A 47,980-nucleotide genomic window follows, 5' to 3' on the forward strand; every position below is an offset into this window, starting at 1 on the left:
TCTTGTTTCCCTAAAGATACTAAGGCACTTCATTGGCTTGCTAATGATAATGGATATGAGTTAAAAACTATAAAAGCAACGATAGAGGTAAATGAAAATCAAAAATATAAATTATTTAGAAAAGCTAAACAGAGGTTTAGAAGTTTAAAAGGAATGAAAGTGGCAATTTTAGGGTTAACATTTAAACCAGGAACAGATGATTTGAGAGATGCACCTTCAATACCAAATGTTAGAAGACTATTAGATGAAGGAGCAGAAATCGTGGCATATGATCCAGTAGGAGAAGAAAACTTTAAAAAACTATTTCCAACTGAAATTACATATGTAAAAACTCCAGAAGAAACTTTAAAAGATGCAGATGCAGCATTTATATTTACAGAATGGAATGAAATTAAATCTTTACACTTAAATATATACAAGGAATTAATGAATACTCCTATCATATTTGATGGAAGAAATTGTTATAAAATTAACGATGTAGAAGAAAAAGCAATAGAATATTATTCTGTCGGAAGAAAGGCTATTTTAAATTTAAAAGAAGATGCTAAGAGCGAAGCAGCTATGGCAATAGTATAGGATAATGCATAAGGGGATTGGAAAATGAAGCATGTATTTATTATAGGCTCTAAAGGAATACCCGCAAAATATGGCGGATTTGAAACCTTTGTTGAAAAACTAACAGAAGGACAGAAAAGTAAACAAATAAAATATCATGTTTCTTGCTTAGCAGATGATTATAAGAATTTTAAACATAATGGAGCTAGATGCTTCAACATAAAAGTACCCAATATTGGACCTGCAAAAGCAGTTTATTATGATATAGCAGCACTAAAAGAAAGTATTAAATGTATAGAAGATAATAAAATAAAAAATTCAATCGTATATATTTTAGCATGTAGAATAGGACCATTTGTCGGATATTATAAAAATAAATTAAAAAAGTTAGGTGGGACTTTAATTGTTAATCCAGATGGTCATGAATGGAAGAGAGCTAAATGGAATAAAGCTATAAGACAATATTGGAAAGTTTCAGAAAAATACATGGTTAAACATGCAGACTTATTAATATGTGATTCAAAAAATATAGAGAAATATATAAAAGAAGATTATAAACAATACAATCCAAGAACAACTTTTATAGCTTATGGAGCTGATACTGAAAAATCAAAATTAACAGATGAGGATAGTACTTTACTTCAATGGTATAAAGAAAAAAATGTTAAAAAGAAAGAATACTATTTAGTAGTTGGTAGATTTGTTCCAGAAAATAACTATGAAACGATGATAACTGAATTTATGAAATCAAAAACCAAAAAGGATTTTATATTAATAACTAATGTAGAGAAAAATAAATTCTATGAGGAATTAAGAGAAAAGACAAACTTTGATAAAGATAAAAGAATAAAGTTTGTTGGGACAGTTTATAACCAAGAATTATTAAAAAAGATTAGAGAAAATGCATATGGATATTTTCATGGACATGAAGTAGGTGGTACTAATCCCTCTTTATTAGAAGCACTAGCTACAACTGATTTAAATATATTATTAGATGTTGGATTTAATAGAGAAGTAGGAATGGATGGTGCTTTATATTTTAATAAGAAAAATAGAAATTTAGCTAATCTTATAGATAAATTAGATAATATTGATGAAGGATATATAAAAACTTTAGGCTCTAAGGCTAAAGACAGAATACAAAAGGAATATACATGGAGCTATATTATAGACAAATATGAGGAGCTATTAGCTAATAAAATATCGTATTGATTTGTAGATAAAGAAAAGGGGAAATATGCTTAAAAGAATAGATAAGAATAATATAAGTACACTGGATTTAATTTCAATATTAAGTTCTACTTTATTAAAAATAATAAGAGGGTTTCTTGCTAAGGCTTTTTTTGCTAAGTCTGATGGATTAATATTTATAGGGAAAAGAACTAAAATATCTAATAAGAATAAGATAATAATAGGTAAAAATATGAAATTCGAAATGCACTGCGAAGTACAAGGGCTAAGTAAACGAGGATTAGTATTTGGAGATAATGTTACTATAGGAAATTCAACTATGATAAGACCATCTAGTTACTATGGAGTGGAAGTAGGAGAAGGGCTGAAAATGGGTAATAATTCTTCAATTGGCCCTATGGGTTATATTGGATGTGCTGGATATATAAGCATTGGGTCGAATGTTATGATTGGTCCTAGAGTGAGCTTTTTTGCAGAGAATCATAATTTTAATGATACATCAAGCACAATTAAATCACAGGGAGTTATTAGAAAAGGAATAATTGTTGAGGATGATTGTTGGATAGGAAGTGGAGTAATAGTACTTGATGGGGTGACTATTGGTAGAGGGAGTATTATAGGTGCAGGAACAATTGTTACAAAAGATATTCCGCCCTATAGTATTGTTGTTGATAAAAGAGAAAAAATAGTGAAATCAAGGATGGAAAATTAGTATGAAAAATATATTATATTTACATGCAGGGGCTGAATTGTATGGGGCAGATATTGTTTTATTACAACTATTAAAAAATATTGATAAGAAAAGTCTTAAACCCTATATTGTACTTCCCTGTGATGGACCACTAGTTAAAAAGTTTAAAGAAAATAATATAGAAGTTGAAATTGTAGAATACCCAATATTAAGAAGAAAATTTTTTACTCCAATTGGAATATTGAGATATTTAAAAGATTATATAAAATATTCTCAAAAAATAAAGAGAATAGCATCTGAGAAAAATATAGATATAATTCATACAAATACAGCAGCTGTATTGGAAGGAATATATATAAAGAAAAAACTTAAAATACCTCAGGTTTGGCATATACATGAAATTATAGTAAAACCTAAAGCTATACATAAATTTATAAGTTTTCTTTTATCTAAATATGCTGATGAAGTAGTAACAGTGTCTCAGGCTGTAAAAGAACATTTAAAGAGCACAGGATATTTTAAGAAGGATATTAAAGTAATCTATAACGGTGTAGATAACAATATATTTAATCCTAATAATGAAAAGGAATATATAAAAAAAGAGTTTAATATACCTGATGATTCAATTATTGTTGGCATGATAGGAAGAGTAAATGCATGGAAAGGACAAGCTGATTTTCTTAAAGCAATGGATATAGTATTAAAGAAAAATAGTCACGTATATGCAATGATGGTTGGTGGAGTATTTGAAGGGGAAGAATGGCGGAAAGATGAATTAGAAAAACAAATTAAAGTTATGGAAAATAAAGATAGAGTAATTTTTTCTGATTATAGAAGTGATAGTAAAAATATTCATTCTCTATATGATATCTTTGTTCTTCCAAGTACTAATCCTGATCCTTTACCTACAGTTGTATTGGAAGCAATGGCAAGTGGAACACCTATTGTTGGATATAGACATGGTGGAGTATGCGAAATGGTAAAAGAAAATTATAACGGGTTTCTTTCAAAAGTTGGAGATATTAATGAGCTGGCAGCGAAAATAGAATATCTAGTAAAAGATGAAAGTAAAAGAAAGGAATTTCAGAATAATTCACTTAATAGACAAAAATTAAATTTTTCATTGGAAAGTTATATATCTAAGTTTGATGAATTATACCAAAAATTATAGGGGGAGAAAAAATGAAATCGGCAAATAGTAATGTGTTAGTTAGCGTAGTAATACCAACTTTTAATAGAGCAAATAGAATTATAAAAACTATAGAAAGTGTACTAAGCCAAACTTATAGTAATTTGGAAATAATCATAATTGATGATAATTCAAAAGATAATACTTATGAAGTTATTCAATCTTATTTATCAGAAGATATAAGATATTATAAAAATGAGATTAATGTAGGAGGAGCTAAATCAAGAAATATAGGAGTTACACACTGTAGAGGCGATTTGATTGCATTTTTAGATAGTGATGATGAATGGTTACCAGAAAAGATAGAATTACAAGTAAATAAATTTAATGACAATAACAATATTGATATGGTTTATACAGATTATTATTTAGTTAATGAAAATAATAATAAAAAACTTATTTTTAAAGAAAATGAAGAATTGGATAATGAATTACTATCAATATTATGTAAAAATTTTATTGGAACAACATCTACCATATGCATAAAGAAAGATGTTTTTAATGAAATAAAAGGATTTGATGAACAACTTCCAAGTTGCCAAGATTGGGATTTATATATGAGAGTATTAAGTAATGGATATAATATAGCGAAGGTAGATACACCTTGTTTGAATTATTATTATCACAATAACAGTATAACTGGAAATGTTAATAATGTTATTAAAGGTCATGAGATAGTATTAGAAAAAATAAAAAAATTAATTAAGAGTAAAAATATTGATAATAGAAGCTATAAAATAATAATGTCATCTAATTATGAACGATTAGCTCATATATATATGAAAAACAAAAAAATAAGGGAAGGAAGAAAATATTTCATAAAGGCCATAAATAGTAATTTTAAGAATGTAAAAGCTGTAAATCACTTGATATTAAGCTTAGCTAACGAAAGTATTTATTATAAATTGAAAAAGATCTAATAAAGGTAAAAAGTAGAGGTGAATCTAATGAAAGGTATAGTATTAGCAGGAGGTTCAGGAACAAGACTCTATCCTGTGACAAAAGCGATGTCAAAGCAAATGGTGTCAATATATGATAAACCAATGATTTATTATCCAATGTCAGTTTTAATGCTTGCAGGGATTAAAGATATATTAATTATTTCAACACCAAGAGATATAGTTAATTTTAAAGAACTTTTTAAAGATGGACAGGAGCTAGGCTTGAAGATTCAATATGCAGTTCAAGAAAAGCCTAATGGACTTGCAGAAGCCTTCATCATTGGAGAGGAATTTATAGGTGATGATAATGTAGCTATGATTTTAGGTGACAATATATTCTATGGACAAAGTTTTTCAAATCATCTAAAAGAAGCAGCAACATTGGAAGATGGAGCATATGTATTTGGGTATTACGTACAAAATCCAAAAGCTTTTGGGGTGGTTGAATTTGATGATAATGGTAAAGTTATTTCTTTAGAAGAAAAACCTGAAAAACCAAAGTCAAAATATGCAGTTCCAGGGCTTTATTTTTATGATAATTCAGTAGTTAAAAAAGCTAAAGAATTAAAGCCATCTGAAAGAGGAGAACTTGAAATAACTGATTTAAATAAAGCTTATATGGAAGAAGGAACCTTAAAGGTTCAACTATTAGGTAGAGGCATGGCTTGGCTTGATACAGGAACCCATGCATCTATGCTTCAAGCATCTAATTTCGTTGAAGCAGTTCAAAATACTCAAGGAACATATATAGCATGTCTTGAAGAAATTGCTTATAGACAAGGATGGATAAGCTCACAAGAAGTTATTGAACTTGCAAAGTCATTAATTAAAACTGGATATGGTAAATATTTAGTAAGTATAGTAGAAGAAATGGAAACAAAAAAGGCGAGAGGAGAAGTTGCAGTGACAGCGAAATAGGTGAATAAAAAATGAAGATTTGCTTTGTTATGACTAACATATTTAGTTTAGGTGGAGTACAAAGAGTTGTATCAGTCTTATCTAATGAATTAATTAAAGAACATGAAATAGATATATTATGTATTTCAGAAAAACCAAAAGGCAATAATAATTTATATAATTTAAACCATAAAATAAATGTAGAATTTAACAACAGCTTAAATAAAACAAATATATTAAGCAAAATTTTTAGAAAAATAATTAAAGATGTTAATAGAAAAACTGGCATACTAAATAAGGAAACTCATTATAAAAAACTAATTAATCTATATTTTCCTAATAAAGTTAGAAAAAAGTTTGCGGAATACTTAAATAAAAAGCAATATGATGTAATTATAGGTGTTGAAGGATTATATAGTATCTTATTGGGATCTATCAAAGAAAGTTTAAATTCAAAAGTTTTAGGTTGGCAACACAATTCTTATAATGCATATTTAAAAAATCCAAATAGATACTATTGGAATTTAGATACCTTATTTAATAAATATATATACAAATTAGATAAATATGTTGTTCTAACCAACCATGATAAAATTATCTATAAAAATAAAAAAGATATAGATTGTGATGTAATATATAATCCACTTAGTTTTGAGTCTAATGAAAAATCTACTTGTAGTAAAAAAAATATTTTATTTGTTGGAAGATTAGAAGAACGGCAAAAAGGAATAGATTTACTTATACAAGCATTTAGCAAAGTTTGTTTAAAAAATAAAGATTGGATATTGAAAATAGTTGGAGATGGATCTGATAAAGAAAAATTAGAACAATTAATTGAAGGTTTAAAGTTAACTGAAAGAGTTAAGATTAAACCACCTACAAATAATATAAAAGAATATTATTTAGATTCTTCAATATTTGTTTCCTCATCAAGATGGGAAGGGTTTGGACTTGTAATAACTGAAGCTATGGAATGTGGATTGCCAGTAGTGGCATTTGCTAATTCCGGTCCAAGAGAAATAATAACTAGGAATTATGAAAATGGAATATTAGTACCCTGTGAAGATGTTGATTCATTAGCCAATGCAATGCTTGATTTAATAAATAATGAAGAAAAAAGAAATAAAATATCTAAGTTAGCTATAGAAAGAGCAAAGGATTTTTCATTAAGTAAAATATCTGAGGCCTGGAATGATATTTTTAATGCACTAATTTAAAATGATAGTATTGGAGATATAGAATGAATGTAAAAACTTTTATTGAATTAGTTGTAATAACTACTATTATGTTTATTTTAAATAATTCAAATTATTTCAAAAATAAGAAGTATAAGAATGTAATAATATTGCTATTTTCAACATGTTTAGCCATATCAATTAAGATTAATTATAGTCAATACATAATTGGAACAGGTGAATGTATATACATACCATTAACCTTATTTTTAATTGGGATAATATCTATTTTTACTATTAATAATAATACAAAAAAAATAAGTTTAGATAACATTCTTATGATAATATTCTTAATTACTATTTTTATATCTTATGCAAGTAAGCAAGTATATGATGTGGTTAGTTTTTGGAAAATTGTTCCGACTTATTTAAGTATTTTTTTTATTGGGTTTATATTTAAAAATATTCAAGAGTATGAATATCACAATGTAACTAATTTCTTTAGCTATATTGCAATTTTTAATGGGGTATTGGGAATAGCACAGTTTATAACAAATAAGAAATTGTTATTTGGACAATTTAATAGTAGTATTTACTATTCGCAAGGAAGTGAACTTGTAAAAAGAGTGGTTGGAATAGCTGGTACAAATAATGCTGGAGGAAATTTAGGGGCTATATTATTTGCAGTAGTATTTTTTAATTATTTGAAAAGAAAAAATACTGTTAATCTATCAGCACTTATACTTACTTCTATTTTTTCAATATTAACATTAACTAGAATAGGATATATTGGGATAACTATTGTATTATTTGTCAATCTTATAATGTCTAAATGGAATTCAATGAGTAAGATAGTAAAGAAAATATTGATAATTGCTACGTGTGCAATAATAGTAGTAATTATAATAGCTGCTTTTGGTGATAAAATTCACTATCTACTTTTTGAGCAGAGAGGTAATACTCAAGATTCTAGAAAGATTCAATTTGATTTTATATTTAATAATATTATGAACTATGTTGGCTTTTGGAGTGGAATTGGAGCAGGGCAATATAAATTTTATGCATATAATTTTATTGGCTATAGCGATCTAGATATACATTCTGAATATTTAAATATTATGGTGGAGAATGGGATAGCAATGTTCATATTATTTATTGTGCTAAATATATATTTGCTAGTACGTGCATTAAAAAAATGTGATGATAAAATTGAACAAGCGTTTATAGTAGGAGTGTTTTTAGCAAATTTAGTCTGTTCTAATTTTAATCCTAATCAATACTACATAGTAAATAATTTATTCTATTATTTACTAATATATTGTTTTGTTTATAAGAAGAAATCGAATATGGAACTTTTAGGAGTTCGGAGGTGATTTAGTGATTAAAGTAAGTATAATAATACCTATATACAATGCACAAACTTATTTAGAAAAGTGCTTAGATAGCGTAATGGGACAAACACTTCAAGAAATAGAAATTATATTAATTAACGATGGATCTTCTGATAATAGTTTAAATATATGTAAAGAATACGCTATAAAAGACAAAAGAATTAAAGTTATAGACAAAGAAAATAAAGGTGTATCTAAGGCAAGAAATACAGGCTTATTATATGCGAAAGGTGAATATGTAACTTTTATAGATTCAGATGACTGTATAGAACATAATATGATTGAAGAACTCTATAATTCGGTAACAGCAAATAATGCAGAATTTTGTATGTGCAACTATGTTAAAGAAAATAACGGTAAAATTCTATACATAGATTCTAGTATTCATAAAAAAGTTTTGGAAGGAAACGACATAAAAAACTACTTATTAATTCCACTAATTGAAAGAGAAGATAACCAAAAGGAACATATTTTGGGAAATTTCAGAGGTCCTTTGGGCAAACTTTTTAAGAAAGATATAATAGAAAAATACAATATAAAATTTAAAGAAGATTTAATTATAGGAGAAGATTTTATATTTAATTTAGAGTTTCTAATTCATACAAATAAAGCCGTTATAAATCAAGGATTTTATTATCATTATTTGATTAATACTAATTCTGCAACTATGAGGTATAAAAAAGATTGTTGGAAATCAATCTATAGAACTATAATTTTATATTTAAAAGATTTTTTAAAAAATAATAACTTATGTTTAGAAGCTAAAGATAAAGTAGATAAGTTAATTATAAAATACTTTTTAATGTCTATAATTAATGAAGGAAGAAGGAACAATCCTAAAAGCAGAGCGGAAAAAATAAATGCTATTAGAGAGATGTGTGAAGATAAGATTATTATGAATTCTATTAAAAGTGTTGATTTAAGTTTATATGGGAAAAGAAATAATCTTATTTTATTTTTAGCAAAATATAAACTTCCATATTTAATTTACATAATAATATGATATTTATATAGAACTAAACAAGGAAATATATGAAAAAAATTATGATATATATTTATAGTTACAAAAATTTATAAAAAATAAGTAAAATAATCTATTGTAGGGAGTGGAACATGGAATACAAGGATTTAATTTACACACTATATTGTGATTTCTATAGACAAACAGGTCAAGAATTTACAACAATAAAAGTACTTAAATATATATTTTCAATTTCTGTGGAACCAGGATTTAAGTATATATTTTTAATGAGAATATGCAAATATTTTTACATGAAGAAAAAAAATGTTATAGAAAAAATACTATTTAAAATTTTAAAATTTAGATTTAGAAAATTACAATATAAATATGGCATAGATATACCTTATACTACTGAAATAAAAGAAGGTTTTCTTATTAGTCATTTTGCAGGAATAGTTGTAAATAGTCATGTAAAAATCGGCAGAAACTGTTCAATTTTGCAAGGGGTAACCATAGGAAATAATTTATATAAAGGTAGAGAAGAGTTAGCCACAATAGGCGATAATGTTTTTATTGGTGCTGGAGCTAAAATTATTGGTCCAGTAAGCATAGGTGATAATGTAACGATAGGAGCAAATACAGTAGTAACTAAGGATATACCAGATAATAGTATTGTTGCTGGAAACCCAGCACAAATAGTATCTAGAAAAAAATCAGTTGATATAAATAGAAACTATAAGACGACAGATGAGTTTTTTGCTTCATTAGAAATCAATTGATATTTATATAAGAAAGAGTAGGAGAATATATGAAAAAAGTTTTAGTTATTGCATACTTTGCTAAAAATTTCGGAGATGATCTTTTTTTAAAAATACTATTTGAAAGATATAATGATGTTGAATGGACAATGGATGTAAATGATGAAAATTACAGAAAAATTTTTGCTAAATACAAAAATGTAAAGATAATAAATACATTTTGTCATAAGGTATTTAGAAAACTTGAATTAGAAAAGTTATTATATAAGAAGTACGATGCAGTTGTTTTTATTGGTGGTTCTATATTTATGGAAACAGAAAATTGGAAGCGTACATATACTTATAGGCAAAAAATTTTTAGATCTTTTAATGAAAAATCTATTTTTTTTATAGGGTGTAATTTTGGACCATTTAAGTCTGAAGAATTTTTTGAAAAGTATAAAAGTTTATTTGGGAATTGTAAGGACATTTGTTTTAGAGATAAGTATTCATATGACTTATTTAGCTATTTAGATAATGCTAGAGTTGCTCCTGACATAGTATTTCAGTTGAAAACTAAAAAAATAGAAAAATTAGAAAACTCCTTAGGTATATCTTTAATAGACTTAAAAAATAGAAAAGAACTAATAGAATATCAAAAAATATATATTAATAAAATAGTCGATATAATAAAAGAAGCGATAAATAGAGAAATTAAAATTACTTTATTTTCATTTTGTGAAAGGGAAGGTGATATGAAAATTATAGAGGAAATAACTAATAATTTAGATGATAAATACAGTAATTATATAAATATAGAAAATTATAATGGTGATATAGAAAGATTTTTAGATAAATTTAAGGCTATGGAAAATATAATTGGAACAAGATTTCATGCTTGCATTTTATCACAAGTGTTTGGACAAGGGTTATATCCAATAATATATAGCAGTAAAACCTATAATGTACTTAAAGAGATAGATCTGATAGATGAATATACATATATACAAGACTTAGAAAATTTAAATGAAAAACATATATTAGATACAATTTCTAAAAATAAGATAAAGGATAGTAAAATTTTTCTTGAAGCAGAAGAACAATTCGAGGTGTTGGACAAGTATGTTAAATATTAGAAGTAAAGAGATGAGCTCAAATAAACTAGCGTTTATACAATTAGCAACTATGATTTTCTTAACATTAATAACTCAGGCAGTAACTTTAATAAAAGCTTCTGTAACAGCTGCAAACTTCGGAGCAACGGTTCAAATGGATGCCTTTAATTTTTCTAACAGTATAGGTACTTTTATATTTAGTTTTATTGGAACAGGAATTACTACAGTTCTTATTCCTGCTATGATAAATAAAAAAGATAATAAATCTATTAATAATTTTATAACAATCTTATATAGTGCATCATTAATATGTATATTTTTAATTTTTTTAGGGAAAAAATATATAGTTTCGGCATTTTCTTCAGGATCAAGTGAGTTTGTAGAAGTTGCATGTAATATTATGTTAATAACCTTGGTAACTCAATTTTTTAATACAATTTTAGGGGTAACTAATGCCGTTTTCCAATGTAATGGAAAATTTAACATACCTAAAGTTATTACTCTTCTGACTAATATATTATTAACTCTATTAGTGGTTACCCATGCAAATTTATCTATATATGAATTTGCTTTTTATATACTTATTACTATGTTTTTAAATGCTGGAATACAATATTATCTTACACATAAAGAAGGATTTAAATACAAACCTATAATTAATTTTAATGATGAAGAATTAAGGAATATGTTAAGAGTATTTATTCCAACAATGTTTAGCTCTGGCTTATATCAAGTATCTTTGCTGACTAACTCACTTATATCATCAAATCTAGGACAAGGGAAAATATCAATCCTTACATATTCAAATACAATAATATCAATGATTAATATGTTATTGATAGGAAATATAATGACATATATATATCCTAAGATTACCAAAAATATTAATAAAGAAAATGGACAAAAAGTATTATTTGATTACTGTACATTTTTTAATGCGCTTATGTGTTTAATAGTGGTAGGATTTATTATTATAGGTAAAGACGGAATAGTATTACTATATCAAAGAGGAAAATTTGATAAATCTACTACAAATATGGTATATACTTGTTCACTAATATATATGATAGGCCTTCCAATAAACGTTATTAGAGATGCGATGTACAGGTACTTTTATGCAAAAGGCAATACTAAAACAACTTTTGTAAATAGTTTATATGCCAGTATTTTTAATATTATAATTAGTATTGTTTTATCTTTTTTTATAGGATTGTACGGAGTAATATTAGGAACAGTTATTACTTCAATATATTCATTAACTAGCATATTAATTAGGTTTAAAAAGCAATATCAAATAAAGTGTAATAAAAAATATATATTAGTAGAGAACTTGAAGATTGTTTTGGTAAGTGCTGCAGTTTTAATAATAGGCATAATAATAAAAGATGCCTTTAAAATTAGTAATATTATATTATCGATACTAGTTTATGGTATTATAGCTGTTGTATTATATATAATAGGATTATTCGCAGTTAAGAGTGAAGTATATAAAATTAAACTCTAGATACTTTCAAATAAGCTACACTCCTAAAAGGATAAGACTATAAAAATATTGAATAGTGATATAAAGGGAGAAAAATTTTATGAGTATTTTAGTTTGTGGAGGAGCAGGCTACATAGGAAGTCACATGGTAGCTGAACTCTTAGAAAAAGGTGAAGATGTTGTAATAATAGATAATTTTCAAAAAGGTCACAGATATGCCATTCTTGGTGGTAAAGTTTATGAAGGAGATTTAAGAAATAAAAAAATATTAGATAAGGTTTTTACTGAAAATAACATAGAAGCAGTTATTGATTTTGCTGCAGATTCTTTAGTAGGTGAAAGTGTAATTGAACCATTAAAATATTTTAATAATAATGTTGGTGGTACTATAAATTTATTAGAAGCAATGAGAGATTATAATGTTAAAAATATAGTCTTTTCATCCACAGCGGCTACCTATGGAGAACCGGATAGAGTACCTATAGAAGAGGAGGATAAAACTTTTCCAACTAATCCTTATGGTGAATCAAAACTAACAGTAGAGAAAATATTAAAATGGTGTGATAAAGCATATGGAATTAAATATACTGCTTTAAGATATTTCAATGCTGCTGGAGCGCACGTAAGCGGTAAAATTGGAGAAGATCATAAGCCAGAGTCTCACCTAATTCCAATTATACTTCAAGTTGCTTTAGGACAAAGAGATAAAATAATGATTTATGGTGATGATTATAGTACAGAAGATGGAACTTGCATAAGAGATTATATACATGTAACTGATTTAGCCAATGCTCATTTACTTGCAGTAAATAGATTAAAAAATGGTGGACAAAGTATTATTTGTAATCTAGGTAATGGAACTGGATTCTCAGTAAAACAGATTATAGAAGTATGTAGAAAAGTTACAGGATGTAATATTGAGGCTGAAGTTGCACCGAGAAGAGAAGGTGATCCAGCTATTCTTATTGCTTCAAGTGATAAAGCTAAGAAACAATTAGGTTGGAATCCTAAGTATAATTCAATTGAGACTATTGTAGAAACAGCGTGGAATTGGCATAAGAATCATCCTTATGGATATGAAGAAAAATCGCTTTAAACTAATTAGTTTAAAACTCATCTGTACAGTTCTTTTAATGATATCTTCCGATTCAATTGGAAGCGTTAATAGTTTTAATTATATTCAAAGCAATAATACTAATGTAGTTATTAAAAGTATTAAAGAACATCCAAGAATTATTGCCAGTAAAAATGATTTTAATAATCTAAGGAGAATCATAAATACTGATGATCATGAAAAACTATGGGATAAAAAACTGAAAGTTTCTGCAGACAAAATACTTAGTGATCCAACAGTTAAGTATGAGTTAGAAGATGGTACAAGCCTTTTGCCTATAAGTAGGCAGGTACTAGAAAGAGTGTATAATTTGGCAATTATGTATAAATTGCATGGAGATAGTAAATATAAAGATAGATTGTGGAAAGAAATTGAAGCGGTAAGTAAATTTAAAGATTTTAATCCTAAACATTTTCTTGATACAGCAGAAATGATTAATGCACTAGCTATTGCATATGATTGGCTTTACTATGATTGGAGCTATAAACAAAAAGAAATTATAAGAAATATGATAATACAAAAAGGTTTAAATCCTGCTCTAAAGTTATATATGAGTAACTCTAATGATAGTTGGTGGAAAAATAGTAATGCCAATTGGAATCTTGTTTGTAATGCTGGTGTTGGTATAGCAGCTTTGGCCATAGCAGAGGAAGAGCCAGTAATATGTAATGCCATTTTAGAATATGTGATAAAATATATTCCCAATGGTATTATGGGCTATGCACCAGATGGAGCATGGAATGAAGGTACAGATTATTGGCAATATGGGACTGTATACTTAAGTTCGCTAATTTCATCAATGAAAATTGCATTAGGAATAGATTTTAATTTATTAAGTAGTCCAGGCCTAGAAAAAACGGGAGACTTTATAATTCATGCATCTGGACAAGAAAAATATAGTTTTGGATATGGAGATAGTAGTGGCAGGAAAGTTTTAGGACCAGAAATGATGTGGTTAGGTAAAGTATATAATAAGCCTTATTATGTATGGCAGAGAACCATATATGCAGATAGTAATCCAACAGCATTAGATATGTTATGGTATTCTAGCAAAATTTATAGTAATACTAAAAAAAATGAACTGCCTTTAGATAATTATTTTAGAAGATCAGAAATAACAACCTTTAGAAGCTCATGGGATAATGCAACAGGAATATTTGCAGCAATTAAAGGCTTTAATTTTGAAAATAGGAATCATACTGACCTCGATAGTGGAGATTTTGTAATACAAGCTAATGGTGTACAGTGGGCTGAGGAACTTGGAGCAGATAACTATAATTTACCAGGATATTTTAATATGAGTAAAAATAATTTAAATCGTTGGAGTTATTATAGGAAAAGAGCAGAGGGGCAGAATACAATAGTTATAAATCCTAATAAAGGAGCAGATCAAAATCCTAATGGAATAACTAAAGTAGTTTCTTTTAAGAGTATGACTGATAAAGCATTTTCTATAATTAATACAACTTCAGCATATAATGATGCTGTTAAGTCTTTAAGAGGATTAATGATATTTGATAATAGAACAAAAGTTTTATTGCAGGACGAAATAGAGCTTAAAGATTTTGGAGATGTTTGGTGGTTTATGCATACCAGTAAGAATATATCCATAGAAGATAATGGGCAGACTGCCGTATTAAATGATGGAAATAAGAAGCTTTGGATTCATATTATATCTCCAGATAAAAATTTAAGATTTAATGAAATGGATGCAAAACCTCTTAGCTCCTCACCAAATCCAATAGGGCAAAATAAAAATGAGGGAATAAGAAAGCTTACTATTCATGTAAATCATGTAAAGAAACTAAATATTGCTATAGTATTTGTTCCTGAAGATAACAATAACATTATTAGTAATATTCCTAAATTTATACCTTTATCTTTGTGGGAAAAGGAGAATTAGGAGCAAGTGGATTTAACAAATCATGTTCCCACTAGGGCACGTAATATCACCTATTTTACTATAACAATTCTTATATGTATTTGAGAAAATACCTATGAGGATTGTTATTTTTTTAATTTTTTTTATCCTACCGCAGTAATTAGAATTAATATACGTATATATATAATATAGGAATAGGTGGTGATATTTGGTATAAATTAAAAAATCAGTTCTTGAAGCAAATAAATTAATTTTCCGGAGGATTAAAGATGAAGACTTATTTGGTTACAGGTGGAGCAGGTTTTATAGGTTCAAATTTTGTTATATATATGTTAAATAGATACAATAATATAAAAATAATCAATTTAGACAAGCTTACCTATGCAGGAAACTTGGAAAATCTTAAAAATATAGAAAATAATCCTAACCACATATTTGTTCCAGGAGATATATGTGATAAAGAACTAATAGAAGCATTATTTGAAAACTATGATATAGATTACGTAGTAAATTTTGCAGCTGAATCACATGTAGATAGAAGTATAAGAGAACCAGAAGTATTTGTAAAGACTAATGTATTAGGAACAGTTACATTATTAAATGCAGCAAAAAAGGCATGGGAAATACAGGATGGTTTTAAAGAAGGTAAGAAATATCTTCAAGTTTCTACAGATGAAGTATATGGATCACTTGAAGAAACAGGCTTTTTTATGGAAACAACACCATTAGATCCACATAGTCCATATTCATCAAGTAAAGCAGGTGCAGATTTAATGGTAAAGGCTTATGCTGATACATATAAGATGCCAATAAATATAACAAGATGTTCAAATAACTATGGTCCATATCAATTTCCTGAAAAGTTAATACCATTAATAATAAATAATTGTTTAAACCACAAATCTTTACCTGTATATGGTGACGGATCTAATATAAGAGATTGGTTATATGTAAAAGATCATTGTAAGGCAATAGATATGGTTATAAACAAAGGAAGATTAGGAGAGGTTTATAACGTAGGTGGACATAATGAAAGAACCAATATTCAATTAGTTAAGACAGTTATAAACTACTTAAATGAAAATGTAGATAAGAAAATAACAGAGAGTCTAATTAAATATGTAGAAGACAGAAAAGGTCATGACAGGAGATATGGGATAGATCCAACTAAGATAAAAGAAGAATTAGGATGGTATCCTGAAACTACTTTTGAAATTGGAATCAACAAAACTATAATGTGGTATTTAGATAACAAGGATTGGATGAATAATATAACCTCAGGAGAATATCAAAAGTATTATGAAAAAATGTATGAAGAAAAGTAGGAGGTATATTCATGGGACAATTTAAATTTACGGTAACTCCTATTCAGGGATTGTATGTTATTGAGCCTAAGGTATTTGGAGATAATAGAGGTTACTTTACGGAAACATATAATTACGAGGATTTCAAAGCTCAAGGCTTAGATATGGTTTTTGTTCAAGATAACCAATCAAAGTCGAGAAAAGGAGTACTTAGAGGAATGCATTTTCAAACTAAATATCCTCAAGGAAAGCTTGTTAGGGTAATAAAAGGTGAGGTTTTTGACGTAGCAATAGATTTAAGAAGAAAATCTAAAACCTATGGGCAGTGGTATGGAGTGCTTTTAACTCAAGAAAATAAAAAACAGTTTTATGTCCCAGAAGGCTTTGCACATGGCTTTCTAGTAACTTCTAATGAAGCAGAATTTGTGTATAAGTGTACAAACCTATATCATCCTGAGCATGAAGGCGGTATTGCTTGGAATGATCCAGATATAAATATACAATGGCCTTTAGAGGAAATAGAAGAAATTTTATTGTCTGAAAAAGATAAAAATGCTTCAACTTTAGAAGAAAGCAAAATAGAATTTTAGTTTCTAGGAGAGTAGTAAAATGAAAATATTAATTACAGGCTGTAGAGGACAATTAGGTAGTCAAATTATCAATATATTAAAAGAAGGAGCATCGGAATTAGGTACTATACCACAGGATTATAGAAACTCTGAAATTATAGGAGTAGATATAGAAGAATTAGATATATCAAATTTAGAATTAGTAAAAAGTTTCATAAATGAAGTTAAACCTGATATTGTTATAAATTCGGCAGCTTATACTAACGTAGATAGCTGTGAAAATAATCGGGATTTAGCTTTAAAAGTGAATTCGCTAGGACCGAGAAACTTAGCTATTGCTTGTGAACAAGTAGATGCAAAACTTATACACATATCAACAGATTATGTGTTTCGAGGTAATGGAACTATTCCATATAGGGAATATGATGTAACTAATCCAGTAAGTGTGTATGGGGAAACAAAGCTGCTTGGAGAGAACTATGTTAGAGAGTGCTGCTTAAGATATTTTATAGTAAGAACTGCATGGCTTTATGGATATAATGGGAATAACTTTGTAAAGACAATTATGAAAGCTGCAAAGGAAAAAGGACATTTGGAGGTAGTGAATGATCAGAGGGGGAATCCGACTAATGCAGAGGATTTAGCACATCATATTTTAAAAATTGCTTTGACTGATGAGTATGGAATATATCATTGCACAGGTACTGGTGAGTGTACATGGTATGATTTTGCAAAGGCGATAGTCAAGTTTAAGGAAATAGAGTGTACTGTTAGTCCAACTACGTCTAATAAGATCAATAGGGCTGCTGAAAGGCCAGCTTTTTCGTCGTTAGATAATATGATGTTGAGATGTAGCGTTGGAGATGAGATGAGAGATTGGAGAGAGGCGTTAAAAGTTTTTCTTGAAAAAGTAAAAATATAATATATGACAATTTTTTTAGAACGATACTGAAGTTGAAAGGATGTAATATTAATGAAAGTAAAAAAAGCAATAATCCCTGCGGCGGGATTAGGTACAAGATTTTTACCAGTAACAAAAGCTCAACCAAAAGAAATGCTACCAATAGTAGATAAACCAACAATTCAATATATAATTGAAGAAGCTGTAGCTTCAGGTATTGAAGAAATACTAATTATAACAGGAAGAAACAAAAGGGCTATAGAAGATCACTTTGATAAATCTGTTGAACTAGAAGACGAGCTTCAAAATAATAATAAAGAAAAGCTACTTGAATTAGTACAAAATATATCTAATATGGTTGATATCCATTATATAAGACAAAAGGAGCCTAAAGGTTTAGGACATGCTATAAGTCGTGCTAAAGCCTTTGTAGGAGATGAGCCTTTTGCTGTTATGTTAGGTGATGATATAGTTGATAGTAAAGTACCATGCTTAAAACAATTAATAAATTCTTATAATGAGTATAAAACTTCTATATTAGGAGTACAGCCAGTTGATAAAACGCAGGTATCTAAGTATGGTATTGTAAAAGGCGTAAAAATTGAAGACAAAGTTTATAAGGTGAAGGACTTAGTAGAGAAACCCAAAATAGAAGAATCACCATCAAACATCGCTATTTTGGGAAGATATATAATAACTCCTAAAATATTTGAAATACTTGAAAAAACTAAACCTGGGAAAGGTGGAGAAATACAACTAACTGATGCATTGAAGGAGTTAGCAAAACAAGAAGCTATGTATTCCTATTGTTTTGAAGGAATAAGATATGATGTAGGGGATAAGCTTGGATTTTTACAGGCTAATATAGAATATGCTTTAAAACGCAATGATTTAAGAGAAGAGCTTATGGATTATCTTTCAAGTGTTAATATAAGTGCTAATTCTAAAAGGAAAGAATCTTATAACAAAGAAAATTTAACAGAGCAAGAAGTGGCAGCATCTATAATCAAAGAATAAAAATTTAGGAAAGCTCATTAATAAGTTGTAAATAAAAGCAGGAGTATGAATGACTTCTATTTTCATTTTTTAGTACAAAACTAAATACTATAAAATTTAATTGAAATATTGTATAAAATAGATATTGTTTTGCAATTTTAAAAGGCTGGAAAAATTAATACCAGCCTTTTAAATTAGGAGGAAAAAATCTATAACCTAGATTTAAAAATTAATATTTAGGAATCATTTCAATTCCTCTGTTAGAAGTCTTCTATTTATTTTTCCATTTATGGTCATAGGAAGATGTTCTTTAATAATAATTTTTCTAGGTATCATATAATTAGATAATAAATTCTTTAGTTTTTCTTTGATCACAAGCCCTACTTCAAAATCTTTTTTGAGAAGAACTTTATTTAATGTAACCACTGCAGCTAAGTATTGAAGTTTATTTTCTTTTTTTACTGGCAATACTACAGCATTTTCTATAAATTCAATTTCTCTTAGGCTATTCGCTATATTCTCAAGCTCAATTCTCAAGCCATCAAGCTTTATCTGAGAATCTATTCTGCCGCAATAGTATAACAGATTATCTTTTATATATCCTTCGTCTTCTGTTTTGTAATATCTATTTTCTATACCGTTTATTATTCTTTTAGAAAATACATTTTTAGAAATTTCATTATTATTAAAGTAACCAGGACTAACGCTTTTCCCAGATATAATAATTTCCCCCTTTTCTCCCTCAGGAAGTATACGGTAACTTACCCCGTTGAATTCTAAGCAATCTTCATCGTTATTTAGAACGCTATTATTTTTTTCAACAATAAAAAGCTTACAATCATTTTTTATATAACCTACAGGTAGAGGATTAACATTACTAGAAAGCTCTGTATCTATTTTTATCGCTGTAACTGCTACAGTTGCCTCTGTGGGACCATAGAGATTTATAATACTTATGTATTTGAATCTATTTTGTAGTTTTTGTACACAATTATTTGTTAATACTTCTCCGCAAAATAACATCACTTTTAATCTAGGTAAAAGATTATTGTTAAAATTGATGTCAGTAAGACACATTTCTGCAAAAGAAGGAGTTGACACCCATATATTAATATCTGATGATTTTAAATAACTAAATAACTCTTTCATATTACTTATCATTTGATTGTCAATACTGAATAATGTGGAACCTGTATATAATGAGAGATATAAATCCATTACCGATAAATCAAAAGAAAAAGGTGCCTGATTCATAAATACGTAGTGTGTTCCTTCTGAATAATCCCATAACGTTAATGCCCAATTAACAAAACTTTTAAGGCAATTGGAGGTTGTTTTTACACCCTTAGGCTTTCCTGTACTTCCTGATGTACATATGATGTAGTGAATGTCTTCATCCTGAACTCTATATATTTTGTCGGGAATCATTGTTGCATGACTATTTATTATTGTCTCTATTTCCGCACAATTTTTAATGTCTATATTATCTAAATGTAGCTTATTATCTGATATATTAAAAATTAATTTTGAATTTGAATTTTCAACTATATACTTAATTCTTTCCTTAGACATAGAACTGTCTACTGGTATATAAGCATGCCCAGATTTAGTACAGGAAAGAAAACAAACGAGCATCAAATGTTCCTTATGTCCACAAACAACAATAGGCATCTTATTATTATCAAATCGTTTAATTATATATGATGCTAGTGCATCAGATTTTCTAATTAATTCTTCATACTTCATAGAGCTATTTCTATATTTACGAAGAATTAAATTTGTTTTTGAATATTTGTCCATTAAATCATATACATTCATATTAATTTCCCCCGAAAACCTTATTTTACAAAATGATAATCTTCAAAAATCTATAACTCTTTTTGTTGCATAATAGCTTGTACTTTTATATATATCTAAATATTTAATAGCATACTTCAAGTTGTTATATTTAGGTTTCTACCAAATTAAGACATATATTCCTTTATAATATATATACGTGCGCTAATTTCAATAAATAGGGTGGTATGGAAAAATTAAGACTTGTTGAAAATGTTTTAATGTCGTTTTTGGAATTATTTTGACTTTCAAATAAGAAAAAGTTTAAATTTGAAATTACTGGAGGTATTATATAACATTTACGTAATAGTATCTAGTTAGGCAAACTCCATACGATTAGATTTCAACTTGTTATAGAGTATAGACTTTATTACCTTTTGCACTTTAGACTTGTTCGACTAAGGTTTTTAAGACTTATTGTTAAACTAACCCATTAATTGAAATTAATATACGTATGTATATAGTATTAGATATAAAATCCTAATTCAGAATAATTAATTTCTCGTATATTTGTTTTATATATGATAAAGAGAAGTCATGAGTAAGATTTTAAAAAGTTTTTTATGTATAGTGATAATGGTTATTTTATCTTTATATTTAGTTTCATGTAATTGGAAATGGGGTAAAATTTGGAGGAATAAATATGCTTACATCGTTTAAAATAGCAGGTCGATTTCTGAGATACAACAAAATACAAACACTTGTAATAATATTAGGGATAGCTATCGGGGTATCTGTTCAGATATTTATAGGACTATTAAGTAAAGGCCTTGAATCTACGTTATTAAATAAGGTTATAGGGAGTTCTGCTCATATAACTGTATATTCAACAAAGGGAGGCATAGCGGATTGGCAGGACAAAAAGAATAAGATTATAAAAGCAGATAAAGATATAAAATCGGCAGCCCCTGTAGTGGATTATCAAGCCTTTATAAAACTAAACGATATGACAGAGTCTGTACAAATAAGGGGATTTATTTATAACGACCTTAATTCACTTTACAGAATGAAGGATAGAATTTATGAAGGAAAGATGCTAGAGGATAGTGGTCAAGCTTTAATAGGTAGAGATTTAAAGGAAAGGTTAGGAGTTAATGTTGGAGACAAGATAACTATAATAACTATAGACAAGAAAAAAATTGAGCTTACTTTGGCGGGTTTTTACGATTTAGGAGCGGTTAAGGTAAATAGAACTTGGCTTATTACAGATTTAAAAACAGCACAAGACTTATTGGGCTTTGGAGATAAGGTTACATCTATAGAAATAGGTGTAAATGATGTATACAATGCTGATATTACTGGGAAACACATAGAAAAAAGTTTAAATGATAAAAAGTTAAAGGTGGAGAACTGGAAGGATCAAAATAAGCTTTTATTTAGTGGACTAGTTGGACAGAAAATATGCACTATCATAATTGAGCTTTTTGTGCTGCTTGCAGCTGTTTTGAGTATTATAAGTATACTCGGTATAAGTGTGGTTCAAAAATATAAGCAAATTGGCATTTTAAAAGCTATGGGAATGAGGGACTTTTCAGCTGCTTATGTATTCTTTATACAAGCTTTTATACTTGGGGTATTAGGTACTGCTTTAGGCATTTGGCTTACACATATATATATAAAGTGTTTTAATACATATATAATTACTCCAGAAGGTACGCCAGTAATAAACATTATTGTTAGCCATAGGTTTATAGGCAAATCTGCTTTAATAGATATAGTCGCAGCAACCTTAGCAGCTTTTTTCCCGGCTGTAAATTCCTTTAGATTGAGTCCTGTGGAGGTAATAAAGAATGGGTAATGTTATAGAGTTAAAGGATGTAGATAAGATTTATGGAGGCAGAGTTAAAACTCAAGTTCTTCGTAATGTGAATCTAACTATAGAGGGGAGTGCCTTTACGGCTATTATAGGTGCTTCCGGCAGTGGAAAAACTACACTTTTAAATATAATTGGTACATTAGATAAACCGACTAATGGAGAAGTTTATATAGATGGTAGTAGAATAGATAAAATGAGCAGAATAACTCTAGCTGCCCTTCGAAATCGGAAAATAGGATTTGTATTTCAGTTTCACTATCTTCTACCTGAATTTAATGCGTTAGAAAATGTACTTATGCCTCATACAATTAAGAGGTTTTTCTATGGAAGGAAGACCCGTGAAAGAGCAGAGCTATTGCTTGAGTTAGTTGGTTTATCTAGCATAATGAAGAGTAAGATATATAATTTATCTGGCGGGCAGCAGCAGAGAGTAGCTATTGCTAGAGCTCTTATGAATAAACCTAAGATTATTTTAGCAGATGAACCAACAGGTAATTTGGATTCTAATTCTGCTGAAGGCATATATAAAATATTTAGAGATATAAATAAGAAATTTGGTACAACTTTTGTAGTTATTACTCACGATGATAGAATAGCTAAGAAGGCGGATCGAATAATAGAAATAAAAGATGGTATAATAATTTAAGGTATTAAATTTCTTGTTAAGTTTTTTAATTAAGGAGTGGCGCATTTGAAGAAAGTATTATTGGTTATATTATGCATCTTTTGGATGGGATTTATATTTTATAATTCTTCAAATATTGGTGAGGTTTCAGAAGAGAGAAGTCACCGTGTGCTGAATGATATAAAAAATAAGTATCATCAGGTTAAAAAAGAAGAAAAAATTGTAGTAAATAATTCTAAAATTTCTAATGAAAAGCCTGTACAAAGCAATATAGTAGATAATGAATCTTTGAATAAAAGAGAGGAAAATTTAAATATAATTTTGAGAAAGAATGCACATGCCTTTGAATATCTAGTTCTTGCTATGATAGTAACTGCTGCACTATTTTCATTTAACATAAAAGGAAAATCAGCATTAATTTATATAATGTTTGTATGTTTATTCTATGCAGTTACAGATGAGTTTCATCAAGTGTTTGTACCTGGAAGAGCATCCTTAGTAAGCGATGTATTAATAGACTTTGCTGGAAGCCTAATAGGCATGTTGATTTACTATTTATCTTACTATAAGTTTTTTAAACGAAATCAAGTCTACTAAAGGATATAGTTAGGAATAGTAAACTTTAAATTTTAATCGAGTTGTAATCTTGTCTTTTAGTTACTATTCCCTGATATCTTTGCCTGCAGCTTTGCATAGTGCTAATGTTATTATAGTTGTAAGAATTATAAACAGTACTATTGTAGAAGTTACCAACATATCATCACCTTTTCATTATATTAATTTATTTTTGCATCACTTTACAAGTAATCTAGATCTACCCAAAAATATAATACACTAAATGCACTGTAGTTATCAATACTAATTTGAGCAAACTAGTATAGATTAGTAGTATCTAGTACTATAATTAGTATTGACGAAAAATGAATAATTAAAACAATATAATAAGTATTCTTAGAATAAGTGTGGTTCAAAAGTATAAGCAGATAGGAGTTTTAAAGGATTATTAGATGCTTCTGTGATATTAATATACATCATTTAATATTATACTTTAATGGTATAACAGCCGTTTATATAGGTAAGCAATAAATTGCACTTAAATATGTTGAAGTATAAATTTACCAATGTTATAATAGCATTAGTAATGTGAAGGGGGATAATTACTATGAACATGAAAAAGATAGCTTGTTTATTATCAATAAGCTTATGTTTAAGTATAGGTGTTACTACTAGAACGAAGGCCGCAGTTAACCCAGAGAGAATAGGAGGAGCAAATAGATATGATACATCTATTGCTGTCTCAAAAAATGGATGGAATGCTACATCCGATTATGTTGTAATTGCTAGTGGAGAGGATTTCGGTGATGCTCTTAGTGCAGCACCTTTAGCTAAAAAATATAATGCTCCAATTTTATTAGTTTCAAAAGATAATTTGGACAACCAATCTGATTCAGCTTCTAATTTAACTAATGAACTATCTAGATTGAAAGCAAAAAAAGCATTTATAATTGGTGGAACAGGATCAGTATCTTCAAAGGTTGAGGATGCAATTAAAAATAAAGGAATAGAAATAGAAAGAATTTCTGGAAATGACAGATACGACACATCTGTTGAGATAGCTAAAAAAGTGGGAGCAAATAATGGTGTGATTATAGCTAAGGGAGATGACTTTATAGATGCTCTTAGTGCGGCACCTATTGCAGCTTCAAAAGAAATGCCTATAATACTTGTACCAAAAGACAAAGTTAATGATACATTACAGAATTACTTAAAGAACAATAATATATCAAAAACATATGTTATAGGCGATAAAGACATTATCAATGATGATGTAGTAAAACAGTTTCCAAATACAGAAAGAATCACTGGAAACAATGAGTATGAAAGAAACATAAATACTATAAATAAATTCTCTAAGGACCTTAAATATGATACAGTTTATTTTGCAAGCAGAAAAGGCTTCGCTGATTCTTTATCAGGCTCTGCATTAGCAGCATTAACAGCTTCACCAATAATTTTAGTTGATGAAAATTCTGAAGCAAAGGTTAAGGAATACATTGATAGCAAGATAAAAGATATTGGACAAGTTAATGTATTAGGCGGAGAAGGAGTTGTAAATACATCATTACTAGAAAAGATACTTCCAATGAACAAAAATCAAGGTGTAAACAGTGGATTATTAAAGGCAACTTTAAATCAAAATAATATTAACTCTATGGAGAGTGACAGTACTATAGGAGTAAATGCTAGCGTTAAGGACTTACCAAAAGAAGAACAAAGTCAAGCAGATAAAATAATTCCTATAATAAATAATTCAAAAATGAACTTTAATATAAAGATGAATGGAAACAGTAATAAAACATTATCAAATGTTCAAGAAGACATAAGCATTCAAGTAGCAGGAATGAACATACAAACAACGGCTTGGGTAAGCTTAGATATGACAGGAAGTCAGCCTAAGATGAAAGAGATTGTAAAGATTCCTGAAGTTGCAGCACAATATCTTCCGCCACAGTTTGCAGGAAAACAATATATGGTTATGGATCCTATTGCGGTAGATTCTAAAGTCATGCCTGGAGCAAATAATATTACGGGTTTAATGGATTTTAGCAAGAACTTTCAACCACAATTCCAAAGCTTTATGGAAAAATATTTAGAAAACTGGAATCCAGGCTTTAAATTTATTGACTATAAAGGATTAATGAGAGTTAATAATAAAGATGGAATAAAGTATGCACAAACCTATCAGTTAAAGCTTAACGATATGACATTTAAATCTTTATTAAATTATACGGCAACTGATGCAGTGCAAAATAAAGAGTTCATTAGCTTCATGAAGCAATTTATGCTGTCATGTGTTGATCTTTCAGGAGCACCAAACAAAGAGCAACAAAAGCAGGACATAGAAAAGGTATTTGCTAATATGGCTTCAAATCCTCAAGAGTCTATGAAGCAGATAAAGACATTTATGGATGCAATAAAAGATTTAAAAGTAATTGGGGATAAAGGAATAGATATAACCTATAATATCTGCGATGGTTATATCATTGGAGAAACTGGTGTTGTTGATTTACAATTAGACATTCATAAGTTTGTTGAGGTTATGAATAAATTGAGCAATACTCAAGGTGCAACAACTGAAGATGTAAAAGGTATCCTTGGACTTGGATTTAACTATAATACTCAAAACTATAACATTAATAAAGATGTGAAAATAACTATTCCTCAACTAACGAAAGAAAATTCTTTTGATTATATGGAGCTTATTAATTTAGGAAACAACAAGTAGAGTGATGGGGACAGTTCGCAATTTTTCATCAATAGTATGATGAAAAATTGTGAACTGTCCCTTAGTTTTAGAATAAAGTATCGTAAGATTTTTGCAAATAATTAGATTTTATTAATAGGAAAAATGATGTATAATTTTTATAATATACAAATTAAGAGTATTGGAGGATTGGACAAAAGATGAAGAATAAACTTTCTGCAGTAAAGAATAGGATTAGAAGCAAATCAGTATATGGTAAAATACAGAGTACAATTTCATTTCTAGCTTTAACAATATTTCTAGTTGCTAGTTCTTCTTTTAAGGTACAAGCATCTAGTCAGACACTAGATGAAGCTAGGGCTATTATTAGAGACAACTATGTGACTCCAGTATCTGATAGTGTTCTAAATGCACCAACTATAGAGGAGATTGTAAAGGGACTAAACGATCCTTACTCTCAATATTTTTCTAAGCAACAGGAGGAAGATTTTTTAAATAGCATAGACAATAAAATGTATGGCATAGGTATATCAGTAGAAATGGTTGCTGAGGGAGTTAAAGTAAAAGCAGTTATAGATAACTCACCAGCTCTAGAGTCAGGAATTCATGAAGGTGATATAATAATTTCTGCTAACGATAAATCATTAGCAGGGTTGAAAGTGGAGGAAGCAACATCCTATATAAAAGGAGAATCAGGAACAACTGTAAAACTCCAGGTAAAAAGAGCAGATGCTATATTGAGTTTCAGCGTAATGAGAAGAGAGATAAGCCTTCCAACAGTAACAGGCAAAATGTTGAGTGAAAACACTGCCTACATCAACATTGTATCTTTCGGTGGGGACACTTCGCAATTATTCAGCAAAAAGCTGCAGGAATTAAATATGAAGAATCCCCATAGCTACATAATAGACTTAAGGAATAATGGCGGTGGATATATGGGGACAGCTCTTGAGATAGCTGGAAACTTTATCGGATCTAATCCTGCAATTACGGTGGAAGATAGAGAAGGCAATAAGGTAAGGTATTTAGCAGGAGGTAAGGGAATCACTATAGACAAACCTGTAATTTTTCTTATAAATGAATATACAGCAAGTGCTTCGGAAATTTTATCTGCTGCAGTAAAGGATTATAAGAAGGCCTTTTTTATTGGTGTGACTACTTATGGAAAAGGGGTTGCTCAACAGATGTTTCCTTTATCAGATGGAAGCGCTCTTAAGATAACTACAGAAAAGTTTTACTCACCTCTAGGTAATGCAATTCAGAAAGTTGGAGTAACACCTGATTTTGAGGCAAAAGATGTTGATTCTTTGGCAGTTGCTGAATTATTTTCCGGGAAATGTATGAATGATGTAGATAAAAGAGGTTATGTAAAAGTAAATTATGCAGGAAAAGATTTTGAGATCAACTTAAACTTAGCTAAAGACGAAAAACACTGGGGTGCATTTAAGTATATATTGAATAAAGTTTCCAAGGACAACGTATATGTGGGAACCGATAAGGGCTGGGTTAAAGCACCTACAGACTATTTTGATAATGCTTATAAATTTTTATATGCTAATTACAAATATTTAGATACTCTGAAGGACGTTGCACAGAATAAAGTATTTACTATAAGTTTTAATAAAGAGGTGAATGCTGATACAGTTAAAGATTACACTAACATGGAATTTATTGATGGAGAAACTGGACAACGTGTGGCTTTTGATGTGAAAAAGGCTGATGATAAAAAAATAAGCATAGTGCCTAAAGAAAATTTAAAAAGCGGAAAGACTTATTATATAAAGATAAAAGATGTAATAAGACCTGTCACAGTGAAATAGGAGAATGTGATGGGGACACAATACAATTTTTCAACAATTAACTATAAAATTATTAGAAAACGTAGAAAAACTATTGGAATTAAGATTACAGATAAGGGAGAAGTCATAATTACTTCTCCTTTTGGTGTGAGCGAAGAAACTATTAAAAATATCATAAAGAAGAAACAAAAATGGATAACTGATAAGGTTAAACTCATTAAAGAAGCTAATTTTGCCTATAACAGAGCTTTTAAGGATGGGGAAAGGTTTCTATTTTTAGGGAAAGAGTTGGAATTAGAGATTATTAAAGGTAATAAACCTATATGCAATGCCGAAATAGAGGGTGAGAAAGTTAGGGTTTTTATAAACTTAAGCAGTATGACCAGTGGGGACACAATATCTAATGCTATTGTAAAGCTATATAGAAAAGAGGCGGCTAGATTATTCAAAGAGAGAACAGATATATATAGCAAGGTTCTTGGTGTAGGCCCTAAAAGAATATTTATTAAGGATCAGAAAACTTTATGGGGAAGTTGTTCATCGAAAGGAAATATAAATTATAATTATAGAATTATAATGGCACCGATTAGCATTGTTGATTATATAGTTGTACACGAATTATGTCATTTAATACACATGAATCATTCTAAGGAATATTGGAATACAGTGAAATCTATTTTACCTGATTGTGAAAAAAGAAGAAAATGGTTGAAAGACAATGGACATGTATTGAAAATTTGATGATACATAGTTCTTGTTCAGCTTCAGCTTCTGCAGTTTCTGCTGCAGTTTCTGGGGACGATTTACAATTATTATTTATTAAAAATTGTAAACCGTCCCCAAGTAATAACAAATAATAACAAATAATAATAGCAAGTAAGGTAATAAGATAGAACTAACGCATATACAATGCATAATCACTATAGTTTTATTAATAATTTAACTTATCTTAGATGCTTGTACAATTATTTATAGATAAAAATTTTAAATTAGGTTAGCAAATTTTTAAACTATGCAGACCTACTGTAGCTTATAAAATCATCAACTATATTTCTATATTTTTCAGAAGTATTAATCAACGAGATCCCTTTTTCACATAGTCTTCCAATGTTAGAATAGGTTAAATTCCCTATAGTTTTCGAAATATCACTAAATTTAAAATCACATAAAGATCTCATTAGAACTACGCAAATTGATTTAGACTCTATGTTTTTATGATTATACTTTGTATGAATGCAAAAAGACTCTTTATTGTAATGAGAAACAAAGTCTATTATATCTGTAGGCTTAAAATTCCTAACAAGTATATGTTTCATAGGAGTATAATAACTTTCAGAACTATTAAATTCTAGTTCATCCTTAATTTTTAAAGCGTTAAATTTGCACACAAATTCCAAATAAGATTTACGTGCCAATCTCTTATTAGTACTAAAATATTTTAGTATAAAATCTATATCTAAAATATCAGAATATTTTGAGGGCATTCCAGCATAAACTTTAAGGCTTGAGTATTTATATTTGTGAACACAATTTTTATAGTTTGGAATATCCTTAGGATTATTATGTATATAAGCAGAAGCTGCAACAACATAACTATCCTTTTCTATAGGCTTACTTTTAAATCTATCAGAAAACAAGTGACCATGTCTTGAATACTTTTTATTATAGTATAGGGCATAGCTTTGATTTATGGACTTCATAAACTTAGATATATCAGCACCATTGTCATTAACTTGCAAATGATAGTGAGTATCCATAAGAACGTATGAATATATAGTAAACATATAAATTTTTTGATATTTTCTTACTATATTTAGAAATTTATCTTTATCTTTAAAGTCTACAAATAGTTGAAGTTCACTAATGCTTCTGCTCATAATGTGATGAATATTGCTTAAACCTTTTTTCCGTGGAGTTCTACTCAATGACTACCACTCCTTTCATGTTTTATTAGAATTATTGACAAACGATAACAAATTAATCCTTTATAGATTAATAAATGGGATTAGATTTAATAATTATCTAAATGAGTATCGGTATAAAAATTGTAAACTGTCCCTTAGCTAACTCAAGTCGTATAAAAATTGTAAACCGTCCCCGAACAAAAATGTCTTATAAAAACTTCTTTATATAGACAATATAATAGATATAAAGTAAAATATTATTGTTAAAATAAAGTAAAAATAAGGAGAAATGGTATGGACTTTTATTCATTGTTACTGATAGCCATAGCCTTATCGTTAGATGCATTTGGTGTGGCATTATGCATAGGATTAAATAGAGGAGTAAGAATAAAAGGAAGAGTTTTATTTTCAGCCTGCAGCGGATTTTTTCAATTTCTATTCGCTTTTATTGGTGCATATGCAGGAGTGTTATTTAATACATACATAGCATCCGTTCCTAAAGTTATAGGAGGAGCCCTTATATCAATTGTAGGAATCTTAATGTTAAAAGAAGGATTTCAAAATAAAGGAGAGTGTCCTGTTATAAGACCAGGAACGTATTTTATTCTTGGTATATCAGTAAGTATAGATGCTATGGTTATAGGATTCACTGTACTCAATAACATAAATAATAATCTCATTATACTTCGGAATACGTTGTTTATAGGAGTGGTGACATTAATAATATCATCGCTTGCATTCGTAATAGCAAAGTACCTAAAAAAAATAGAGCTTTTAGGCAAATATGCGGATTATATAGGCGGAGTAATACTTGTTATCTTCGGGATAAAGATGATGTTTTTCTAAAGAAAGCTTGGGGTGAAAGCATTGGAAATAGAAAAATACTTAAGACAGCATGGAATAAAAGTTACAAAAGGAAGAATAAATGTGCTTGATATTTTAAATAAATCAGATCATGCTGTGAATGCTGAGTATATTTTTAATGAATGTAAGAAAAGAAATTTAAATATTGATTTATCCACTGTATACAGATCATTAGACTTATTTGAAAATAAGGAATTAATAAAGAAGTTTGATCTAGGACAGGGTAAAAATAATTACAGGCTTAGAAAAGAAGATCATAAACATATACTTCAATGCAAGTTATGCCATAAAGAGGTTGAAATAGATTGTCCAATGCAACAGGTTAGAGAGTTAATAAAGGATAAAACAGGATTTACATTTATGGATAAGGAATTAGACTTAAAGCTTGAAGGAATTTGTGATGAATGTACGGACCATACAAAAAAATAAGAATAGATTGTATATCTATTCCTAAAGGTTTTATTGACTTTGTAAGGTAACTTGAGCAGGATAGATTTTTTTTACTTTCCATATTCCTTGGCTATTTCTTTCTAGGAAAACGCTGTAAGCTCTTTGATGATGTGGAGATTTTTTCTCCATTCCATCGATTTTCACTACAGCTATGTTGCCATTAGAGAAAGAAAGATCTAGGGTACCTATATTATACATTTTATAACGGTTGAGTATTCCTGATGTAAAGTAGTGTTGAACAGCATGGTTAATATTTTTACATTTATTAGATGTATAAGTAAACTTTATAAATCCACCAACGATAACCACAGTTAAACAAATTGCTAAAAACTTTTTCATAAGATTCCCTCACTAAATGGAAATTAATTACAATAATATAATAACTAAAATTTGTAAATAAGTAAATACTAATATTATAAAAATTATTAAAGTTATATGTAAGGCGGTGTTAATGTATGGATTTTTCTTCATTAGTTTTAATGGAAAAGGATAAAGATACAGGTTTTGTGACTAAGGAGCTGGGAAGCTATGAAGTAGGTGAAGGAGCAGAGTACATAAAGAAAATGTTTTATGATGGTGATAAAATAAATGTATATTTTGATACCAATAGAGATGTTGAAGATTGGGAATACTCTGCTGTATTTGATTTATTTAATGAAGATAAGTTTATAGAACAAGAATATAGTATAGAGCAAATTGACGATGAGTATAATCCAACATGGCTAGTAAAGTTTGATTATAATGAGGAACATTCTATTGTGCTATCAAAATTAAATAACTTATGTTCTCTAATTAAAGCACATATAAGGGAAGTCTTTGAAAATGTCAAAGGAAAAGAAGAGGAATACAAATAATTGTAAGCAGTTGTTTAAAAGTATAGGATTCGAGCTAGAAAGTTAGTTCCACACCATTGAATCCTATATTTAGACAACTGTTTATAATTGTCTGAAAATAAAGTAACTTTTTTATAATTAATATTTAAACAGCATTATTAATAATTATTAAAGTTTGGTATAATAACTTTATATAGCTATTTTATTTTCTTAAATAATATGATATGATTTCATAAGTAGTAGTATTTTGACTTATTTTAGAATAATGTGTAAATCAAGGCATGAAATATATATGTATGATAGCAAGATTTATTTGAGGTGGAGAAATGAGGCTGGAGTTCATTAATAGGGTTAGTGACAATGATGTATTAGGTAAAAGCATATTAACAAACGAGGGACAAGTCTTACTAAGAGCTGGAGTAAGGTTAAGTGGTATTTACATACAAAAACTGAAAGAGTTAGGTGTTTTCTATATATACGTGGAAGATGACAGATTAGATGATGTGGATGTAGAAGATGAAAAACTTTCAGAGCTAAAACAGGTTACAATGAAAAGCATGTGCAATGTTATGAAAAATGTACATGATTGTAATGGAAAAAAGCTTAAGGAATCGCTTGGCGCTGTTGAAGATATGATTAATTATATTGTAGATATTGGAGATGTTAATAAAAGTCTCTATGACATACAAACCTATGATAACTATACATATGTACACTCTCTGGATACTTGTATTATGACGACTTTTCTAGGTATGACCTCAAAATTTAACGAATGGGACCTAAAGGATCTCGGTATTGGAGCGATACTTCACGATGTAGGAAAGACACAAGTTCCAATTACTATATTAAATAAGCAGGGACGTTTAACAGATGAAGAGTTTAATGAAATTAAAAAGCATACATTGTACGGAGCTAAAATGCTAAAAAAGAATATTTCAATGCCTGACTCCATAATTAAAATAGTTGAACAGCATCATGAAAGAGTTGATGGTAGGGGATATCCTTATGGACTAAATGGAAAACAGATTTCTAAGTTTGCAAAGATTGTATGTATCTGTGATGTATATGATGCTATAAGCAATGATAGATGTTACAGAAAGAAGTTTAGCCCTAATGATGCCTATGAACTCATTCTCTCAGGAAGTGGGACTAGTTTTGATGAAGAGTTAGTTAAAAATTTTAAAAATACATTTGCTATCTATCCTTTAGGATGTTGTGTTAAACTATCAAATGGCAATGAGGGATTTGTTATAAAACAAAACAAAGGATTTCCAGACAGACCAGTAGTCAGAGTGTTATATGATAGTGAAACTAAAAGTCCAATACCTTTTTATGAAATAGATTTATTAAATAATCCTAGCATTGTAATACAAAGTATTGCATGATAAGTGATGGTTAGTTGTCGGATAAAATTGAATGCACAGCACACAATAAACTAGTAAGAAGAGTTTATCTGTTGCGGTGCTTTTATTTTTAAAGTTTTATATAGTTTGAAGGAGAATTTTATGGAAGCATATATTAAAAATTTAATACAAAATCTATATGAGCATTACGGTTATAGTATTTTAGAGATTGGAGAAATAAATGGCCTTTACACTAATTGGGGAGTTTATAAAAAGACAGATAGTAGCATTGATGTGATGTTTTTTTGTAATTTAGAGGGCAGTTATCAACTCAATATTCATGAAATAGAAACATTAGCAAGAAAGCACTTACAGACTGATAACATAAGATTAATCCAGGCTATAATTGACGATAGATTGAAAATTGAATCTAATGAGAATGGAGAATTGAGTGTAAATCAGGAAATTTATCAACAATGTGAATTAATTTTAATCAACAATGTGGATAATAAAGTACTATATTTTAGCGAGGGTTTAAAAGATAAGGTTCAGGAACTAGCGACCATTATAAATTACACGAACACATCACAAAATAGGGCTGCAAAAGCAGAGAGACCAATTATAACATATGTTTTAATTGGTGTAAATGTATTGGCTTATATACTTACCGCTTATTTATCAGGAAACATTGTTGATAGTAATATAAATGTACTGATATTCTTAGGCGCAAAGGTTAATCAGCTTATAAACCAAGGAGAATACTATAGATTTATTACATGTATGTTTTTACATGGTGGAATTATACACCTTGCTTTTAATATGTATGCATTAAATTCTTTAGGACCACTAGTAGAGAAAATATACGGAAGAACTAAGTATGTTTTTATATACTTTTTAGCAGGCATAATTTCGTCTATCTTTAGCTATATATTTTCAACTGGGGTATCCATCGGAGCATCGGGAGCTATATTTGGTCTTTTAGGAGCAGCACTAGTTTTTGCAGTAAAAATGAAAAATAGTGTTGGGAAAGGATTTATGATGAACATAGTGTCCGTTATTGCTATAAATTTAGTTATGGGCTTCTCTATACCTAATATAGACAACTTTGGACATATGGGTGGACTTATTGGCGGTGTTATAGCTTCATTATTTTTGTTTCGCAGATAGGGACACACTGCAATTTTTCTTCATTTCCTTTATTTCTTTATTTGGGGACAGTCTGCAATTTTTCGACCTACATCGAAAAATTGTAGACTGTCCCCAATAAAAGAAAGACGGTACACAATTTATCAAGATGAAAAATTGTGTACCGTCCCCTATGACTACCATTATAGATTCAAGTCCTCTGAATATAATGTTTCCTTTTCTAAAAGTAAATTAGTTAACTTTTCTAGATTATGTCTTTCACTTACAAGCAGCGTCTTAACATCTTCATACATAGAATCAATCATGTCTTTACATTCTTTAATAACTTCATCTTGATTTAGATTTAACTCCAGCAACTCCTGCATGTTTAATAATCCAAGAGTGTCCCCCATACCATATTGAGTTATCATATTAAATGATATCTTGGTACTTTGTTTTAAGTCATTGTGTGCTCCAGTTGTAATGTAATCAGCTCCAAATATGATTTCTTCAGCAGCTCTTCCACCAAGTAGAACCATAATTCTCTTCTTTAAATAGTTTTTATTTTGATATAAGTTGTCTTTAGGTATACTTAAAGTGTATCCGCCAGCACCTTTAGTGCTTGGTATAATTGTAACTTTTGATACCTTTTCTTCCGGTAAAACCTTTAAAGATACAAGAGCATGTCCAATTTCGTGATAAGCTGTAATCTTTTTATCTATATCCTTTATATGATCTCTATTTTTCTTTTCGTATCCAGCAAGAACAATTGAAAATGCTTGATCAAGATGTATATCTTCTATATTTTCACTATTATCTTTGCAAGCCAGTATAGCAGCTTCATTTGTTAAACTTTCAAGTTTTGCACCTGAGAAGTAAGAAGTCTTATGAGCCCATTCTTTTACGTTTATACTTCCTACAGGCTTGTTCTTTAGATGAAGATTTAAGATTTTCTCTCTAGCGCTCACGTCTGGAAGATTAACCTCAATGTGTCTATCAAATCTACCAGGTCTTAAAAGAGCAGGATCTAGCATGTCTAATCTGTTTGTAGCGGCCATAACTATAATGCCTTCTTTTTCGTTAAAGCCTGACATTTCAGTAAGCAATGCATTTAGAGTTTGATCTCTTTCGTCAGAACCACCAGTATTTTTTCCGCCATCTCTTTTCTTACCGATAGCATCTATTTCGTCGATAAATATAACAGCTTTGCCGTTACTTCTTGCTTTTTTAAATAATTGTCTTATACGGCTGGCACCAACCCCTACGTATACCTGAATAAAATCTGAACCAGATACAGCATAGAATGGAACTCCAGCTTCTCCTGCTACAGCCTTTGCTAGAAGTGTCTTACCTGTTCCAGGTTCACCATAAAGTATTACTCCCTTTGGCATTCTTGCGCCATATTGAGTATATTTTTCGGGATTTTTTAAAAAGTCAACTAAGTCATTCATGCTTTCCTTAGCTTCCTCATTTCCAGCTACGCTCTCAAAATTATATTTTGTATCTGCCACAACACTTGCATCTAAGGCATCCACTGAACGCATTCTTTTTGAAGTAATAGATGATGATTTTATACCCATAAATGCAATAGCCGCAATGGAAAGAACCAAAGTTGTCAGTGGAAGCACTTGTCCAATATCCACTGGCAGGTCTTCAGACACTGTAACTCCATCCTTTAACATTACTTCTTTAAAATCACTTGTTCTAGGATTATCTGTTTCATATATTTTTCCGTCACTTAACTTAACTCTTATCTTAGAAGTATTAGTTAAGTACACAGTTGAAACCTTTTTACTAGAGACATCATTTAAAAAAATAACATAAGATTTGTAATCAGTAGATCTATGTGAGTAAGTAAAAAATATCAACGCTACTAGAGAAAGTACGGCAGTTAAAACAGGTATCAGCATAAATTTGTTTTTAATTTTATTCTTCATTAAATACCTCACCTTCCTAAAATAATTATATATTTGAATTTTTAGTTGAAATCTTGATGAAAAACTGTGAACTATCAATAATAAAATGTTACGAAAAGTTGTGAACTGTCCCCGATGATATGTCTATGAACTACTTAAGAAAATCATATGTTGATTACGAAGCATCTGAGTATGATATTATAATATTTTTGATATTAAGTCTAATGAAAATCATAAATTTTGCTAAAGTAATTTATGGAACAGCTGGTGATGAAATTACGAACTACATTGAAAATGTTATTGCAGAAATTTTAGTTTACTGTATACTTTACTTATAAAGAAAAACTTGGGTTTTATACTTGTTAAACTATATACTAACTATTTGTTGTTTATATAAGAAATAGTTTTTAGTAATGGTTAATTATTAGATAAACGAAAGAGGGGAGAATTTTATATGAAGATTTCAGCTGCAAAAGTTATTTTAACAGAGCAGGATATATTAAGCATAATTGAAGATTATGTTCATATTGAAGGGCTTGAAATAAACTCTATAGAAATTAAGGAGTTAATAACAGTTAGAGGTAGCTATAAAAAAAGGATAAAAATTCCCTTTGAAGTTAAATTAGGACTAGGAAATATAAAAGGAAATATAATAAACGTTAAGATATTGAAAGTTAATGTATCTAAAATAGGAATAATAAAGAGCATTAAAAATGTTGCATTAAAAAAGCTACTAAGTGATTTTTCTGATTTAGGCGTAGATGTGGACAAGGATAATGTGGCTGTTAATCTAGAAGAAGTGTCCAAGCTAGTGCCGTATTTCTACTTTACATTAAATCGAATAAATATTATTGAAGGTGGAATTGAGGTAGAAGCAGAAGATGTTATTTATGCTGAAACTAAAAAAATGATACCAATGAAGAAAAGTTGCGAACTGTCCCCAATAAGAACCCAGGGGGAATACTCAAGGGTTAGAGGTAGAATAGTAGAAAAAGTTCCTGAAAAATATGAAAAGTTTGTTCAGTATGCAATGCTTATACCAGATATAACAGTGCTTTTATGGAGATTATTTAGAGATAAAAGGGTTAAAATAAAGGTAAAGATGATGGTTGGTGGAGTGATAATGTACTTAGCTAGTCCAATAGACATACTTCCGGATTTCATACCTCTTATAGGCAGAATTGATGATGTGGCTATTGCTTTCTTTGGGCTAAATGCTATTATAAATGAGGTTCCAGAAGAAATCATCCTTGAAAATTGGCAGGGAGAGGAAAATGTAATTTTATTGACTAAAGAAGCTGTTAATTATATATCTAACCTAGTTGGCACTTACAATGTAAGCAAATTTCTTGAAGTTATAAAAAGTATTTTTAAAAAAGGACATGAAAATTATAAGTTAGCTGCAAAAAAACAGCAGTTAGAATCTAATATGTATAATCTTGAACTTGAGGAGGCAATAACTTTAAATGAAGATGATTACCATATACACTGATGGAGCATGTAGAGGAAATGGAAAAGAGAATACAATTGGAGGATTTGGAATAGTCCTTATGTATAACGGTATGAAAAAGGAAATAAAAAAAGGATATAGAAATACCACAAATAATATAATGGAGCTTTCAGCGGTAATCGAAGCATTGTCTATGCTAAAAGAACCTTGTGAAGTTAAGCTTCATAGTGATTCAGCTTATGTAATAAATGCAATAAATCAAAATTGGATTAAAAATTGGCAAAAAAATGGCTGGAAGACAGCTTCTAAAGAACCAGTGAAAAATAGAGAACTTTGGGAGAAGCTTATAGAATTAGTTAATATTCATAAAGTTGAGTTTATAAAAGTAAAAGGACACAGTGATAACGAATTTAACAATAGATGTGATAAACTTGCAAATGAAGCAATGGATGAATTAATTTAAGTTTTCTGTTTAATAAATAAAAAAATGCATATTCTATATATATACCTATTTAAAATAAAAGGAGAGTGTAGATTATGCGTGGTAGATTTCTTACAGGAGCTTTAATCGGAGCAGCAGTTGGCATGATGGTGATGCCAGGGCTTGATAGAAATACGAGAAGAAGAATAAAGAGAACAGCTAAGATAGTTAGACATGCAGCAGGAGACGTGTACGAAGGTGTGGTAGATAGAGTTAAATAATAAACATATAGAAAGCACATAAAATGTAATATACTATCATCTTTAACTTGTTATTTATTTTATGTGTTTAATTGCGTACTTTGAAATTAATTTTACAGTACGCAATTTTTTTACATGTAAAAAATCAGTAAAAAATGGTATATTCTTGAATTTAAGGTCAATACAAGTTAAAAGTATTACTATTTTATTAAAAATTTTTATATTAGGATTAAAAATATGTTATAATAAGATGAGACTTTGCAGAATTTTTAATAAAATAATTTATATATATTAATATTGTAGGTAGTAAAGGAAGAGTGATTTATGGAAATACTGTCTTTAGGAGAAAAAATTAAGAGAAGAAGAAAAGAGCTCAACATGACATTAAAGGATTTAGCAGGAGACAGAATTACTCCAGGACAAATAAGCCTTGTAGAATCCGGAAAATCTAATCCAAGTATGGATCTGCTTGAATACCTAGCGGAGGCGCTAAACACCTCAATCGAATATCTCATGGAATCAGAAGAGACCCAGGCAGAAAAAATTTGTACTTATTTTGAAAACATAGCAGAATCATATATAATTAATGAAGACTTGACTCAAGGAGAGCAGTATATTGAGAAGTCTTTATACTATGCAGAAAAATACAACTTGGAGTATAGAAAAGCTAAAAACTTATATCTAAGAGGCATAATTCACATGACAAAAGCTGAACATGCTGTAGCACAGCAATTTTTTCTTTCAGCTAATGTTATCTTTATAAAAAATAATAACTATGAAGAAACAATAAAAGCCTTTGTCAACTTAGGAAAAATTACAATGGAGTTAAAAGCGTATCATTCTTCATGTAGCTATTTTCAGCAAGCAGAAAATGTTTACACTGAAAATGATATTGGAAATGACTTTTTACTTGGACAAATATATTATTATTTAGCTTGTGTGTATTTTAAGTTAGAGAGCACAGAAAAAGCTATAAATTATTCTTATCTTGCCAAGGAAAAATTTAAGCAATTGGATAATAAAAGAGAGTATGCAAGAACACTTTTGCTTCTATCAGAAGAATATAATAAGAAAGGCGACGTAGACAATGCAATAAAATATTCCAAGAAGACATTAGAGGTATACAAAGAAATAAATGATCTTATGCATGTTGCTAAGATAGAAAATAATTTAGGAAAATTGTTCTGTGATTTTGATAATTTAGAGGAATCTTTCATACACTTAAGTAAAGCTAAAGAACTTAGAGTTAGAATTAATGATTCAGATTTAGTTGAAACTTTAGTAAACATATGTGAAAATTATATAAAATTAAAAAATGTAGAAAATGCTAAAAAAACACTTCAAGAAATAATGGACAGCATTAGTGATGGCAGTGATAAATCTCTCATACAGTACTATTTGCTTAAATTCAGAGTGGACATGTTAGAATCAGATATAAAAGAAGCGGAAAATACATTAATTATGGCCTTAAATTTTGTTAGAAATATGGACTACACTAAAGAAATCGCAGAGATAGCTATCATGCTTGGAAAGTTCTATATAGATTATGGTAGAGATAAAGATGCAGCAAAATATTTAAATGAGGGTGTTGAAACCTTTAAGAAACTTGGAATATTGAAAGAGTCTTAATGAGAATAGGTGAGGATTATGGAGATACTTTCTACAGGAGAAAAGATAAAAAGAGCCAGAATATATAAAGGTTATACATTAAAGGATTTATGCGGAGACAAAATATCTGTTTCTAAAATGAGCTGCATCGAAAATGATAAAATAAAGCCAGAAGAATGGATATTAGACTTCATTGCTGTAAAGTTAGAAATAGATCCAATGTACTTAAAACAAGATATAAAATCACAGGTAATTGAAAATATTCAGGACATAGAAAGAACAGGATATTCCGAGTGGTATGAGAAGGAACTAGAATATAATTTAAAGTTTGCTGAAGAGTTATCATATTTTGATATTGCATTCAGAATAATGCACTTGCTATTTAATTACTATCTAGACGAGAATAAGATAGAAAAAGTACAGCTTATAGTTTCAAAATACTATGATTATTGGCAAAAGTATTTTTCGGAAGAAAGTGGAGCTGTATACTATATGGATATAGCAAGATACTTCTACAATACTAAGGAATTTTCGCAAGCTGCTAATTATTACAGTAATGTTAGACAGATTTCTACGGAAAAAAGAAATCCTATATTACTGGCCAGAGCTACCTATAATGAAGCTGCTTGCTATGTAATGTTGGAAAACTATGAAAAAGCTTACGAAATAGCAATGGAACTTATTGATTTGATGGATTATATTGAGAAAGATACAAAAAAAGCAGAAGCATATCATATGTTGGCTATACTTTCACTTAGAAGAAATATGGATAAGTTCCATGAGTATGAGCAAAAATCCTATGAATTATATAAGAATAATCTAGCACATATGGCGCAGGCTATATATAACTATGCTGTAGTTATGTTTGGACAGGGGCTCACGGATATCGCTATAGCCTATACAAATAAAGCTTTAGAATGTTTCCCAAAGGATAATAAGGAAACTCTAGTAAACTTTATGTTAATGTGTACTAGCAAGTTAATTGAAAGTAATGTTTTAGATAAAGCTAAAAGTGTATGTGATGAGGCATTAAACTACTCAATAGATCTTAATAATATAGTTTTTATTGAAAAATCTTATTATTATAAGGCTTTGATTCTGGAAAAGGAAGGTAACATGATTTCCGCAGAGATGTATATGAATTTAGCATTGGATGCGCTACTTAAATTTGCAACTAAAAATGAAATATACAAAAGATACATGGAGATGGGAAACATGTACTACAGAATGGGAAGTGTTAATGAATCTATAAAATATTTTAATTTTGCAATTCAACTGGAAAAGAAAATGTAAGTACATGAGTATAGAACTATTTGTTAATTTAACGAATAGTTCTGTTTTTTTGTAATACCCCCTTTAAAATTCGATATTATCCGTAAATATTTGTGAAAAGAAGATGATAACAAATTTAGGGAGGAACAAACATGAAAAAAATAGCATTATTTATAACAGCTTTAACAGTATCATTAAGTTTAGGAGGCCAGGCATTAGCCGATACTAATACTGCAACGCTTGCAGACAAGGCTGGTATAACACCAGATAACGTAATATTATATCCTATAGATAAGGCTTTAGATGATTTAAAGATTAACATGGCAACTAGCGATGATAAAAAAGCAGAGGCTTTAGCAGAAGTAGCAGAGGAAAGACTTGGAGAAAGCGAAGTAATGGCTGATAAGGAAAGGACAGATCTTTCAAATCAAACATTAAATGAATATAGTGATAAAATGACTGAAGCTGAAGAAAAGGTAGAAGATGCCATCAATAAAGCAACTGATAGCACAACTACTGATAGCGCTATAAAACTAGATGAATTGAAAAAGGCAGAAACGTCAATATCTGATAGACAAATGAAGTCTATTGAGGTTTTAAAGAGCATAGAGAGCAAGGTTTCTGGTAATGCTAAAGAAACTATAGCAAAGGTTATAGAAATGCAAACTGCCAAAAAAGAGGCAATAATTGCAGTGAAGAAAGAAAGAGAAGCATTAATAAAAGACAGACAGGCGGCAAAAGATGCTGAAAAGAAACTAGAGCAAGCTAAAAAATCAGGAAATGAGCAAGATATAAAAACAGCAGAAGATTCATTAAAGCAAAGTCAGGAAACTTTAAATACTCAAAAAGAGAGATTTAATCAGGCAGTAGCTGCAAAGAAGGAAGTAATGAAGGGCGGAGTAGGCCAATTAAAGAAACAATTAAAAAATGAATTAAAAGAAGAAGTTAAGAAGGGTAACATAACAAAAGAAGAAGAAAAAGATGCTTTAAAAGCAACAAGTAATAAAAAGGAAAAGGAAAATAGCAATGCTTCTAATGACACTACTAATGTAGTTGAATCAAAAACTAATGATGATCCAGCTAATAATAGTGCAAGTATTTCTAAACATGGAAAATCAGAAAAAGAGAACAAAGGCGAAGAAATGAAGGCTAATAAAGAAAAGAGAACAGAAAAAGAGAATAAGTCTAGACATGAAAATTAATTATTATATTAAAGCTTAAAGTAATGCAGAAGGTAATCATTGAGGTAACATACTAAAATGATTATCTTTTACTATTTAGTTTATTTTGTTTACAATGGGATATAAAAAATAGCTAGTCCTATTTCCAAAAATGCTTTTATTTACTATAATTATTTGCGAAATAAAGGTTAACCTATATTATAGAAGTAATTTTACTTTGACTATAGTAATTTAACAAAAGAGGGTGTTGCTGTGAAAAAGTATAGTTCTATTATGTGTGTTATGTTTATTTCCGCAATATTTATTTTAACTCAATTTTTTTTTCCGGTGAATGTAGACAAGAAATTAAGTAGTCAGCTAGATGATAGTATTAACAATGTGAAAGCTTATGATCATAATTTGGGTACTGCTTATAATAATGTGCAAAACCCTAAAGAGGTATTTTTAACCTTTGATGATGGACCTTGTATCAATAATACTAGAAAAATACTGAAAATATTAAAGGATAACAATGTTAAGGCTACTTTTTTTGTAGTTGGAATGAAGGGAGAAGAAAATCCACAAATATTAAAAGAACTAAGTAATAGCGGGATGAGTATAGGAGTTCATACATATTCTCATGAATATAGCCAAATGTACAAGAATGCAGATGCATATTTTAAAGATTATTATGCCTGCAAAAGCGTTATAAAAAAAATAACAGGAAGAAATCCTATAGTATATGTAAGAATGCCTGGAGGATCCGACAATCTAGTTGCAAGCAAGAGTAATTTAGAAAATATAAAAAAATCATTAAATGAAAAAGGATTAAAATATGTAGATTGGAATGTAAGTGCTGGGGATGCAGAAGTAGGTAAGACATCTGTAGATAAGATAAAGCATAATATTATGACTCAGTCCAAAGGCCAGAGAATTGCTGTTATTTTAATGCATGACACTTACTATAATAATTTTACAGTGGAAGCACTGCCAGATGTTATAAAATATTTAAAGGGAGAAGGTTTTATATTTAGAACTTTCGATGATTTAACACCAGGTGAAGAAAATAAAATGGTTGACTTAAAAGTTATGAATAGAGTATAGAGCCATAATTTTAAAGTTAAGTTATATTAAATATTAATAAAATGAGTTTAGAAGTCTATAGGGAGCAAACAATGCTTGGGGGCATCCTATAGTCTTTTTATGCTTATATATAAAATAATCTCTATTTGAAGCCTATTAATAGGCTTCTTAGTGGCGGGAGACATCGGATAAATATTGATAATTGTAAGTAAATACTTTACAATCAATATATAATTACCATGGAAGACTTACAAGGAAATCAGTTAAGCATTTTAGTAGGAATAGATGGCTGTGGAGATACTTTTGAAAGGCATTGTATCATCAAATATAGTTTGATACTCTATATACGCAATTATAAAAATAATTATACGAGGGTAAGGAATGAATATGCAAACAATAACAAATAATCTAAGGATAAAAGATGTAGCTTTTATAGTATTGGGATGCTTGCTATCTTCAATAGGATTAAATATGTTCATTGTACATGCAAAACTGTATAGTGGTGGGGTGTCAGGGCTTGCTATCTTGATTCAATACATAACTAAGTTCCCCGCTGGTTATACAATAATGCTAGCTAATATACCTCTACTTGTCATTAGCTTTAAAAAATTAAATATAAGATTTACAATCTATAGTTTGATAGGTACGGTTTGTTATTCAGTATTTTTAGTTATTACCAAAGATCTGCAAACTATAATAAGTACTAATGATACTCTACTGTATTGTTTATACGGGGGACTACTAAATGGACTCGGTATAGGCTTAACCTATGCAAATCATGGCTCTATGGGTGGAATTAATATTATAACAATGCTATTCAAGAAAAAGCACGACAATTATGATGTTGGGAAAATTGGGCTTATTTTTAACTGCCTTATAGTCTGTATAGCTACATTGTTAAATGGTATATTAACTGCTCTTTATACATTAATATCAATGTATATCACAGCAGTTGTAACAGATAAAATTATTCATGGTATGGTGAGAAAAAAACTTTTATTTATAATTACTGAAAAAGAGAAAGAAGTATGTGATTATATCATAACTTATATGCATCGAGGAGCTACTATTTTAAATGGGCAAACATTGACTGGCAAAGAAAGAAAAGTTTTGTATTGTATAGTACACTTATCTCATCTGCCAGAGTTAAAATATTCAATACAAAATATAGATAAAGATGCCCTCATATCTGTAATAGACGCTTCTGAGGTTGACGGAAAAGGATTTGATAGCAGTATTTTGTAAATACAAAGATCTTTAAGAGTATAAATATAGCATACTTTAACATAGCAATAACATTTGTTACAATGTTTTTAATAGAATTTTTTCATATAATTTAAGAGAAGCCTAAAACTGGCTTCTCTTAAAGATTATCATAGTATAAACGTTGTTCTAAAATATGTCCTGAAGTGCAGGTCAACCTTATAGTTTGGATATCTATAACACTATTTAGTTTTACTTTCTCTTCTTACAATAAACTCCTTAGCCTTAAGCTCTATAGTATCATCTAAAGGTGCTAGTTCTATTTCACCGTATTTATTTGATAAAGCAGTAGATATAAGTCTATCTGCAAACTCCGGATTCTTGGAAAGTAGTGATCCATGGAAATATGTACAGAAGCAATTTTTATATATGCATCCTTCATAGCCATCTTCACCATTATTTCCGTATCCAGCAATTACCTTACCAAGAGGTTTTAAGTTTCCGATATAAGTTCTCCCTGAATGATTTTCAAAACCAACGTAGGTTTCATTAAATTCTTCGTTGTGTATAACTGTATTTCCTATAAACCTTACATCTCCACCCTCTGTGTATATATCTAAAAGCCCAAGACCAGCAAGTTTTTCTCCATCAGGAGTAGTATAGTGTTTGCCAAGAAGTTGGAATCCTCCGCATATACATAAAAATACTTTTCCACTTTCTATGTATTCTGTTAGGCCAGACTTCTTAGTTTGATTTAAATCTTCAGAAACTATAGATTGCTCATAATCCTGACCGCCGCCAAAAAAAGCTATATCATATTTGGAAGGATCAAAAGGATCTCCTAAGGATATATTGTGAATATTAACTTGTATTCCTCTTTGCTGCGCTCTATATTTTAAAATTAAGATATTGCCTAAATCTCCGTATACATTTAATAGATCAGGATATAAGTGACATATATTAAGTTCCAAATTATTCACACCCTTTCAGCTTTTTACCAAAGCTTTTTAATGTATCCTTTACTGTTTAAGAACTTTCTAAAATTAATCATAGCAGTGTAAGTAGCAAGTATATATACAGTATCCTGCTTACAGTTCTTTATTTCATCAAGAAGCTTTATATAATTTTCACATATAACAAACTTTTCAGTAGGTAATCCAGCGACCTTAAGTCGTACTGCCATATCATAAAGTCTTATTCCTGAAATCATTATTTTATCTATATCTAATGAAGATAATTTTTCAAAGTTAACATCCCATATCCAGGATACGTCTCTGCCATCTGCATAGTTATCATTTAACAGTACTGCTAAATTAAATGCTCTCTTATCTAAGCTAATAGTATTTATTGCTTGATCGTAGCCCGCAGGATTTTTAACTAGAACTATTTTTACATCCTTACCTTCAATATCAAGTGTTTCCTGTCTACCAAAGCTGCTCTGTATATTCTTAAGAGAATTAACTATTGTTTCAGTATCAACTCCGCAAACTCTTGCTACCGAATAGGCGCAAAGAGCATTGTATATATTATATGTTCCAGGTTGGTTTATGTAACACTCATAACCATTTATAACAACACGAGAGCCTTCAGGTGTCTGCTCTTTAATTTCATCTACAGTATAATCAAGCTCAGGCCTTTTATATCCACAGTTTTCACAATAAAAGTCTCCCAAATGATTATATGTAAGGTAGTTATACTTATACGGGCTCTTGCACTTTTTGCAAAATTTAGCATCAGCATTTATATCAATTATTTTGTTGTTGTCTAATGAACAATTAAAGCCATAGTAAATAGTTCTATTTGGAAGTTCTAAATCTCCGAGTAGAGACTCATCACCATTTAAAACTAGGTTAGCTAAAGGAACCTTTTCGATTCCATCAAGAACTTTTTTCAGAGTAGTATATACTTCACCGTATCTATCCAGCTGATCTCTGAATAAGTTTGTAACAGTAATAACTTCTGGAGTTACATACTGTGTAAAAAGCGGAACATTTGCTTCATCACACTCAATAACAGCATATTTTGTAGAAGAACATTTCGCAAAAGAAAAATTTTCAACAAAGCATGAAACTATACCAGGAAGCATATTTGCTCCTGTATTATTAGTAATTACACATTTTCCAGATTCTTTTAGCATATTGTAAATCATGCTTGTAGTTGTAGTTTTGCCATTAGTACCTGTTATAAGCACAACTTTATAGTCTTTACAAATGGTTTTAAGTATATCCTTATCTAATTTTAAAGCAACCCTTCCCGGGAAATTACTTCCTCCTTTAAATAGAGTCTTGGACAATTTTATTACTATTTTTGAAACTACAATACTAACAAAAGATTTTATATTAATTTTTCACACCACCCTTGTTTTAATAAAAAACCACTGTATAAAGTTAAACTAACTCTTAAATATTATAATACAATATTAGTTTTTTTACATCAATAAATATAAAAAAGGAGGCATATGTATAGAAATAACTATTTCATTAATATATACTAATTGATGTGAGACTTTATAGGGGTACTAGGCTGAAAGTTAACTTATACGCCGGGATATGTTTCCAAGCTTCAGCACGTTAAAAACTTTTAGCCAGTCTAAAGCTTGTGTTTCAAGATAACCTAAGAACTTTCGAGAACTCGCTGTGCTCAGTTCGGACCAAC

The 47,980-nt window shown here is 29.2% G+C and carries 44 protein-coding genes (1 of these 44 only partly in view); 38 read left to right on the plus strand and 6 right to left on the minus strand.

The window, feature by feature from the left end; translation table 11 throughout:
- The 18 genes from I6U51_RS13145 to galU all read left to right on the plus strand — a co-directional run.
- Positions 1 to 576 carry the 3' portion of a UDP-glucose dehydrogenase family protein gene (locus I6U51_RS13145; protein WP_211143070.1) on the plus strand. The gene continues 774 nt to the left of window position 1, outside the view, so only the last 576 of its 1,350 coding nucleotides appear in the window; its start codon lies off the left edge, out of view; it ends in the stop codon at positions 574 to 576.
- A gap of 24 nt (positions 577 to 600) precedes the next feature.
- Positions 601 to 1,767 carry a beta 1-4 rhamnosyltransferase Cps2T gene (cps2T, locus tag I6U51_RS13150; RefSeq protein ID WP_211143071.1) on the plus strand — a complete coding sequence of 389 codons (1,167 nt, stop codon included), beginning with the start codon at positions 601 to 603 and terminating at the stop codon, positions 1,765 to 1,767.
- A 25-nt stretch (positions 1,768 to 1,792) separates the two neighbouring features.
- Positions 1,793 to 2,458: an acyltransferase gene (locus I6U51_RS13155; RefSeq protein WP_211143072.1), complete on the plus strand. Its 666-nt coding sequence runs from the start codon at positions 1,793 to 1,795 to the stop codon at positions 2,456 to 2,458.
- A 1-nt stretch (position 2,459) separates the two neighbouring features.
- Positions 2,460 to 3,608 (plus strand): glycosyltransferase family 4 protein, encoded by a 1,149-nt coding sequence (locus I6U51_RS13160; RefSeq protein ID WP_211143073.1) that lies wholly within the window; start codon positions 2,460 to 2,462, stop codon positions 3,606 to 3,608.
- An 11-nt stretch (positions 3,609 to 3,619) separates the two neighbouring features.
- Positions 3,620 to 4,546, plus strand: a complete 927-nt coding sequence (locus tag I6U51_RS13165; protein ID WP_211143074.1) for a glycosyltransferase family 2 protein — start codon at positions 3,620 to 3,622, stop codon at positions 4,544 to 4,546.
- Positions 4,547 to 4,573: 27 nt separating this feature from the next.
- Positions 4,574 to 5,485 carry a glucose-1-phosphate thymidylyltransferase RfbA gene (gene rfbA / locus I6U51_RS13170; protein ID WP_211143075.1) on the plus strand — a complete coding sequence of 304 codons (912 nt, stop codon included), beginning with the start codon at positions 4,574 to 4,576 and terminating at the stop codon, positions 5,483 to 5,485.
- Positions 5,486 to 5,496: 11 nt separating this feature from the next.
- Entirely contained in the window at positions 5,497 to 6,681 is a 1,185-nt protein-coding gene (locus I6U51_RS13175) for a glycosyltransferase family 4 protein (protein WP_211143076.1), read from the plus strand.
- Between the two features lie 23 nt (positions 6,682 to 6,704).
- Positions 6,705 to 8,012 carry an O-antigen ligase family protein gene (locus I6U51_RS13180; RefSeq protein ID WP_211143077.1) on the plus strand — a complete coding sequence of 436 codons (1,308 nt, stop codon included), beginning with the start codon at positions 6,705 to 6,707 and terminating at the stop codon, positions 8,010 to 8,012.
- A gap of 4 nt (positions 8,013 to 8,016) precedes the next feature.
- Positions 8,017 to 9,033: a glycosyltransferase gene (locus I6U51_RS13185; RefSeq protein ID WP_211143078.1), complete on the plus strand. Its 1,017-nt coding sequence runs from the start codon at positions 8,017 to 8,019 to the stop codon at positions 9,031 to 9,033.
- 110 nt (positions 9,034 to 9,143) lie between these two features.
- Positions 9,144 to 9,770 (plus strand): serine O-acetyltransferase, encoded by a 627-nt coding sequence (locus I6U51_RS13190; RefSeq protein ID WP_211143079.1) that lies wholly within the window; start codon positions 9,144 to 9,146, stop codon positions 9,768 to 9,770.
- A gap of 29 nt (positions 9,771 to 9,799) precedes the next feature.
- Positions 9,800 to 10,864 (plus strand): polysaccharide pyruvyl transferase family protein, encoded by a 1,065-nt coding sequence (locus I6U51_RS13195; protein WP_211143080.1) that lies wholly within the window; start codon positions 9,800 to 9,802, stop codon positions 10,862 to 10,864.
- On the plus strand, positions 10,851 to 12,347 hold the full coding sequence (gene murJ, locus I6U51_RS13200) for a murein biosynthesis integral membrane protein MurJ (RefSeq protein WP_211143081.1): 1,497 nt from the start codon (positions 10,851 to 10,853) through the stop codon (positions 12,345 to 12,347). Before I6U51_RS13195 ends, murJ begins: the two co-directional genes overlap by 14 nt.
- Before the next feature lie 79 nt (positions 12,348 to 12,426).
- The gene (gene galE, locus I6U51_RS13205) at positions 12,427 to 13,422 is read left to right on the plus strand and encodes a UDP-glucose 4-epimerase GalE (protein ID WP_211143082.1); all 996 of its coding nucleotides are present in this window, start codon (positions 12,427 to 12,429) and stop codon (positions 13,420 to 13,422) included.
- Positions 13,403 to 15,343 carry a coagulation factor 5/8 type domain-containing protein gene (locus I6U51_RS13210; RefSeq protein WP_211143083.1) on the plus strand — a complete coding sequence of 647 codons (1,941 nt, stop codon included), beginning with the start codon at positions 13,403 to 13,405 and terminating at the stop codon, positions 15,341 to 15,343. The genes galE and I6U51_RS13210 overlap by 20 nt, the downstream gene beginning before the upstream one ends.
- Before the next feature lie 248 nt (positions 15,344 to 15,591).
- Positions 15,592 to 16,647 (plus strand): dTDP-glucose 4,6-dehydratase, encoded by a 1,056-nt coding sequence (gene rfbB, locus I6U51_RS13215; protein ID WP_211143084.1) that lies wholly within the window; start codon positions 15,592 to 15,594, stop codon positions 16,645 to 16,647.
- Between the two features lie 11 nt (positions 16,648 to 16,658).
- Entirely contained in the window at positions 16,659 to 17,216 is a 558-nt protein-coding gene (rfbC, locus tag I6U51_RS13220) for a dTDP-4-dehydrorhamnose 3,5-epimerase (RefSeq protein ID WP_211143085.1), read from the plus strand.
- A gap of 19 nt (positions 17,217 to 17,235) precedes the next feature.
- Positions 17,236 to 18,117: a dTDP-4-dehydrorhamnose reductase gene (gene rfbD / locus I6U51_RS13225; RefSeq protein ID WP_211143086.1), complete on the plus strand. Its 882-nt coding sequence runs from the start codon at positions 17,236 to 17,238 to the stop codon at positions 18,115 to 18,117.
- Positions 18,118 to 18,168: 51 nt separating this feature from the next.
- The gene (gene galU / locus I6U51_RS13230; RefSeq protein WP_211143087.1) at positions 18,169 to 19,113 is read left to right on the plus strand and encodes a UTP--glucose-1-phosphate uridylyltransferase GalU; all 945 of its coding nucleotides are present in this window, start codon (positions 18,169 to 18,171) and stop codon (positions 19,111 to 19,113) included.
- 222 nt (positions 19,114 to 19,335) lie between these two features.
- Here galU and dltA read toward each other — a convergent pair whose 3' ends face one another.
- Complete coding sequence (dltA, locus tag I6U51_RS13235; protein ID WP_211143088.1) at positions 19,336 to 20,910, minus strand: D-alanine--poly(phosphoribitol) ligase subunit DltA; 1,575 nt, start codon at positions 20,908 to 20,910, stop codon at positions 19,336 to 19,338.
- A gap of 661 nt (positions 20,911 to 21,571) precedes the next feature.
- Here dltA and I6U51_RS13240 point away from each other — a divergent pair.
- The 6 genes from I6U51_RS13240 to I6U51_RS13265 all read left to right on the plus strand — a co-directional run bounded on the left by I6U51_RS13240 (position 21,572) and on the right by I6U51_RS13265 (position 29,174).
- A complete protein-coding gene (locus tag I6U51_RS13240) occupies positions 21,572 to 22,726 on the plus strand; it encodes an ABC transporter permease (protein WP_211143089.1) in 1,155 nt (384 codons plus the stop codon).
- A complete protein-coding gene (locus I6U51_RS13245; protein ID WP_211143090.1) occupies positions 22,719 to 23,390 on the plus strand; it encodes an ABC transporter ATP-binding protein in 672 nt (223 codons plus the stop codon). Before I6U51_RS13240 ends, I6U51_RS13245 begins: the two co-directional genes overlap by 8 nt.
- A gap of 45 nt (positions 23,391 to 23,435) precedes the next feature.
- Positions 23,436 to 23,966: a VanZ family protein gene (locus I6U51_RS13250; RefSeq protein ID WP_211143091.1), complete on the plus strand. Its 531-nt coding sequence runs from the start codon at positions 23,436 to 23,438 to the stop codon at positions 23,964 to 23,966.
- A 565-nt stretch (positions 23,967 to 24,531) separates the two neighbouring features.
- Positions 24,532 to 26,655 carry a cell wall-binding repeat-containing protein gene (locus I6U51_RS13255; protein ID WP_211143092.1) on the plus strand — a complete coding sequence of 708 codons (2,124 nt, stop codon included), beginning with the start codon at positions 24,532 to 24,534 and terminating at the stop codon, positions 26,653 to 26,655.
- Positions 26,656 to 26,834: 179 nt separating this feature from the next.
- Positions 26,835 to 28,454 (plus strand): S41 family peptidase, encoded by a 1,620-nt coding sequence (locus I6U51_RS13260; protein WP_211143093.1) that lies wholly within the window; start codon positions 26,835 to 26,837, stop codon positions 28,452 to 28,454.
- Between the two features lie 9 nt (positions 28,455 to 28,463).
- Entirely contained in the window at positions 28,464 to 29,174 is a 711-nt protein-coding gene (locus I6U51_RS13265; protein ID WP_211143094.1) for a M48 family metallopeptidase, read from the plus strand.
- Between the two features lie 269 nt (positions 29,175 to 29,443).
- Here the strand turns inward: I6U51_RS13265 and I6U51_RS13270 are convergent, their stop codons facing one another.
- Complete coding sequence (locus I6U51_RS13270) at positions 29,444 to 30,358, minus strand: transposase (RefSeq protein WP_211143095.1); 915 nt, start codon at positions 30,356 to 30,358, stop codon at positions 29,444 to 29,446.
- A 273-nt stretch (positions 30,359 to 30,631) separates the two neighbouring features.
- Between I6U51_RS13270 and I6U51_RS13275 the strand changes: the two genes are divergently transcribed.
- Positions 30,632 to 31,183: a manganese efflux pump MntP gene (locus tag I6U51_RS13275; RefSeq protein WP_211143096.1), complete on the plus strand. Its 552-nt coding sequence runs from the start codon at positions 30,632 to 30,634 to the stop codon at positions 31,181 to 31,183.
- Between the two features lie 21 nt (positions 31,184 to 31,204).
- Entirely contained in the window at positions 31,205 to 31,630 is a 426-nt protein-coding gene (locus tag I6U51_RS13280; protein WP_178909629.1) for a Fur family transcriptional regulator, read from the plus strand.
- A 30-nt stretch (positions 31,631 to 31,660) separates the two neighbouring features.
- Here the strand turns inward: I6U51_RS13280 and I6U51_RS13285 are convergent, their stop codons facing one another.
- Complete coding sequence (locus tag I6U51_RS13285; RefSeq protein ID WP_211143097.1) at positions 31,661 to 31,990, minus strand: hypothetical protein; 330 nt, start codon at positions 31,988 to 31,990, stop codon at positions 31,661 to 31,663.
- Between the two features lie 116 nt (positions 31,991 to 32,106).
- On the opposite strand from I6U51_RS13285, the gene I6U51_RS13290 reads away from it, so the two are divergent.
- From I6U51_RS13290 to I6U51_RS13300, 3 genes are all read left to right on the plus strand, one after another.
- A complete protein-coding gene (locus I6U51_RS13290; RefSeq protein ID WP_211143098.1) occupies positions 32,107 to 32,505 on the plus strand; it encodes a DUF6762 family protein in 399 nt (132 codons plus the stop codon).
- Between the two features lie 305 nt (positions 32,506 to 32,810).
- Positions 32,811 to 33,869, plus strand: coding sequence for an HD-GYP domain-containing protein (locus I6U51_RS13295; protein WP_211143099.1), 1,059 nt, complete (start codon positions 32,811 to 32,813; stop codon positions 33,867 to 33,869).
- 120 nt (positions 33,870 to 33,989) lie between these two features.
- Positions 33,990 to 34,994, plus strand: a complete 1,005-nt coding sequence (locus tag I6U51_RS13300; protein ID WP_211143100.1) for a rhomboid family intramembrane serine protease — start codon at positions 33,990 to 33,992, stop codon at positions 34,992 to 34,994.
- Positions 34,995 to 35,155: 161 nt separating this feature from the next.
- On the opposite strand, the gene I6U51_RS13305 is transcribed toward I6U51_RS13300, so the two are convergent.
- Positions 35,156 to 36,889 carry an ATP-dependent metallopeptidase FtsH/Yme1/Tma family protein gene (locus I6U51_RS13305; protein WP_211143101.1) on the minus strand — a complete coding sequence of 578 codons (1,734 nt, stop codon included), beginning with the start codon at positions 36,887 to 36,889 and terminating at the stop codon, positions 35,156 to 35,158.
- Positions 36,890 to 37,014: 125 nt separating this feature from the next.
- On the opposite strand from I6U51_RS13305, the gene I6U51_RS13310 reads away from it, so the two are divergent.
- The 9 genes from I6U51_RS13310 (at position 37,015) to I6U51_RS13350 (ending at position 45,367) form a co-directional block, all read left to right on the plus strand.
- Entirely contained in the window at positions 37,015 to 37,206 is a 192-nt protein-coding gene (locus I6U51_RS13310; protein WP_211143102.1) for a hypothetical protein, read from the plus strand.
- Between the two features lie 116 nt (positions 37,207 to 37,322).
- Positions 37,323 to 38,360, plus strand: a complete 1,038-nt coding sequence (locus tag I6U51_RS13315) for a YkvA family protein (protein ID WP_211143103.1) — start codon at positions 37,323 to 37,325, stop codon at positions 38,358 to 38,360.
- Positions 38,335 to 38,781 (plus strand): ribonuclease HI, encoded by a 447-nt coding sequence (rnhA, locus tag I6U51_RS13320; RefSeq protein WP_211143104.1) that lies wholly within the window; start codon positions 38,335 to 38,337, stop codon positions 38,779 to 38,781. Before I6U51_RS13315 ends, rnhA begins: the two co-directional genes overlap by 26 nt.
- A gap of 74 nt (positions 38,782 to 38,855) precedes the next feature.
- Positions 38,856 to 39,020 carry a YtxH domain-containing protein gene (locus I6U51_RS13325; RefSeq protein WP_211143105.1) on the plus strand — a complete coding sequence of 55 codons (165 nt, stop codon included), beginning with the start codon at positions 38,856 to 38,858 and terminating at the stop codon, positions 39,018 to 39,020.
- A gap of 303 nt (positions 39,021 to 39,323) precedes the next feature.
- Positions 39,324 to 40,628 carry a helix-turn-helix domain-containing protein gene (locus I6U51_RS13330; protein ID WP_211143106.1) on the plus strand — a complete coding sequence of 435 codons (1,305 nt, stop codon included), beginning with the start codon at positions 39,324 to 39,326 and terminating at the stop codon, positions 40,626 to 40,628.
- Between the two features lie 18 nt (positions 40,629 to 40,646).
- Positions 40,647 to 41,900 carry a helix-turn-helix domain-containing protein gene (locus tag I6U51_RS13335; RefSeq protein ID WP_211143107.1) on the plus strand — a complete coding sequence of 418 codons (1,254 nt, stop codon included), beginning with the start codon at positions 40,647 to 40,649 and terminating at the stop codon, positions 41,898 to 41,900.
- Positions 41,901 to 42,031: 131 nt separating this feature from the next.
- Complete coding sequence (locus tag I6U51_RS13340; RefSeq protein ID WP_211143108.1) at positions 42,032 to 43,081, plus strand: DUF5667 domain-containing protein; 1,050 nt, start codon at positions 42,032 to 42,034, stop codon at positions 43,079 to 43,081.
- Between the two features lie 231 nt (positions 43,082 to 43,312).
- Entirely contained in the window at positions 43,313 to 44,143 is an 831-nt protein-coding gene (locus tag I6U51_RS13345) for a polysaccharide deacetylase family protein (RefSeq protein ID WP_343069654.1), read from the plus strand.
- 360 nt (positions 44,144 to 44,503) lie between these two features.
- A complete protein-coding gene (locus I6U51_RS13350) occupies positions 44,504 to 45,367 on the plus strand; it encodes a YitT family protein (protein WP_211143109.1) in 864 nt (287 codons plus the stop codon).
- 200 nt (positions 45,368 to 45,567) lie between these two features.
- Here the strand turns inward: I6U51_RS13350 and I6U51_RS13355 are convergent, their stop codons facing one another.
- Positions 45,568 to 46,296, minus strand: a complete 729-nt coding sequence (locus I6U51_RS13355; RefSeq protein WP_211143110.1) for a type 1 glutamine amidotransferase — start codon at positions 46,294 to 46,296, stop codon at positions 45,568 to 45,570.
- Between the two features lie 23 nt (positions 46,297 to 46,319).
- Positions 46,320 to 47,624 (minus strand): MurT ligase domain-containing protein, encoded by a 1,305-nt coding sequence (locus I6U51_RS13360; protein WP_425489764.1) that lies wholly within the window; start codon positions 47,622 to 47,624, stop codon positions 46,320 to 46,322.
- Positions 47,625 to 47,980 lie beyond the last annotated feature (356 nt).

This window comes from Clostridium aciditolerans (genome assembly GCF_016316925.1).
Taxonomy (GTDB): Bacteria; Bacillota; Clostridia; order Clostridiales; family Clostridiaceae; genus Clostridium_AM; species Clostridium_AM aciditolerans.

Coding starts and splice junctions, on each gene's coding strand:
- I6U51_RS13340 (WP_211143108.1), top strand. CDS start 42,032: ATGAAAAAAATAGCATTATTTATAACAGCTTTAACAGTATCATTAAGT.
- I6U51_RS13190 (WP_211143079.1), top strand. CDS start 9,144: ATGGAATACAAGGATTTAATTTACACACTATATTGTGATTTCTATAGA.
- rfbD (WP_211143086.1), top strand. CDS start 17,236: ATGAAAATATTAATTACAGGCTGTAGAGGACAATTAGGTAGTCAAATT.
- I6U51_RS13210 (WP_211143083.1), top strand. CDS start 13,403: ATGAAGAAAAATCGCTTTAAACTAATTAGTTTAAAACTCATCTGTACA.
- I6U51_RS13330 (WP_211143106.1), top strand. CDS start 39,324: ATGGAAATACTGTCTTTAGGAGAAAAAATTAAGAGAAGAAGAAAAGAG.
- I6U51_RS13255 (WP_211143092.1), top strand. CDS start 24,532: ATGAACATGAAAAAGATAGCTTGTTTATTATCAATAAGCTTATGTTTA.
- cps2T (WP_211143071.1), top strand. CDS start 601: ATGAAGCATGTATTTATTATAGGCTCTAAAGGAATACCCGCAAAATAT.
- I6U51_RS13180 (WP_211143077.1), top strand. CDS start 6,705: ATGAATGTAAAAACTTTTATTGAATTAGTTGTAATAACTACTATTATG.
- I6U51_RS13315 (WP_211143103.1), top strand. CDS start 37,323: ATGAAGATTTCAGCTGCAAAAGTTATTTTAACAGAGCAGGATATATTA.
- I6U51_RS13245 (WP_211143090.1), top strand. CDS start 22,719: ATGGGTAATGTTATAGAGTTAAAGGATGTAGATAAGATTTATGGAGGC.
- rnhA (WP_211143104.1), top strand. CDS start 38,335: ATGAAGATGATTACCATATACACTGATGGAGCATGTAGAGGAAATGGA.
- I6U51_RS13160 (WP_211143073.1), top strand. CDS start 2,460: ATGAAAAATATATTATATTTACATGCAGGGGCTGAATTGTATGGGGCA.
- I6U51_RS13300 (WP_211143100.1), top strand. CDS start 33,990: ATGGAAGCATATATTAAAAATTTAATACAAAATCTATATGAGCATTAC.
- I6U51_RS13305 (WP_211143101.1), bottom strand. CDS start 36,889: ATGAAGAATAAAATTAAAAACAAATTTATGCTGATACCTGTTTTAACT.
- murJ (WP_211143081.1), top strand. CDS start 10,851: ATGTTAAATATTAGAAGTAAAGAGATGAGCTCAAATAAACTAGCGTTT.
- I6U51_RS13285 (WP_211143097.1), bottom strand. CDS start 31,990: ATGAAAAAGTTTTTAGCAATTTGTTTAACTGTGGTTATCGTTGGTGGA.
- I6U51_RS13155 (WP_211143072.1), top strand. CDS start 1,793: ATGCTTAAAAGAATAGATAAGAATAATATAAGTACACTGGATTTAATT.
- I6U51_RS13310 (WP_211143102.1), top strand. CDS start 37,015: ATGAACTACTTAAGAAAATCATATGTTGATTACGAAGCATCTGAGTAT.
- I6U51_RS13265 (WP_211143094.1), top strand. CDS start 28,464: ATGGGGACACAATACAATTTTTCAACAATTAACTATAAAATTATTAGA.
- rfbB (WP_211143084.1), top strand. CDS start 15,592: ATGAAGACTTATTTGGTTACAGGTGGAGCAGGTTTTATAGGTTCAAAT.
- I6U51_RS13165 (WP_211143074.1), top strand. CDS start 3,620: ATGAAATCGGCAAATAGTAATGTGTTAGTTAGCGTAGTAATACCAACT.
- I6U51_RS13275 (WP_211143096.1), top strand. CDS start 30,632: ATGGACTTTTATTCATTGTTACTGATAGCCATAGCCTTATCGTTAGAT.
- I6U51_RS13260 (WP_211143093.1), top strand. CDS start 26,835: ATGAAGAATAAACTTTCTGCAGTAAAGAATAGGATTAGAAGCAAATCA.
- I6U51_RS13195 (WP_211143080.1), top strand. CDS start 9,800: ATGAAAAAAGTTTTAGTTATTGCATACTTTGCTAAAAATTTCGGAGAT.
- I6U51_RS13325 (WP_211143105.1), top strand. CDS start 38,856: ATGCGTGGTAGATTTCTTACAGGAGCTTTAATCGGAGCAGCAGTTGGC.
- rfbC (WP_211143085.1), top strand. CDS start 16,659: ATGGGACAATTTAAATTTACGGTAACTCCTATTCAGGGATTGTATGTT.
- I6U51_RS13295 (WP_211143099.1), top strand. CDS start 32,811: ATGAGGCTGGAGTTCATTAATAGGGTTAGTGACAATGATGTATTAGGT.
- I6U51_RS13350 (WP_211143109.1), top strand. CDS start 44,504: ATGAATATGCAAACAATAACAAATAATCTAAGGATAAAAGATGTAGCT.
- I6U51_RS13240 (WP_211143089.1), top strand. CDS start 21,572: ATGCTTACATCGTTTAAAATAGCAGGTCGATTTCTGAGATACAACAAA.
- galU (WP_211143087.1), top strand. CDS start 18,169: ATGAAAGTAAAAAAAGCAATAATCCCTGCGGCGGGATTAGGTACAAGA.
- dltA (WP_211143088.1), bottom strand. CDS start 20,910: ATGAATGTATATGATTTAATGGACAAATATTCAAAAACAAATTTAATT.
- rfbA (WP_211143075.1), top strand. CDS start 4,574: ATGAAAGGTATAGTATTAGCAGGAGGTTCAGGAACAAGACTCTATCCT.
- I6U51_RS13175 (WP_211143076.1), top strand. CDS start 5,497: ATGAAGATTTGCTTTGTTATGACTAACATATTTAGTTTAGGTGGAGTA.
- I6U51_RS13290 (WP_211143098.1), top strand. CDS start 32,107: ATGGATTTTTCTTCATTAGTTTTAATGGAAAAGGATAAAGATACAGGT.
- galE (WP_211143082.1), top strand. CDS start 12,427: ATGAGTATTTTAGTTTGTGGAGGAGCAGGCTACATAGGAAGTCACATG.
- I6U51_RS13335 (WP_211143107.1), top strand. CDS start 40,647: ATGGAGATACTTTCTACAGGAGAAAAGATAAAAAGAGCCAGAATATAT.